Genomic DNA, 56,721 nt, shown 5'->3' with positions numbered 1-56,721 from the left:
GCGACGACGTCACGCAGGCGGAGTGCATCCGGATGGCCGGCGGCAAGACGGCGGCCCTGATCGGCGCGTCCTGCGAGCTGGGCGCGCTGCTCGCCGGCCGGCCCGAGGCGGTGCCGCGGTTCGGCGCGTTCGGCCGGGCGATCGGGCTGGCGTTCCAGCACGTCGACGACCTGCTCGGGATCTGGGGCGACCCCGCCGAGACGGGCAAGCCGGTGTACTCGGACCTGCAGAACCGCAAGAAGTCGCTCCCGGTGGTGACGGCGCTGTCGTCCGGCACCGAGGCGGGCGCGGAGCTGGGGACGCTGTACTCGGGGACCGACCCGCTCGACGCCGTCGAGCTGGCCCTCGCGGCCACGCTCGTCGACGAGGCCGGCGGCCGCCAGTGGAGCCAGGCCCAAGCGGCGGCGCTGGTGGCGAAGGGGCTGCGCGAGCTGGCCGCGGTGAACCCGGTCCCCCGCCCGGCCGCGGAACTGGCGTCCCTGGCCCGCCTGATCACCACCCGCACCCACTGAGACGTACCTGGAGGGTCGGCTCGCGTACCTGAACAGTCGGCTCGCGTACCTGGAGGGTCGGCTCGTGAGCCGACCGTCTGGGTACGCGAACCGACTGTCTGGGTACGCGAGCCGACCCTACTTGCCGGGGCGGGTCAGGCCGTCTTTGTCCGCTTTGAGGCTCAGGATGTTCTTGTCCGTGTCGCCCAGGGCCTTTGTTACCTGCGCCGACGCGGGCGTTGTCGACAAGTCGAGAAGGCGGATCGGGGCGTCGAGCTTGATGTACGTCGGGATGTACTCGGCCTTGTCGACCTTCCAGCGCTCGCCGTCGCGGACGAAGCGGAAACGGGCCGCCGCGCCTTCCTCCGTGTCGCCTCGCGGTTCGGAATGGCGGGCGATGCTGTTGCCGAGCCCGTAGGCGACCCACTTGCCGCCGATCTTCTCGAACGGCTGGACCACGTGCGCGTGGTGGCCGACGATCAGGTCGATGTCGTCCGACGCCAGGAGCTTCTTGGCCTGCGACCGCTGCTCGGCCGTCGGGTCGTGCTGGTACTCCACGCCCCAGTGCAGGCTGGCGATCACGACCTGCGCCCCGGCCTCGCGCGCCTTCCGGGCCGACGCCAGGACGTCGTCGACGTCGATCTGGTTGGCCAGCCACGGCTTCCCGGCCGGCACCTTGATGCCGTTGAACCCGAAGGCGTACGACACCTGCGCGACCTTGACGCCGTGGACGTCGAGCACCAGCGGTTTCGCCGCTTCCGCGGCCGACCGCGCCGAGCCCGTGTGCTTGATGCCCGTGTCGTCGAGCTTGTCCAAGGTCCGCTTCACGCCGTCGGCGCCCTGGTCGATCGTGTGGTTGGACGACGTCGAGCAGGTGTCGTAGCCGGTGTCCTTGAGCGCATCCGCGATCTCCGGCGGCGCGCTGAACGACGGGTACCCGCTGTACGGACCGCCCTCCGGCGCCAGCGGCGTCTCGAGGTGGCAGATCCCGAGGTCGGCGCCGGAGATCAGCGGCTTGATCCCGGCGAGCAGCGGCCGGTAGTCGATCTTGCCACCGCCGTCGGCCTCGGCCTGCTCGGTCAGCGCCGGGTGGATCAGGACGTCGCCGGTCGCGACGACGCTGAACGAGCCGTCCGGGGCCGCTTCCGCCGAAGCAGACGTCTCCGGGAACGGCGTCGGTGCCGGGCCGGACTGCGGCGGGCTGCTGCTGCACGCGGCCGCCAGGACGGCGACCCCGGCGAGCGCGGCGACGCGGAGCTTCGTCATCGGTCCCCCTGCTGCTGTGGTCCGGCCATCCTGCCATCCGGACGAACCCGACACGCGCCACCTCCCAGTCAACGGCAACTTCCACCACAGTCGACAACACCGATCAGAACATTCACACAGGACAAAGCCGGACAACGTGCAGGACAGAGCCGAAAAAATACGATAAATGGCCAGGGTTCATGCCACGATGCAACTACCCAGAGTAGGTATCGCTCCGCTAACTGCGGCTTGACGTCGTACGAACGGGTGTTTTGTAATACCAGTCACCCGGCGGTAACCCGTCAGCAACACTCGTCCCCGGCCCATGGGAGCACTCGATGTCCACATACCCGCACAGGTTCCGCACCTGGAGCGTTGTTGGTTGTTGTTTGATTTCCGGTGTCCTGATGGCCTCGTGCTCCTCCGGCAAGGACACCGCCGCCCCGCAGCAGTCGGCACCCGCCAACGGCAAGATCACCCTCTACTACCTGCAGAAACAGGGTGACCAGCAGTACTTCGTCGAGCAGGCGCAGGGCGCGCAGGAGAAGGCGAAGGAGCTCGGCGTCGAGCTCAAGGTCGTCAACCTCGGCCAGGACGCCAACAAGGCGATCACCGAACTGGACGCCGCGGTCGCGCAGGGCGCGAACGGTGTCGCCATCGTCGTCCCGGACCAGGCCATCGGCCCGCAGGTGATCGACAAGGCCAAGAGCGCCGGTATCCCGATCATCGCCTCCGACGACGTCATCAAGGACGGCACCGGCGCGAAGGCCCCGTTCGTCGGCTTCAACGGCAGCCAGATGGGCGACTCGGTCGGCACCGAGGCCGGGAAGCTGTTCAAGGCCGCCGGCTGGGCCGCCGCCGACACCAAGATCATCAGTGCCTACAAGCAGGACCTCAGCGTCTGCACCGACCGCGTCAACGCCGCCAAGGCCGCGTTCGCGAAGGCCGGCGACCCGGGCGTCCAGGTGATCGACGTCGGCACCGACAACTCCCCCGTCGACGCGCAGAACCGCTCCGGCGCGGTGATCGGCTCCAACCCGGGCGTCAAGCACTGGGTGGTCTGGGGCTGCAACGACGAGAACGAGACCGGCGTCGTGACCGCGCTGGCCAACTCGGGCGTGCAGGCGAGCAACATCATCGGCGTCGGGCTCGGCGCCTACCTGGACTGCAAGGACTGGGCGGCCGGCAAGGACACCGGCAACAAGTCCGCGCTCTACATCTCCGGCGCCGAGGTCGGCCGGTCGGCGATCCAGGTGCTGGTCGACAAGGTGAAGAACGGCAAGGAGCTGCCCGCGGAGACGATCGCGAAGACCACGATCGTCAACAAGGACAACTACAAGCAGGCCGGCGTCAACTGCACCTGACCGAACTCCCGCGGGCGGTGCCGAGCGCACCGCCCGCGGGTTCCACCGCTCGAAGGGCGACCATGTCCAGCTCTGCTCCCGCGCTCGCCGTCGAGGGCATCGGCAAGCGCTTCTCCGGGGTCACCGCCCTCGACGACGTCTCGCTGGAGATCCGCTCCGGCGAGGTGCTCGCGCTGATGGGCGAGAACGGCGCCGGGAAGTCGACGCTGCTGCGCGTCCTCTCCGGCGACCAGGGCCCCGACGACGGCCGGCTCCTCCTGGACGGCACCGAAGTCACCTTCGACACCCCGCGCGCGGCGATGGCCGCCGGGGTCCGCGTGATCTACCAGGAACCCGAGATCATCCCGCACGTTTCGGTGGCGGAGAACGTCTTCGTCGGCGAACTCCCCGCGAAGGTGCGGGTCTTCAACCGCCGCACGCTCCTGAAGGCGACGCAGGACGCCCTCGCCGAGTACGGCTTCGAAGGCGTGCTCAACCCGGCGACGCTCGGCGTCAAGCTGTCGGCCGCCCAGCGCCAGATCGTCGAGATCCTCCGCGTGCTCACCGCGGCCACCCCGCCGAAGGTGATCGCTTTCGACGAGCCGACGTCGTCGCTGTCCGAGCACGAGGTGGAGGCGCTCTTCCGGCTGATCGGGCGGCTGCGCGACAGCGGGGTCGCCGTCGTCTACGTCTCGCACCGGATGAAGGAGATCTTCCAGCTCGCGGACCGCGTCGCCGTGCTGCGCGACGGCAAGCTCGTCGGCGTCCAGCAGGTCGCCGAGACCGACGAGCCCGGCCTGGTCCGGATGATGATCGGCCGCGACCTCTCCGCGCTGGAACGCCGCGTCACCCAGGAAACCGGCAACATCGTGCTGAAGCTCGACGACGTCACGACCGACGACGTCACCGGCATCTCGCTGCAGGTCCGCGCGGGCGAGGTCGTCTGCCTGGCCGGCCTGGTCGGCGCGGGACGGTCCGAGCTGGCCCGGGCGATCGTCGGCGACCTGCCGATCCGGTCGGGCACCGTCGAGCTCGACGGCAAGCGGCTGCGCGCCCACAACCCCGGCGACGCGGTCAAAGCAGGCATCGGCTTCGCGCCCGAAGAGCGCAAGACGGACGCGTTGCTCATGCAGCGGTCCGTCCGCGACAACATCTCCATCTCGGTGCTGGACCGCCTTCGCCGCTTCCGCGTCGTGAAGCGCGCGAAGGAACGCGCGCTCGTCGAGGAGTACATCAGCGAGCTCCGCGTGCGGACGCCGTCGATGGAGCAGGAAGTCCGCAAGCTGTCCGGTGGCAACCAGCAGAAGGCCGTCCTCGCGCGCTGGCTGGCGCGGCGGCCGAAGCTGCTGATCCTCGACGAGCCGACCCGCGGGGTCGACGTCGGCGCGAAGGCCGAGATCTACCGGATCATCGACGGCCTCGCCGCGGAAGGCATCGCGCTGCTGGTCATCTCCTCCGACCTGCCCGAGGTGCTGACGCTGGCCGACCGCATCCTCGTGATGCGCGCCGGGCACCTGGCCGGCGAGATCGGCCGCGAAGACGCGACCGAGGAAGCCGTGCTGACCCTCGCCATCCCCGAAACCGAACCGGCAGTAGAAGAGCAGCAGGAGATCGGCGCATGAGTACCCCCACCAAGGAAACCGCCGCACCCGCCGCGCCGCCCCAGCCGTCGGCCGCGCGTCGCGTGCTGACCGGCATCGGCGTGCAGAACTCGAGCCTGATCATCACGCTGATCGCGTTGATCGTCCTGCTGAGCATCCTGAACGACAACTTCCTGCGCACCAACAACCTGCTGCTGATCGGCAGCGCGATCACCATCATGGGGCTGCTCGCCCTGGTGCAGACGCTGGTGATCATCCTGGGCGCGCTGGACATCTCGGTCGGCTCGATGGCCGGGCTCGCGTCGGTCATCTCGGCGATGGTGTTCACCTCGACCGGCAGCGCCGGGGTCGGCATCCTCGCCGCGGTCGGCGTCGGCATCCTGTGCGGCCTGATCAACGGCATGATCATCATCTTCGGCCGGGTCAACCCGGTGGTCGCGACGCTGGCCATGCTCGCCACCTACAAGGGTGTCGCGCAGGTCATCTCGGACGGCAAGTCGCAGGGCTACACCGGCGGCGACGACCTGTTCATCTTCCTGGCCAAGGGCGCGATCGCGGGCCTGCCGTCGCTGGTGTGGGTGTTCCTGATCGTCGCGGCACTGCTGCACTTCCTGCTGAAGTACACCGACATCGGCCGCAACGTCTACGCCATCGGCGGCAACGACACGGCCGCGCGGCTGGCCGGCATCAACATCAACCGGTACATCATCGGCGTGTACGCGCTGGCCGGCGTGGTCGCGGCGGTCGCGGGCGTGCTGATCACCGCGCGCACCGGCTCCGGCCAGCCGGTGTCCGGCTCCGAAGGCCTGGAGCTGCAGGCCGTCACCGGCGCGGCGCTCGGCGGCACGATGCTCAAGGGCGGCCGCGGGTCGATCATCTCCACCGTGCTCGCGGTGATCATCCTGGGCGTGCTGGACAACGGCATGTCCGGGCTGGGCATCAACCCGTTCTGGCAGAACGTCGCGCACGGCGCCCTGCTGGTGATCGCGGTCGTGCTGCAGCAGCTGCGCAGCGGAGAGCGCCGCGTCGGCTTGCCCGAGTAGCGGTGAACCTCCACGCCCGGATAGTGGACGAACTGGGCAGGCTCATCGTCGAAGGCGTCCTCGGGGACGGGCAGCCGCTCGTCCCCGAGGAGCTGGGCCGCCGCTTCTCCGCCTCCCGGACGGTGGTCCGCGAAGCGCTGCGCGTGCTGGAGTCGAAGGGGATGGTGACCGCGCGGCCGCGTGTCGGCACGTGGACGCTGCCGCCGGACGCCTGGGACGCGATCGACCCGGACGTCATCGCGTGGCGCGTCAACGGGCCCGACGGCCGCGAGCACCTGCGCGAGCTGCTGGAGCTGCGGCTGATGATCGAGCCGCAGGCGGCGCGGATGGCCGCGCAGCACCGGCGTCCCGACGAGCTGTCGGCGATGGCCGCGGCCTACGAGCTGATGGCGGACGCGGTCGAGCGCTCCGACGCCGCGGCCTTCCGGGAGGCCGATTCGCGGTTCCACGCGGCGCTGATCCGCGCGTCCGGGAACGCGTTGATCGCGCAGCTGCAGGTACCCGTGGTGGCGGCGCTGACTGCGCACGGCGAGCCGATGGAACTGCCCGAGGGCAACACGCTCGTCGCGCACTCCCGCGTGCTCACGCTGGTGCTGGCGAAGAACGCCGACGGGGCCGAATCCGCGTCGCGCCGGTTGCTGGAAACCGTTGCACCGTACCGCTCACCGGCACCTTGACACGTCCACCGGGAACCCTGAACACTCGCTGCGACCCACCCGCCGCCATGACGTGCTGAGGAGGACGCTTCCATGCGTTTCCCGGGTATTCGTGGCTTCGGCGTGCTCGCGGCCGCTGCGTTGGCGGGCAGCCTGTTCACCGCTCCGGCGGCCACCGCGGCAGCCCCTCCGGCCTGCGCGATCACCGACCAGATGGTGGCCGCGGGCAACTACTGGGTCGCCAACGGCACCGACCTCGACGCGATCGACTGGCAGAACGCGACGTTCCACGTCGGCAACCTGGCGCTGGTCCGGACCACCGGTCAGTCGAACCACAAGACGCTGCCGTGGGCGCAGGCCGCGAACTACCAGCTGCCGCTCGACCCGAAGCGGCCGTTCTTCCCGGACAACCAGGCCGCCGGCGAGGCGTACCTGGACCTGTACACGTACTTCCACCCGGAGATCTCGCTCGACTCGATCCGCACGCGGATCAAGGACGAGGTCGCGTCGGTGCAGGCCGGGCACCGCGACTACTGGAACTACGTCGACGCGCTGAACATGGCGATGCCGTCGTTCGCGCGGATGAGCGTGATCGACCACGATCCGTCCTATTTGGACGCCATGGACAAGCTGTTCAAGACGTCGGAACACAAGCTGTTCAACGAGTTCACCGGCTTGTGGTACCGCGACGCGCGGTTCACCGGCTCGGGCGTGTTCTGGTCGCGCGGCAACGGCTGGGCCCTGGCGGCGCTGACGAAGGTGCTGCAGGTCCTGCCCACGGACGACCCGCGGCGGCCGGAATACCTGCGGGTGTACAAGAAGATGGCGTTCTCGTTGTCCCTGCTGCAGCGCCGTGACGGCTTCTGGAACTCGGACCTGCTGAACCCGTGGGACCACGGCGGCCCGGAGACGAGCGGCACGGCGTTCTTCACGTTCGGCATCGGCTGGGGCATCAGCGCGGGCATCCTGGACGCCGCGCGGTACCGCCCGGTGGTGGACAAGGCGTGGACGGCGCTGTCGACGAAGGCATTGCAGGCGGACGGCAAGGTCGGCTACGTCCAGCCGGTCGGCGACCGCCCGGCCACGGCGAAGGTCACGGACACCGCGGCCTACGGCGTCGGCGCGTTCCTCCTGGCCGGCCAGGAGGTCGCCAAGCTCCAGGGCTGCTCCGCGGAGTAGGACTCACTTCAGGCAGTCGCCGGGGTCGCCGCGGCGGAGGGCCGGATCTTCCTGGACGAACGTGCGGGCGACGCCGGGGCCGGAAGTGCGGTGCTCGAAGCGGACCGTCACGCGGCCGTGGCCCGCGCCCTGGACCCAGCCCGTGCCGAGTTCCTCGTGCACCACGTCGTCGCCCTGTCGCCACTCCGACGGGGCGGCGGCCGGTGCCGGGGCGGGCGCGGTGACCACCGTCGATGCCGCGGGCGCCGAAGGGACGGCGAGGGAGAACAGCGCGTCCTGGTGCGGTACGGACAGCCCGCTGTACGCGACGCCCGCCAGGCGGATCCCGCCGAACTCCGCCGGGTCCAGCAGCAGCCGTTCCGCCACCGCCGCCAGCTCGGCCAGGTCGTCCGTGGGCGCGGAGATCGTCTCCGAACGGGTCACCGTGTGCATGTCCGTGTGCCGCAGCTTGATCACCACGGTCCGGGCCACGCGCTCGGCCTTCACCAGCCGTTTGTGCGCCCCCACCGCGATCCGCCGGACCTCCGCGCGCAGCGTCGTCAGGTCCTTGATGTCCGTGTCGAACGTCGTTTCCGCGCTGACCTGCTTGGTCTCGCCGCGGTCGGCCACCGGGCGGTCGTCGAACCCCGTCGCGAGCCGGCGCAGGTCGCGGCCGACCACCCCGCCCAGCGTTGCCACCGCGTCCTGTTCGGACAGTGCCGCCAGCTGCCCGAGCGTCTGGACGCCGATGAACCGCAGCTTCCCCTCGGCCACCGGCCCGATCCCCCACAGCGCGCGCACCGGCAGCGGCGCGAGGAACTCGCGTTCGGTCCCCTGCGGCACCACCAGCAGGCCGTCCGGCTTGGCTTCGTCGGAGGCGATCTTGGCGATCTGCTTGCCGTTGCCCGCGCCGATCGACGCCACCAGGCCCGTCTCCGCCCGGATGCGCTCCCGCAGCGTGGCGCAGAACGAAGTCACCTCGTCGAGCGAAGCGCCCGTCAGCGAAGGCGGTTCGGCGAAGGCCTCGTCGAGCGAGATCTTCTCCAGCACCGGCGCCACCCCCGTGACGACGGCGAAGACCTCCTGGCTGAGCCGCTCGTAGACGCGGAACCGCGGCGGCACGATCACGCCGTTGGCCGGGAGCAGCCGCCGCGCCTGGGCCATCGGCATCGCCGAGCGGATGCCGAACGCCCGGGACTCGTAGCTCGCGCCCGCGACGACGCCGCGTGGCCCGGTGCCGCCGACGAGCACCGGACGGCCCGCCAGCGTCGGGCGGGTGAGCTGCTCGGCCGACGCGTAGAAGGCGTCCAGGTCGAGGTGGATGACCCAGCGGGCCACGTCAGTCCCCGCCGGTGGCGTCCAGCAGCTGGTGCAGCGCCTTGGTGTAGCTCTCGAACGCCGCGCGCCCGGCCGCGGTCAGCCGGACCAGGGTGACCGGCGTGCGGTGTTCGTAGGCCTTGGTGATCTCGACGTACTCGGCGTCCTCGAGCTTGCGCAGGTGCGTCGAGAGGTTGCCGGCGGTCATGTCCAGGAGCTGCTGCAGCCGCGGGAAGGTGATCTGGTCGCCGGTGTGGAGCCCGGCGAGCGCGACCGTGACCCGCAACCGCGCCTGGGCGTGGATGACCGGGTCGAGCTGCGGCAGTTCGCTCATCGGCGCCCGGACTTCTCGCGCACGAAGTAGACGATCGCGCCGAGCAGGAACCCACCGCCGCCGCAGATCGCCAGCACCAGGAAGTTGGCCGGGAACCCGACCACCACGCTGAGCCCGGCGGAGACGATCATCCACGCGCCGAGGCCGTACATCAGCTTGTCCTGCCAGAGCATGCCGCCGGCGAGGTACTGGACGCCGGTGACCAGCAGCCAGGTGCCCGACCACAGCAGCGACACCTGGTCGGAGGTCAGCGAACCGAACTGCGTGATCCGGATGTCGATCACGGTCAGCCCGATCGAGGAAAGCGCCCAGCTGTAGCCGTACATCGCGCCGACCGTCTTGGACGGGCCGCGGATCCCCCGACCGGCCCGGGCGCTCACGTAGGCGGTGTAGGTGATCGCGAAGACGAACAGCACCGCGACGAGCACCCCGCCGACCCAGCCGGGGATGCTCTCGGTCTGCGTCGCGAAGTAGGTGAACCCCCAGCCGAGCAGCCAGGCGAAGGCCCACGCGGCGAGCATGCGCGCGGGGCCCCCGCCCAGTTCCCGGCGGTTGCGCCGGGCCTGCTGGGCGATCAGGTTCAGCGACTCCTCCGCCGACAACGGCTCGTCGTCCACCCGTTCCGCCCTTCGTCCGCGCAGACCCCTCAGTACTGCACGGAAGTTAACACGCACTTACAGCCGAGCCGTGTCCAGCCGGAACCGGCGCACGACGACCAGGGCGGGCACGACCAGCCAGCCCGCCAGCACGAGCACCGCGAACCCCAGCCCGCCGGCGTGGGCCAGGGGTTCGAGGCCGAGCCGGCCGAGCCAGTACGTCGGGAAGAAGTGCGCGAGCGTCGCCATCCAGTCCGGGAGGACGTAGAGCGGGATCCACAGGCCGCCGAGCATGCCCAGCGGCATCATCAGCGCGCCGGTGACGGCCCCGACCGTGTCGCCCTTGCCGAACAGGCCGATGGCCAGGCCCAGCACCGCGAACGGCAGCACGCCGACCCACAACGACACCAGCACCAGCCCCCACTGCGCGGCGCTCATCTGCACGCCCATGGCCAGGCCCGCGACGAACACCACCACGAGCACCGGCAGCGCGACCGCCATCGCCGAGATGACCTTGACGACGAGGTAGCCGGGGCCGCGCATCGGCGTCAGCCGCAGCTGGCGCTGCCAGCCGTCGGTGCGTTCCTGCGCGACCCGGGTCCCGGTGAACAGGGCGCCGCCGCTCGCGCCGTACGCGGCGAGGTTGATCATGGTCTGGACGTCCGCCGGCAGGCCGTTCGGCGCGATGAGCTTGCCGAAGATCGACCCGAACAGCAGGAACATGGCCACCGGCATGCCGATGGTGAAGATCGTGAACTGCGGGCTCCGGACGATCCGCTTGATCTCCAGGCTCAGGTAGGTGGTGTTCACGCGGCCGCCCCTTCGGTCTCGTCGGCGGTGAGCGCCAGGAAGGCCTCTTCGAGGCCCAGCGCGGTGATTTCGATGTCGGTGGCCCGCGGGTACTTCGCCAGCAGTGCGCGGATCGCGGCGTCGGAGTCGGCGCAGGCGAGCTCGGCCCGGCCGGCACGCAGCTGGACGGTCGTGACACCCGGCAGGTCCGCCAGGTCGCTTTCGCCGGCGCCCGGCACGACGGCCTTGAGCACCCGCCCGGACACGGCGGCCCGGACCTCGGCGACCGCACCGTCGGCGACGACGGCGCCGTGGCGCATCAGCACGACGCGGTCGGCGTAGTCCTCGGCCTCGGCGAGGTAGTGCGTCGCGAACAGCACGGTCCGGCCGGTGGCGGCGAACTCGCGGATGGCCGCCCAGAAGGCCCGCCTGCCGTCGACGTCCATCGCGGCGGTGGGCTCGTCGAGGACGAGCAGGTCCGGGTTGCCGGCCAGGGCGAGCGCGAACCGGACGCGCTGCCGTTCCCCGCCGGAGAGCTTGCCGCAGCGGCGCTTCACGAGGTTCTGCAGGCCGGCCCGGGCGATCACTTCGGCCGCGGGCAGCGGCTGGGCGTGCGTCGAGACGACCAGGCCGACGATCTCGCCGACGGTGACGTCCGGCAGCAGCGCGCCGTTCTGCATCATGGCGCCGAGTAGGCCCCGGTCGACGGCGGCACGCGGGCTGCCCCCGGCGACGGTGACCTCGCCCGCGTCCGGCTTGGTCAGCCCCAGCAGCATGTCGACGGTGGTCGACTTGCCCGCGCCGTTCGGCCCGAGCAGCGCGACGATCTGGCCGTGCGCGACCTCGACGGACACCCCGTCGACGGCGGTGACCCGGCCGAACCGTTTGGTCAGCCCGTGGAGCGCGAACGCCGGTCCCCCAGTCATGGCGCTCTCCTTTCGTTCGTGGACTTTGCAGCGCAAAGTCGCTGTGGACTTTGTAACACAAAGTCCGCGCAACTTCAAAGCCCCCGGCGCCGGAAAGCATGAAAAACGGGGTGCCGGGCACTGGGCCCGACACCCCGTTTCGACAGGTTTACGCAGGTCAGAACAGGCGGCGGTGGGCGCCGAGACCTTCGTCGTGTCGCCTACCGCCGGAGCCACTCGCGGCCGCGCCGGTCGGCGAAGTCGGTCACGACGCCGTCCGCGCGGGCCTCACCGCGACCAGGTCTGGCAGGTTTCTCGACCGGCATGCCCGCATGAAAAACGGGGTGCCGGGCACTGGGCCCGACACCCCGTTTCCCAGGGTTTACGCAGGTCAGCCGGTGAACCGTCCGGCAACCAGGCCCTGCGTGGCACTCAGGTCGGCCTTCGCCGCGGTCGGCGCCGGGGGCGTCGGCTGGGGCAGCGGCGCGCACTCGACGTCGGCCGTGCGGCCCGGCTTGCGGGCCGGGAGCGCGCCCGTCGCCAGGTAGTCCGCGATCTTGTTGTCGACGCACGCGTTGCCGCGCGGGGTGATCGCGTGGCTCGTGCCGCCGGGCTCGGAGATCAGCGACGCGCCCGGGAAGCGGCTGCGGACCTCGAGGCTGCCCGGGAACGGCGTCGCCGCGTCCAGGGTCTCGTCGATCATCAGCACGCTCTTGACGCCACTGCCGTCGATCTTGGTCGGCTTGGCCGCCTTCGCGGGCCAGTACAGGCACGGCGCGTTGAACCACGCGTTCTGCCAGGTGAAGTACGGCGCCTTGGTGAACGTCTTCCAGTTGTCGATCTTCCACTGGTTCCAGCTCTGCGGCCACTGGACGTCGGTGCACTGGACGGCCAGGTAGACCGCGTAGCCGTTGTCGTCACCGCGGCCGCCGAAGGCCTCGAACAGGGACTTCCAGTTCTGCCAGTCGCCCTGGTTGACGAATCGCGAAAGCGCGTCGCCCAGCAGCGTCCAGCGCAGCTGGTAGTACGACGCCTGCTGGATGACGTCGATGATCTCGTCCGGGCCGATCACGCCGCCCGCCGGGTTGAACTGCGCCTTGAGCAGCTGCTCGTTGACCACCCGCTGCACGGCCGACTGGGTCTTGCCGAGGTGGTAGACGTCGTCGTGCTGGGCGAGCCAGCCGAACCAGATCAGGATGTTCTTGTCGAACGCGACGTCCTGGTTCAGGTTGTCGCCGTACCAGACGCCGCGCGGGTCGACGGTCGAGTCGAGCACCATCCGGCGGACGTTCTGCGGGAACAGCGAGCCGTACACCTGGCCGAGGTAGGTGCCGTAGGAGTAGCCGTAGAAGTTCAGCTGCTTCGCCCCGAGCGCCTGGCGGATGGAGTCCATGTCCTTGACCGTGTCGGTCGTCTTCATGTTCTCCAGCAGGGCCTTCGGGTTGTTCTTCGCGCAGGCCTCGGCGTAGCCCTTCGAGCGGGCGAGCCAGGTCTTCTCGAGCTGCGGGGTGAGCGGCACGTACTGCGGCCGGTCGTAGTCCATGTAGTTCGGGTCGCAGCTCAGCGCGGGCTTGCTCGCGCCGACACCGCGCGGGTCGAAGCCGATCCAGTCGTAGGCGTCGCCGGCGTGGTCGGGCACGCGCGGGCCGCGCGTCGCCAGCAGCAGGCCGGAACCGCCGGGGCCACCCGGGTTGGTCAGCATGACGCCCTGGTACTGCGCGTCGGCGACCTTGTGCTTGACGCGGCTCACGGCGAGCTGGACCTGCTCGCCGTGGGGCTTCGAGTAGTCGAGCGGCACCCCCAGGTACCCGCAGTCGGCGCCGGCGGCGACGAGTGTGGGATCGGTACACGGCCCCCAGGCGATCGTCCCGGCTGCCGGCGCGGGCGCCGCGGACGCGGACGGCGCGGCCACGAGCGCGGACGCCACCGCGGCGGCGACCACGGCGACAGTCACCCTGGAAGAAATGGCACGTCTCACTGTTTTCTCCCTTTTCGGGTTCGATTCGAGCGGCTGAACCCTAGACCCGCACCGGGCCGTCGAGGGAGGGCAACGGCCCGCGCGAGCGCGAATGCCCTACGAAAGGCGGAAATCGGATGCGCCGGCCGGGGCCTGGTCCCGGACGACCTCGTAGGTGATGTGCGTCGCCCGCGGTGACCCGGTCACCGAGCGCTGGACCAGCGTGGTCCGGCCGGCCAGGTCGAACAGCCGCGTTCCGCCGCCCAGCAGCAGCGGGGACAGGTGGAGGCGGAGCTCGTCGACCAAGCCCTCCGCCAGGCTCTGGTCGATCACCTTCGCGCCGCCCATGACGACGACGTCCTTGGCGCCCGCGGCCTTCCGGGCCGCGTCGATCGCGGCCGCCACGCCGCCCGTCACGAACCGGAACCGGGACGCGAGCCGCACCTGGGCGGGCTCCTGGTGGGTGACGACGTAACACGGTGGCGCGGCCGACTGGTCCTGGTCGTGGCCGTACCCGACGCCGTCGTCCCAGCCGTGCGGGCCGTCGACGACGTCGAACAACCGCCGGCCCAGGACCACCGCGCCGGTCTGCTCGAAGCTGCGCGACAGCACCGCTTCGTCGACCGGGGACCGGGGCTGCTCCAGGACCCACGCGTGGATCGCCTCGCCGCCGACACCGAGGCCGTGTTCCTCGTCCGCGCCGCGTGCGGTGACGTATCCGTCCAGCGACATCGAGATGTCGGCGATCACCTTGCTCATGGTGGTTCCTTCCGAGGTGCGTTGACCGGGTCGTCAACGCGTCGGACGGGAGGCCGCCGGTTCGACACCGGACCGGAGAAATCACCCGTGGCGCTGGACGAACGCCTCGATCAGCTGCTGCCGCTCGGCCGTGGTCGCCCGCTCCAGCTCGACCGTGTCACCGTCGATCGTCATCTTGATCTTGTGGTGGCCCGCCTGCCGGCCCAGCCACTCGCGCAGCGTCTCGACCAGACCGGGGAACACGCCGCCCGCCGCGCTGAACGCCACCATCAGCGAGCCGACCGTCACCGGATCGGCCGCCTTCGCGCCCTCCGGCAGCTCACCCGGCACCGCCCGCAGGTCGACGTCGAGCTCGCCCAGCTCCGCCCGCAGGCGCCGGGCGAGCCGGTCGAGCTCCTCGGCGTCGGCGTCCGCCGCTTCGATGCGGAGCACCGCCTGCCGCGTGTCCGGTTCGGTCATGCGCGCCATGGTGCGCCCCGCGAAGACCTCCGGCAAGGCCCCGATCAGGCACGGATTTCGTTGAGGTAGTTGTAGATTGTGTAGCGCGTGACGTCGAGGCGGCCGGCCAGGTGGTCGACCGCGTCCTTGATGAGGAAATAACCGGCTTCGTCGAGTTCGCGGACCACCGCCGCCTTGTGCCGCTTCTTCATGAGGTCCACCGGGATCCCGGCCTTGGTCACCGCGCGGTCGACCAGGAACCGTTGCAGGCTGTCGACATCCGGTGGGAAAGTCTCCGGCTCGCCGGCGCCGTTCGCCGACGCGGACGCGTCGACGCTGTTGACGCACAGGCAGCCGACCGCGACCCCGTCCGCGTCGCGCAGGAACAGCGTCGACGACCGGATCGCGCGGCCGTCCGGGCCGTGCGTGCGGTAGTTCGTCAGGTCCTGGGTCGTGCCGCGGCGGACCAGGCCGAGCAGCAGGTCGGTCATCGGCCCGCCGACGTTGCGGCCGGTCAGGTCGCCCGCGATGGCGACGATCGAGTCCGGCAGCCGGCTCAGGTCGTGCAGCAGCACCTCGTTGCCCGGCCCGAGCATCGCCGCGAGGCCCGGGATGGCCGGCACCAGCGCGGTCAGCACCTCGTGCGTCGTCGCGCCCGCGGCCGGGACGACCAGCGGTTCGCGCGGCTTGGTCAGCGTCTCCAAGGCCCCACGCAGCAAGTCCGCGGCCGCCGCGGGAGTCGATGCGTGCGGAGACAACCGGACGTGCTCGGGCCGGACCGTCGCCGCGATCCCGGCGGTGGCCAGCGCCGCGCCGACCTGCTCGGCCGGGTGGCCGGGCAGCGTGAACGCCAGGATTCCCGCACGCCGTTCCGTCGCCGAGACGACCTCGGCGCCGCAGGACGCCAGCACCTCCTCGAAGGACGCGATCCGCTCGGCGATCCGCGCCGCGATGGCGCCGACGCCGGCGTCCTCGACCAGTTCGAGGGCCTCGGCGAAGGCGCCGGACGTGATCGGGCTGAGGTTCGAAATGGACCAGGCCTGGGCGGTGACGTCCGGCGGGTGGATCTCGTCGTCGAACAGGCCCGGGTCGCGGGCGCCGGTCCAGCCCGAGAGCACCGGGTCCATCCGTTCCAAGGCGCGGTCCGACAGCACCGCGAAGCCGGTCCCCCAGCCCGCGCGCAGCCACTTCTGCCCGCCGACGACCAGGACGTCGGCGACCTCCCACGGCTCCTCGACCACGCCGAAGCCCTGGATGCCGTCGACGACCAGCAGCCGGTCGCCGACGACGTCGCGCAGTGCCGCGAGGTCGGCCCGGAAGCCGGTGCGGAAGTCGACCGCGCTCACGCTGACCGTCGTGATTTCCGGCGTCAGCGCTTCGGCGACGCGCTCAGGAGTCACGTAGCCGCCGGTCAGCCGTCGGACGCGAAGGCGGCCGGCCTGTTCGGCGCGTGCCCACGGGTAGGTGTTGGCCGGGAACTCGGCCGCCGACACCAGGACGTCACCGCTGCTGTGGAACGCGGCCTGGAACAGCCCGAGGCTGGTGTTGGGCAGCAGCACGGTGTGGTCGGTGTCCGAGCCGGACAGCCGCGCGGCGGCCGCCTTGGCCCGGATCTCCTGCCGCATCAATTCGTCCACAGTGGACGGACCGGCCGTGGTGGCCTGGTCGAGCAGCGCGGCCGTCGTGTCGAGCACCGCGTGCGACGGCGGCCCGAAGCGGGCGAAGTCGAGGTAGCCGGCGGGCTCGTCGAACTGGAGCAGGTACCGGGGCGAAATCCGCGTCACGCGAGGATCCTCGCCAGGAACTGCCGGGTCCGCTCGTGCTTCGGCGCGCTCAAGACCTCCGACGGCGGCCCGGTCTCGACGACGGCGCCGTCGGCCAGGAACACCACCTCGTCGGCGGCCTCCGCGGCGAAGCTCATCTCGTGCGTCACGACGACCATCGTCATCCCCTCCCCCGCCAACGTACTCATCACTTCGAGCACCTCCCCGACCAGCTCCGGGTCCAGCGCCGACGTCGGCTCGTCGAACAGCATCAGCTTCGGTTTCATCGCCAGCGACCGCGCGATCGCGACGCGCTGCTGCTGCCCGCCGGACAGCTGCGCCGGGTAGGCGTCGCCCCGGTGCCCGAGCCCGACGCGATCCAGTAGCTCGAGGCCCTGCTTGCGCGCCTCGTCCGGTTTGCGGCCGAGGACCCGGATCGGCCCCTCGACGACGTTCTCCAACGCCGTCCGGTGCGCGAAGAGGTTGAACCGCTGGAACACCATGCCGATGTCCCGGCGCTGGCGGGCGACGTCGCGTTCGCGCAGCTCGTACAGCTTCCCGCCACGCTGCCGGAAGCCGATCGGCTCGCCGTCGACCCAGATCTGGCCGGCGTCGATCGTCTCCAGGTGGTTGATGCAGCGCAGGAACGTGCTCTTCCCGGCGCCGGACGGCCCGAGCAGGCAGACGACCTGTCCCTTGTGGACTTCGAGGTCGATGCCGCCGAGGACTTCGGTGTGGCCGTAGGACTTCTTGACGCCGACAGCGCGCAGCAGTGGCTCAGACACGGGCACTCCTCACCAGCGGCACGCCGCGCAACGCCTTGCCGGCACGGGACAGCGGCCCGCGGTCGGCCTGCCCGAACGAGCGTTCCAGGTAGTGCTGGCCGACCCCGGCGACGGTCACCACGACCATGTACCAGACGGCCGCGGCCAGCAGCGTCTCCATCACCAGCAGGTTGTTCGACGAGATGTTGTTGGCCGCGTGGATCAGCTCGGTCACGCCGATCACCGACGCCATCGACGTGCCCTTGAGCATGTTGATGAAGTCGTTGCCGGTCGGCGGGATGATCACCCGCATGGCCTGCGGCAGCACGACCCGGCGCAGCGTCGCGGCCGGTGTCATGCCGATCGACTTGGCCGCCTCGGTCTGCCCGCTGTCGACGCTGTTCAGCCCGGCCCGGACGATCTCGGCCATGTACGCGCTTTCGTTGAGCGCCAGGCCGAGGAACGCGGCGGTGAACGCGCTGATCAGCACGTTCGTCTGCTCGTGGACCAGGAACGGGATGTCGATCACCGGGAAGACCAGCGCCAGGTTGTACCAAAGCAGGATCTGCAGCAGCACCGGAAGCCCGCGGAAGATCCAGATGTAGCCGGCGGCGAACCACCGGGCGACCGGGTTGGCGCTGCGGCGCAGCAGGGCGATGACGATGCCCAGCACGATCGCGACACCCTGGGACAGCACCGCCAGCACGACGGTGTTGAGCAGGCCGGTCGCCATCACCTTGAAGAAGACGAAGTCCGGGACCTGGCTCCACTCGATCTGCGCGTTGCCGAGGGCGATGCCCAGCAGCACCAGCAGGGCCAGGATGATCGCGGCGGCGACCCAGCGTCCCCAATGGCGGAGCCGGACGATGGGCAGCGGCTCAGGACCCGCCATTGACCGCGGCCTCCTTGATCGCGCCCTGGTCGACGCCCCAGGCCTGCAGGATCTTGCCGTAGGTGCCGTCGGCGATGAGGGCCTGCAGCGCCTTCTGCACGGAGTCGCGCAGCGGCGTGTTCTGCTTGTTGACGCCGATGCCGTACGGCCCGCCTTCGATCGGCTCACCCGGGACGACCTCGAAGAACTTGCCGTCACCGGCGGTCCGGGAGATGTAGACGGCACTCGGGAGGTCGTTGAGGATCGCCGCGACGCGGCCGGTGCGCAGCTGGTTCTGGTTCTGGTTGTCGCTGTCGGTCGCGGTGACGTTCAGCGCGGGCTTGCCGGCCTGCGTGCACTTGGTGCTCTGCGCTTCGGCGAACTTCTGGTGGCTGGTGCCCTGCACGACGGCGACGTTCTTGCCGCAGAGCGTGTCCGGTCCGGTGATGCCGTCCGGGTTGCCCTTGCGGATCATGATCGTGATGCCCGAGGTGAAGTAGTCGACGAAGTCGATCTGCGCCTGGCGGGCCTTGGTGTCGTTCATGCCGGCCATCGTGAGGTCGATGCGGCCGGACTGGAGGCTGGTGATGAGCGAGCCGAAGGCCATGTCCTGGTGGGTCACGGTGACGCCGAGCTTGGCGGCGATCGCCTTGGCGAGGTCGACCTCGTAGCCGATCGGGGTCTTGCCGTCGGCGGCGTAGAAGTTGTTGGGCGCGGACTGCAGGTTCGAAGCCAGGTGCAGGCCCGTCTGCTTGACGTTCGCCGGCAAAGCCGCGTTGAGCTGGGCGTCCTTCTGCACGCCCTGGACGATGGCCGCGGTGTCCGGGATGCCGGACGCGGGCGCGCCGGCGGCCTGCGACGTCCCGCCCGCGCCGTCCGGACCGCCACCGCAGGCGGTCACCAGGACGGCCAGGCTCGCGAGCAAACCCGCCTGCAAGGCGCGTGAACGGGACATAACGGACCTCCACTGTTCGGCTGGCCGGAACGGTACAACTCGTTGTTGAAGAGGTCAACTGGCTGTTGAAATCTGACTCGGTGCTAGCTTTCGCGCATGAGCCTGCGGATCGGCATCCTCGGGGCGGCCGGCATCGCCCCCGCTGCCCTGGTCAAGCCCGCTTCAGCCAGCTCCGAGGTCGACGTCGTCGCGGTCGCCGCGCGGTCCCTCGAGCGCGCGCAAGCGTTTGCGGCCAAGCACGGCATCCCGCGGGCGCACTCGTCCTACGAGGCGCTGCTCGCCGACCCGGACGTCGACGCGGTCTACAACCCGCTGCCGAACGGCCTCCACGGCCGGTGGACGCGGGCCGCTCTGGCCGCCGGCAAGCACGTGCTGTGCGAGAAGCCGTTCACGGCCAACGCGGCGGAGGCCCGGGAGATCGCCGACCTGGCCGCGGCGTCGGACCGCGTCGTGATGGAGGCGTTCCACTACCGCTACCACCCGCTGGCGCTGCGAGCCGAGGAGATCATCGCGTCCGGCGAGCTGGGGTCGCTCGTGCGCGTGGAGACGGCGCTGTGCTTCCCGCTGCCGAAGTTCTCGGACATCCGCTACGACTACGACCTGGCGGGCGGCGCGACGATGGACGCGGGCTGCTACGCGGTCCACATGGCCCGGACGTTCGGCGGCGGCGAGACCCCTTCGGTGGTTTCGGCGTCGGCGAAGCTGCGGTCACCCCGCGTCGACCGGGCGATGACGGCGGAGCTCCGCTACCCGTCGGGCCACACCGGGCGGGTGGAGTGCTCGATGTGGTCGTCGTCGTTCTTGAAGATCAGCGCGAAGGTGACCGGTTCGAAGGGGTCGCTCGGCATCTTCAACCCGCTGATGCCCCAGGCGTTCCACCGCTTCTCGGTCCGGATCGGCGACACGCGGCGCACGGAGAAGTTCCCGCGCCGGGAAACGTACGCGTACCAGCTGGACGCGTTCGCGGCGGCGGTCCTGCGGGGCGAGCCGGTGAAGACGTCGGCGGCGGACGCCGTCGAGACGATGACCGTGATCGACGAGATCTACCGCACCGCGGGACTGCCGGCGCGCGAACCCAGCTGAGCCCGCACGTCGGCGAGGGCGAAGCCGAGCAGGTTGAGCCCTCGCCAGCTGCGCGGCTTCTCGATCACCGGGTTGTCGGCGGCCAGGCCGATGCCCCAGATCCGGTCGAGCGGGCTCGCCTCGACGAGCACGCGCTCACCGGTGCCGGCCAGGTAGCGCCCGATGTCGGGGTGCTGCCCGAACTTGGCGACGTTGCCGTCGACGACGATCTCGCGCCGATGGGCGACCCAGGCGGCTTCGTCGAACCGCCGCACCCGGCGGCCGAAGTCCTTGGCCTGCTTGGGGTGGCGGGCGGCCAGCACCTGGGAGGCCGCTTCCTCGTCGCCGAAGAGCATCGCCTTGCGCCACATCATGTAGTGCTCGGCGGTGGCGAACCGGACGCCGTCGACCTCGAACGGCGACGGCCACCACTGGCTGAGGCAGCCGGAGCCCACCCCGCCGCCACGCGGCGGCTGGTTGCCCCAGAAGTACACGTACTTGAACCGCTTCCCCGCGTCGAGGGCGCGGGTCAGCTCCTCGACACTGCGCGGGTGACCGGTCATGGCGCCAGTCTCACCCGTGAGGCGGTCGTCCCGCACCCGAATTCCGGGTGCGGGACGAACCGTCCTAGGCAGCCACGTAGTTGCCGCTCAAGATGAGCAGGACCTGGACCGTGATGCCCGTCCCGTAGTAGTCCGTCGAGTCCGGGGACCACGACGAGACCGCCGTCCACAGCTTGTCGAGCCACGCCTGGCTGCCCGGGTCGGTCATCGCCGCCACCGCGAACGGGGCCGTGAAGCACGGGTGCTGGCCGCTTTCGGTCTTCGATCCCGACAGCGAGTAGCCGCTCTGGATCTTCGCCGGGTCGCCGCCCGTGGCGGACTTGATCCACGTGTTCATCTTGCGGACCTGCGCGGCAGCCGCGCTACCCGAGGCCGAGATGGCGTCCGCACCCAGGCGCCACGGGTCGCGGCAGGCGTTCCAGCTGTACTTGCCGTCGTACGGGCCCTCGAGGAAGTCCGCCGGTGCCGGCTTCGGGGTCGAGTTCGTGTTGACCACGAAGTCCGGCAGCAGCCCCGTGTTCGGCGCGTACTGCGACTGCAGCTGGCTCACCGCCGTCTCCGACCGGGTCCGGACCTGGTCCCAGAAGCTGTCGCCGGTCGCCGCCGCGAACGCGCGCAGGTGCCCCGGCATCCAGTCCGACGAGCGCGAGCTGTTCTTGTACTCCGCGTCGTTGCCCCAGTCGCCGAGCAGCGTGAACTTCGTGGTGCCGTTGACCTCGGACTTCTTGATGGCGTTGATGATCCGGACGGCCTCGGCCTTGTAGTTCACCGAGCCTGTGCTGCCCCACTTCTTGTCCGCGACGAGCAGGCCGTACGCGATCTCGAGGTCGCCGTCGGTGGCGGAGTCGCTGCCGTTGACGCTCTTGCAGTTCGCGTCCTGCTCGGCCGCGTGCAGGTCCTTGTTGTTGACCGACGGGTGCGCCTTCACGAACTTCAGGATCCCGTCGACGATCGAGCGGGCCTGCGTGTCCTTGTCGGCCATCATCGCCGAGATCGTCAGGCCGTAGCCCTCACCCTCGGCGACGAAGGAGTGGTCGGCGTCCTTCGACAGCACGGCGTAGGTGCCGCTGCCGCACTTGGTGGTGAGGAAGTTCTTCTTCCAGAAGTCGTAGTACTTCTGCAGCGCCTGGTCCTGCGTGGCCTGCGAGACGGACGGCCGCAGGGTTCCGGGCACGTAGGGAGTACCGGCCGCGGACGCGGTCGCGGGCACGCTCAGCAGCCCGGCGGCCAGCGCGGCCGTGGCCACCACCGCCCGGACGATTCTCTTCATCGCTCCTCCGTAAAGGACATCGTTGGCTGCGGCGACGGCGATCAGAGCGTGACAGAAGGTTCAAGACGAGGTCAAGACTGTTAGGAAACTTTCCTTACAATGACCGTGAGTGGTCTCACGGCCCTCCGGCCACCCGGACGGACTAGCGTGGACCGCATGGAGATCGACCGCGGCGCGGACTTCCGCGCCTTCTGGACCGAGCGCCGCCTGGCCACCCTGACGACGGTCCGGCCGGACGGTACCCCGCACGTCGTCGCGGTCGGTGTGACCGTCGACTTCGAGACCGGGATCGCCCGGGTGATCACCCGGAGCGGCTCGGTGAAGGCCCGCCTCGCGCGGAAGGCGGGCGCGGATGGCCTCCCGGCCGCGGTCTGCCAGGTCGAGGGCCGCACCTGGTCCACATTGGAGGGACGCGTGGTGCTGCGCGACGACCCGGACTCGGTGCGGGACGCGGAAAACCGCTACGCGGCGCGCTACCGGCAGCCCAAGCCGAACCCCGAGCGGGTGGTCCTGGAGATCGCCGTCACCCGGATCCTCGGCAACGCCTAGGTGTATTCGGCCATCAGGTTGGTTGCAGCCGGCTGATGGGTGGATGACCTCCGAGTGCGCTGGGGCGGCGTTGAGTGTTGTAGTGCTCAAGCCAGGGTGCAAGGGCTGCTGTGCGTTCGGTGTTGCCGGCGAAGGCCTTTCGGCAGGCCCAGGCGTTGTAGCCGGTCCTGGCGTGGCGGTCGCGGGTGGCTTCCCGCTGGGCGCGGCCGTGGGCTCGCCGGCCTCCGCCGTCGGGGATGCGGCCGATCTTCTTGACGTCCATGTGGACCAGCTCTCCCGGCCGGTCTCGCTCCTAGCGGATGGCGGTGGTCTTGCCGGCCCGGATCACCTGCCCGGTGATCGGGTCCAGTGCAGCCGGCCGCGGGATCTGGTGGCGGGCCAGTACCCGCGACACCGTCGGTGTCGGGACACCCGGTTCACAGCCGAGCCAGGCCGGGCCGCGGCGTTCACTCTGCTGCAACGTGATGGTCCGCGCCTCGAGCTGGGCATCGGTGCGCCGTGGTGAGGTGTGCGGGCGTGAGGATCACCTAGGGCGTGTCTCCTGATTTTTCGACCTCTCGGGCCGAGGATGGGCGAATGGTGCGTCCGCTCCCCTTGCTGCACCCCGCCGGACCGCGTCAGCCCGATCATGGGGTGAGGTGACGTGGCGCGGCCGACAGCTCGGGTGTTGACGTTGCTCGAGTTACTGCAGTCCGGTGGCACCCGTACCTCCGCCGAGCTGGCCGAGCGGCTGAACGTGGACGGCCGCACGGTGCGCCGCTACGTGGAGCACCTGCGCGCCCTCGGCATTCCGGTGGACACCGTGCGCGGTCGTTACGGCGGTTACCGGCTGGCGCGCCACTACCGGATGCCTCCGTTGATGCTCACCGACGAGGAAGCACTGGCGGTCGTCTGGGGGCTTCTGCTGACGGGCCGGTCGGGGTCGGGTCCGGCCTCGACCGGTGACGTGGAGGCCGCCACCTCGAAGGTGCGCCGGGTACTGCCTCCGGCCCTGGCACGACGGATCGACGCGGTGGTCGAAACCGTGAACTTCACCGGCGGCCGGATCGGCGAGGCAGAGCGCACCGGGGGTGGCGAGGAGGCAAGCGCGAGAGTGCTTCTCGGACTGGCGCAGGCGGCGAGGGACCGGCGTCCGATTGCCTTCGACTACCTGCCGCGGCACGGACGTGCACGCTCACGCACCGTTCACCCGCACGGCATCGTCGCCGTGCACGGGCTGCTCTACCTCACCGGCCACGACGTCGGGCGCCAGGCGGAGCGGACGTTCCGGCTGGACCGCATCGGCGGCCTGCGCCTGCTGGAGGGCACGTTCGAGGTGCCGGACGACCTGAACCCGGTGCAGTGGGTTGCGGGCCCGCTCGCGGCGGGTCCCGGGCGGCACGAGGTGTCAGTGCTCGTCGACGCCGACGCGAAGCAGGTGCGAGCGTTGTTCCCGGAGATGCTGGCGTCGGTCGAACCGGTAGCCGGCGTCGCCGGAAACGGTCACTGGCTGAGAATTTTCGTCCGTGCGGAACGGTTGGAATGGGTCGCGGGAAGATTGGCCGCTCTCGATCGACCGTTCGTCATCGAGCAGCCGGAAGCTCTGCACGGGGTCGTTGCCGCGCTGGGACAGAAGCTGATCGCCGCGGCGATCGTCGATCCCGGCAGCGACTCGGGCTAGGACCGCGTACCTGCGCTCGACCTGCGTCTGTGGTCAGTCCGCCCGGGTGGCGGGCGGTGGCATCCTGGGTGTCCGGTTCTGCTGCAGTTGCAGCGCCTGCGGTGTGACCGGCGTGTAGAGGTTGACGAGTGACCCTTCGGGGTCGCGGATCAAAACGGACAGGTTGCCCCAGGGCATCATCGTCGGCGCCTGCACGATGTCGAGGTCCTCGCCGAGCTCGGACTTCATGAGGGCGAGCAGGGATTCGACGTCCGCCACGACGAACTCGACGATGGCGGTGCGGTTGGCGGCCGCTCGCGGTGGGTTGTCCGTGATGAAAGCGACCCGCTCCGGCGTGCTGAGCGCGAATGTCGCGGACGGTGTCACCAGCTCGACGAAGTCGTCGGTCAGGTACTGCGGGGTGGCGCCGGTGAGGACCTCGTAGAAGCGGACGAGCCGCGGCAGGTCGTCGGTGATCACGCGGACGGAGGCCAGTTGGACGGTGTTCGTTGTCATGATCGCGACGCTATCCTGGATACTGGACACAACCCGTCCGGATCAGGCGTGAGTCCTGATTGGCTGTTTCAGGCGGTGCGCGAGTCCGCGCGCGAGTGCACCAGTCGCGTGTACTCGGCCAGCAGGGCCGTCAGCTCGCTGTGCTCCCCCGCCGACGCCAGCTGCTGGTGCCCCACCAGCATCGCCATGCCCAGGGACGTCAGCGTCCGCGCGAGGGCGCGGTCGCCGACGATGCCCTTGACCGCCCGGCCGACCGACCGCAGCCGCACGGAGTCGACGCGTTTCTGCGCCGCCCGCACGGTTTCGTCGTTCGCCGCCCACGCCCGGATGGCGGCCTCGGCTTCGTGGGGCAGCTCGAGCGTCAGGTCCATCAGCGCGGCGAAGTCCGCCGACGGGCCGCCACTGCCGAAGTTCCGTTCGCGCAGGATGAGCACCTGCCGGTTCTCCCAGTGGTCCAGCAGCTGCTCCACGAAACCCGGCCAGCCGCCGAAGTGGTGGTAGAACGACCCGCTCGTCACGCCGAGGTCGCGGCACAGCCTGCCGACGTTCAGCTCGGTGAACCCGTGTTCCGCCAGCACGTCCAGCGCGGCCGCGAAGTACGCCTGCCGCGTCACCGGGGGCATCAGACGTTCCGGTCCCGGTCCCGCCAGTACGGTTCGCGCAGCGAGCGCTTGAGGATCTTGCCGGTCGCGTTGCGCGGCAACGCTTCCACGACGTCGACGCTGCGCGGGCACTTGTAGTGCGCCAGGCGCTCGCGGCAGAACTCCACGATCTTGTCGGCGTCGAGCTGCTCGCCGGCGACGACGGCCTTGACCTGCTCGCCCCACCGGTCGTCCGGCACGCCGATCACGGCGACCTCGACGACACCGGGGAACTCCGCGACGACGCGCTCGACCTCGGGCGAGTAGACGTTCTCGCCGCCGGTGATGATCATGTCCTTGACGCGGTCCTCGAGGAACAGGAACCCGCCGTCGTCGAGGCGGCCGACGTCGCCGGTGCGCACCCAGCCGTCCACAATGGTCTCCGCGGTCGCCTCCGGCTTGCCGAGGTAGCCCGCCATCCGCTGCTCGGTGCGGATCCAGACCTCGCCGACCTCCGTGTCTTCGGCCGTCACCGGGTCGACGATCCGGATGTCCACACCGGACAGTGCGGTGCCCGCCGACGCCAGCCGCTCGAGCCGCGAGGCGTCCCGGTGCGCCTCCGGGGTCAGGGCGGTGACCGCGCCGGACAGCTCGGTCATGCCGTAGACCTGGGCGAACTTCGTGTCCGGCCACGCGGCGAGCGCCGTGCGCAGCAACGGGAGCGGCATCGGCGAAGCGCCGTAGCAGAGGTACTTCAGCCGGGAGAACGCCTTGAGCGCGGCCTCGCCGGCCTGCGCGATCCCGGCGACCACGGCGGGCACCAGGAAGGCGTGCGTGATCCCGGCCTGCAGCGCCGCGAACAGCGATGCCGCGTCGGGCTCGCGGGTCAGGTACGACGGTTCGCCGTAGAGGAACCCGGAAACGGCGTAGCAGCTGCCGCCGACGTGGAACAGCGGCATCGCGACGAGGTTGACGTCGCCCGGGCCGATCGGGAAGGCGGTGCCCGCGGCGAGGCCGTGGGCGATGACGCTGTGGTGCGTGAGCACCGCGCCCTTGGGGAAGCCAGTGGTGCCGCTGGTGTACATGATCAGGACACCGTCGTCCTCGTCGAGGCCGGCCGCGGTGTGCGGCTCGCCGCTCGCCAGGAACGCCTCGTACTCGTCGAGGACCACCACGCGCTCGAGGGCAGGCAACCGGTCTCGGATCGCGTCGAGAACCGGCAGCAGGTCGGTGCCGACGAACACGACCTTCGCGCCCGAATCATTGAGGACGTACGCCAGTTCGTCGCCGGAGAGCCGCCAGTTGACCACGGCGTTGGCCGCACCGATCCCGGCCGCCGCGAAGGTCGTCTCCAGGCAGGCGGGGTGGTTCTTGTCGACGAAGGCGACGCGGTCGCCGCGGCCCACTCCGGCGGCGGCGAGCGCACCCGACAGCCGGCGGGCCCGTTCGTCGAACTCCGCCCAGGTCCAGGACCGGTCGCCGAAGATCAGCGCGGTATCCCCGGGGCGTTCCCGCGCCCAGTGCGCCAGGAGCTCGCCGAACAGCCGGACCCGGGGGCGGACGTCTTCGGGCATGGCGGTGCTCCTTCGGCCGACGCTGGACCATAGACCGCTCTATGGTGGGTCGCGGGCTGCCGGGCGTCAACACCGGACAGCGATGACCGGGACCCGCGAAATGCCGGTTTGTTCTTGCCGGGTCAGGTTCCGAAGCGCCGGCGGGCGGCCTCGATGTCCCCGAGGTAGCGCTGGGTCCAGCCGCACATCGCGTCCACGGTCGCGCGCAGCCCCTGCCCCGGTTCGGTGAGCGTGTACTCGACCCGCGGCGGCACGGTCGGGTGCACCTCGCGCTCCAGGAGCCCGTTGCGCTCGAGCATGCGCAGGTTCTGGGTCAGCATCTTGTGGCTGATGCCCTCGACGGCGTCACGCACTTCGCTGAAGCGGAGGGTGCGCTCGCCGATCGTCTCGATGATCAGGAACGCCCACTTGTTGGCGACGTCGGAGAAGATCTCGCGTGCGAGGGAATCCGCCCGCGAAAGGTCCGCGTCCTGCTCGGTCACCATCTGGTTCCCCCGTCACCGAAAAGTGCCTTCTTCCGTACCGCCCAGCACTCTCCTACGGTTCCTGGGTAACCACAAGAGACCACGGAGGAAAAGTGGCTGTCACCCTGGTGAATCCCGCAGAGCTGCCCGAGATCGACGTGTACCACCAGGTGTCGATCGCGGCCGGGACGAAGCTGGTGTTCGTCGCCGGGCAGGTCGCCTGGGAGACCGGACACGACCTCGCCGCGCAGGTCGAGCAGTGCTACGTCAACGTCGGTGCGGCCCTCGCCGCGGCCGGCGGTTCGTTCGACGACGTCGCGAAGCTGACCTGTTACGTCGTCGACTGGACGCCCGACAAGATGCCCGCGCTCCTCGACGGGATCGCCCGGGGCAGCGCGAAGCTGGGGACCACCGCGAAACCGCCCGCCAGCCTGATCGGCGTGGCCGCGCTGGACGTCCCGGAGCACCTGGTCGAGATCGAAGTCACCGCGGTGCTCTAGGCGAACAACGCCAGCAGGCCCTCGGTCGAGCGCACCACGACGTGCGCCGCGGTGCGTTCGGCGTGGGGGCGGTCCGGCCGCTCCGCCTCGTGCCGCCACCGCCGCAGCGCGTCCAACCCCGCGTCGTAGATATCGCCCGGGTCCGCGTCCGGCTCCAGGTTCAGGCGGTCCGCCGGGGCCGTGCCCTGGGCGCCCAGCAACCGGACGGCCTCCTCCGCCGGCTCGCCGGACAGCGCCGTGCGGCCGCCGCGGATGTCGGCGATCAGGCGCAGCTCGCGGAAGTCGTGCGCGGCCGCCGCGAACCGCTCCACCCGGGACACCAGCCGGTCACCGCCCGGGCGGGGCTGGGCCGCCAGCAGGGCCTCCAGCCGGATGACCGCCGTGCGGGCCTTCAACGCCTCGGCGCGCGCCACGAAGCACCCGGCGAGGGTGTCGCGCAGCTCGCCGAGACCGCTGCGGCGGACCAGCTCGGTCGACAGCTTGAGCGGGTCGTCGCAGCCGGTGCGGATCAACGTCAGCGCCAGGCGGACGCCGAACATCCCGAACCGCACCACCAGCGACCGCCGCGTCTCGACCGGGATCGGGCCCGGGAACGCCGGGTCCGTGAACGAATCCACCGAAAGCACGTGCCGTTCCAGCTCTTCGCGCGGCACCGCGGCGAACGCGGCCAGGAGGTCGAACTCGTCGTCACGCAGGGACCGGCCGCCGTAGGCCAGCTGCCCCGCGACGGCGATGACGCCCAGGAACCCCGTGCACAGCGGGTCTTCGCGCCAGGCCCGGCGCGCCAGCTGCTTCGCGGTCAGCAGCGCGTCGATCCGGCCCGCGCCGACCTCGTCCGCGCGGGCCAGCACCAGCACCGAGTTGACCGCGCTCTGCCGTGCGAACGCCGAGCCGCCCGGCGGGTGCGCCGCCGCGAGCTCGTCCGGTTCGAGGTGCCGCACGAGGCGCACCGTCGCGTCGGGGAGGTCGTCGGCCGGGCCGGGGTCGTCGAGCAGCACGAGATCGCGCAGCGCCCGCGTCGGCCACTCACCCAGCGCGGCGGCGAGCGTGGACTTCCCCGACGACGGCGCCCCGGTGAACCCGACGCGCAGCGGCTGCTCCAGCCGGTTCAGGCAGTCGTGCAGGAGCGCCGAAGCCCGCGGGTCGTCGCGGTAGAGACCGGCCGCGGCGTGCAGCAGGTCACGGACGTCTCGCGTCACGCCGAAAGCTCCCTCGGCTTCCGCCCGGCGATCGTGCCGAGCTCGCCCGCGCGCTGGTGCAGCCCGGCCAGGCGATCGATCTCCCGGCGGATGTGCCCGGTCTTGCGCTCGCGCTCGGCGGTGCCGGCCATGATCGTCTCGCGTTCGCGCGTCAGCTCGTCCGCGAGGTCTTCGGCCAGCCCGGTGAAGTGGTCGCGCAGCCGCCGCTGGACGACCCGGATCCCGTCGCGGAACTCCTTGCTGTACCGCAGGAAGACGTCGTCGACGTGGCGTTGCGCCGCCTGCTTGGCGACGGCCTGGCGCCGTTGCAGCCGCATCCCGCCCTCGTCGCGGATCGTCTTCACCGCGAACGCCGCGCCGGCGCTGAGCGACACCGGGTTGATCAGCGGCAGGCCCAGCCACGGCAGGCTGGTGACCAGGCCGAACATCAGCACCCCGCCGTACGACCCGCGCAGGCCGGTGAAGGCCTGCTGGCCGATCTTGAACTTCTCGATCTTCGGGCGCCGGACGTCGTCGAGGTATTCGATGCCGGAGCCCTCGAGCGGCAGGTCGGGCAGTGCGTGGTCGTACTGGGCGCCGAAGCACGCGGCGACGGCCTGCGCGGTCCACTGCGCCCGCTCGGCCAGCCACGCGTAGTTCGTTTCGACGGCGTCGGCCAGGGTCTCGTCCAGCCACGGCGCGAACTCGTCCCACACCTTCGCCGGGTCGCCCTCGTCGAAGGTCTGGTCGATGGTGTTGACGATCTTGCGCGTGCGTTCGCGCAGGTCGTACTCGACGTCACCCATCAGGTCGGTGATCTCGTCGGAAAGCAGGTTCTGCCACCGGGTGTTCTGCCGCCGCAGGTCGTCGGCCCGGCGTTGCGCGCGCTGCAACAGCGCGGCCTGCCCGAGCCCGGCGTCCTGCCCGGCTGTTTCGACGCGGTCGCGCAGCGACTCCACGAGCTCCGCCGCCGCGGCCCGCACGCCGACGGCGGCGAGCAGGGCACGGGACTGCTCCGGCGGCCGGGCGGCCTGCTCGGCGATCCAGGTGAGCAGCTCGGGAAAGCCCGAACGCGCGTTCAGCTCGGCGTCGCCGGTCTTGGCGGCGGCTTGGCGCACCACGGCCGAAACGGGCAGCACGGGCGCGTCGATCCCCGCCTCGGCGAGCATCCCGCGGTCACGTTCGGCGACCGCGCGCCATCCCGGGGAAGCGTCGATCTTGGTGAGCGCCAGCACGACGTGCGGGCACCAGGTGCGGACGTGCCGGGCCAGCGCGAGCTCGGCGGCGGTGAGCGGCGCGGTCGCGTCGGAGACGAGGATCACGGCGTCCGCTTCGGCGAGCAGGTCGAGCGCGGCCGCGGTGCGCGGTGACCGCGGGTCGCCGACCGGCGGGGTGTCCACGAGGACGAGCCCGGCGGAGAGGAGTTCGCGCGGCACGCCGACCTCGACCCGGCTGAGCGTCCCGGCGGGCCGGGCGCCGAGCTCACCGGTGAGCCGGTCGACCGCGACGGGAGTCCGTTCGAGGGAGCGGCTGACCAGGGTCGCAGCGGGTTCGGGGGCGTAGCCGATTTCGGTGGGGACTTCGGGGGTCGGGGCGTCGCCGACCGCGCACACGGGCGCGTTCAGCACCGCGTTGAGCAGGTATCCCTTGCCCTGTTTGGGGAATCCGAGCACGCCGAGCCGGATCTGCCCCTCGGGGGCGTCACGACGTCTGCGGAGGCGCTCGGCGAGATCTGCGCGGCCGTGGGTGCGGCACGCGTCCAGCGTCTCGTTGAGCACTTCGAGCCAAGCCGGTGCGGTCACAGCGGACGAGTGTCCCCGGTTTACTCCCCGTGCGCACACCGGGTGCCCGTCCCGCGGCTGCACCCAGACCGCGGGACGGGCACCGGTGACCGGTTCGGGGATCAGTGCCCGAGGTGGAGGTCGTTCGACGCGATGTCACCGATGTGCAGGTTGCCCAGCGCGTTGTGGCTGACGTCCGACACGTCGGAGACGACGTCGTGCACGGCCGAGGTGTTGCCGCTCGCGATGTCGCCGACGGCGCCGGCCACGTTGTGGTCGACGTTGATGCCGGTGGCGTTCGACACGACGTTGGTGACGTCGCCGAGGCCGTGGGTCACGTTCGCGACCTCGCCGGTGACGTGCTTGACGTCGAGGTCGCCGGCGCCCTGGAGGATGCCGGAGAAGTCGCCGACCTGGCCGACGACGGTGTTCACGGTGTGGCTGAGGTCACCGCTGATGTCACCGACCTGCGAGGTGGCCTCGTAGACCGGGGTGACGGCGTTGTACGACACGTTGTTCGTGACGGCGTCGCCGAGGTGGGCGGCCTGCTCGACGGTCGCGACGACCGAGCTGTGGTCGGCGTCGGTGACCGAGTACACGAGGTTCCCGGTGACCTGGACGGCGTCCAGGCTGGAGCTCAGGTCGCCGCCGGTGCCGAAGTCGCCGGTCAGCGCGGTGACGCCGGCGGCGGTGGTCGTGATGTCGTTCACACCCGGCAGCGAGCCGACGCCCGGGACGGCCGGCAGGCCGAGGTCGCCCAGGCCCGGCAGCGTGCCGCCGAGGTCGCCGACACCCGGCAGCTCCGGGACGGCCGGCAGGCCGAGGCCCGCGGTGAGGGCGGTGAGCTGGTCGATCGCGCCCTGGATGCCGGGGGCGTCGGTGCCGACCGGGAGCAGGTCGCCGACGCCGGGCAGGCCACCCACGGCCGGGAGGCTGTCGACCGGGACGAAGTCGAGCACCAGCGGGATGACCTCGTGCACGTCGGCGGCGCTGACGTCGCCGAGACCGGCGGCAGCGAGGGCGCCCTGCGGGTCCGTCCCGAAGGCCGCGAGCGCGGTCGGGTCGTTGAGCAGGTTCAGCGCGAAGTCGTGCAACGTCTGCACGGAGTCCATGGGGATATCTCCTGGTCCGGTGGTTCGGGGGACGGCAGCGATCGCAGGGACCGCCGCTCCGTCATCAAGTTAGGGAGCCGGTCCCCCCACGCACATCGGGGATCACTCCGAGTCGCGGGCCAGTCAGCCGATAGGGGATCGATATGTCATCGTTAGGGAGTTAGGGGCTCATCCGAGACGCACTCAGTTGGGTTAAATCCCTCCAGCCACTTGCTTGACTAACCCGTTTGGGTGAGGATGCCCCGAGCCCTAGGGGGATTCCGCGCCCCCGATCGGCCCCGCGAGGTGAGGAGGAAGCGCCGTTGCCCTACGTCCTCGGGATCGATGTGGCACAAGGGCGGACCCACGCCGCGACCTGCCACCGTCAAGGCCCCGGCTGGGGCGACCCCGAACCGCTCTGGCTGGGTGAACGGACCCCGGCCGCCGCGTCCGCGTTGTTCCTGGACGACGAGGGGTACCTGCTCACCGGGGACGCGGCCGCGCAGGCGGGTGCCCGGGTCCCGTCCCGGCTGCTCACCGGCTTCCACCGGCGGATCGGCGACGACGTGCCGATGCTCGTCGAAGGCGAGCCGTTCCCGCCCGAGACGCTGACCACCGTGCTCGTCGAAAGCATCGCCGAGCACGCCGCGAACCAGTTCGGCGGCGCCCCGCACCACCTGGTGCTGACCCATCCCGGCGACTGGGGCGGCTACCGCCGTGACGTGCTGCGCCGCGCACTGGCCGACGCCGGGTTCCCCGCGGTCACGCTGGTCCCCGGCTCGATCGCCGCGCTCGGCGCCCACCTGCCCGTCCCCGTCCCCGGCGCGACCGCGGCCGGGGTCTGCGAGTTCGGCGCCGACGGCGTGAACGTCACGCTGGCCACGGCGACCGGCGCGAGCGGCTGGCAGCCGGCTGCGAGCGCCGAGGGCGTCGCCCCGGCCGCCGCGCTCAGCACGCTCTTCGCCCTGGCGAGCGCGGCGTCGACGTCCCCCAAGGGACTCGCCGGCGTGGTGTTCTGCGGTGACGTCCCGCCGCACGCGCTGCCGGCCCGGCCGCCGTGCCCGGTGTTCGCGGGACCGGTTCCGCCGGCGACCACCGCCCTCGGCGCGGCCGCCGTCGCGGCACTGCGCGCGGACCACCGCGGTGCCCCGCACGAACCCCCCGCCGTCGAGACCACCCTGCTCCCCCAGGTGGACACGCTCGGTGACCTCGGCGAGCGGCCACCCCGGCCGCCGGTCGAGATCACGCCGTTCGAGCTGCCCGAAAAGAGCAGCCCGATGAACCTGTTCCGGCGGCGGCGCCCCCTCGCCGCCGCGGTCCTCGTAGTCGCCGCGGCCATCTCGGCCGTCGTCATCACCGTCACCGCCCGCGAAGCCACCGCCGGCCCCGACTCCTCCCCCGCCCCGAGCCACTGCGCCCGCCCCGGCGCCCCCTCCGGTGAAGGTCACTGTTGAACACTCTGCTTTCGCAGGTTTCCCCGCTTCGCACCGTCCCGGTGCACCCGGCGGCGCGGCAGCTGCTCGACCAGGTCACGGCCGATCCGGCCGCGCCGCTGCGGCTGGCCGTCGTCGCGCCCGGCGGGTACGGCAAGAGCGTGCTGCTCGCCGCGCTCGACCGCTGCTACCGCGCGGCCGGCGTCGAGGCCCTGCTCGTCGACGACGCCGACCGGCTGGGTCCCGACCAGCTCGAGGAGCTGCTCACCGGCGCGGACGGGCCCATCGTCGTCGCGCACCGGCCGGCGGCGGTGGCGTCGAGCTGGACGCTGCTGCAGCTCGGGCCCCTGGGCGTCGAGGACGTCGCGCAGCTGATCGCGGCGGTCAAGGGCGCGCCGGCCGAGCCCGCGGCGGCGGCCGAGCTCCACGCGCGCAGCGGCGGGGTGCCGCGGCTGGCCGAGCGGGAGCTGCTCGGGCGGCTGGAGGACTTCCGCCCGGAGCTGGACGAGCTCGACGACGACGTCCTGCGCTACCTGATCGCGGCCGAAGCCGGGGCGGGGCGCAACCTCGACCTGCTGTGCGCGTTGCTGGATCGCGGCCCCGACCAGCTGCCGTCGATCGTCGACGCCGCCCGGGCAACGGGGTTGCTCGGCCCGGACGACGCACTGCTGCCCCTGGCCGCGGCCGCGATCCGCGACTTCGGGCCACCCGCGCGGCGGCTGACGACGGTGCAGCGGCTCGTCGAGCTGCAGCTGGCGAACGGCCTCCCGGTACTGGAGCTGGCCCGGTCGTTGCTGGGCACGGGCAGCTCGGGAGCATCCGCGGCAGCGGCGTTCGCGGCGGCGGCAGCGGAGGCGTTGCCATCGGACGCGAGGCTGGCCACTCGGCTGTTCGAGGCGGCAGCGGAGGCGGGCGACCGGTCATCGGCGGTGACGGCAGGCTGGGCACGCGCAACGGCGTTGTCGGGCGACCTCGACACGGCCTTGCGCCTGGGCGACGGAATGCTCGGCGCCCCCGACCCGGAGACCCGCGCGGCGGGAGCAGCAATCGCGGCGACGGTCCTGGCCCACCGAGGCGAGCTGGCGCGCAGTGCGGAGCTGTACCACTGGGCATCGCGCAGCGCCGAGACGATGACGTCCGGCGACGGGCTCGCCGGGGGGAGGCACTCCGCCGGCAATGGGGTTCCCGCGGGTGCCGGAACCCCGGGCGGGGCCGGGGACACCGGGTTCCCCACCGGCACCAGGCTCCTCGGCGACGGTGCCTGGGCGGGCGCCGATGCGTTCGCGGCGATCGCGCTGGTCGGCACCGGCGACCTCGATGGCGCGCGGCGGCTGCTCGACGCACCGGCGCCCGGCGTCGCCCCGACCTTGTTCGCCGGTGCGGCCACCCGGATGGCCCGTGGCATCGCCGATTCGGTGTCCGGCTGCGCGACGGAGACCTTGTCGACCCTGCTCGGCGCGGCCGCGATGCTCGAGCCGGCGCTGGGTGGCACGTTGCTGCCCGACAGCCCGGCGGCGCTGGCCGCACTCGCCGCCCTCCACACGGGTGAGCTGGCGCTGGCGGAGCCGGTGCTGACCCGGGCGCTGGACGGCGGGATCGGCGGCGACCTGCTGTCCGTGCGGCACCGCCTGCTGCTGGGCTGGGTCGCGATGACGGCGGGCGACCTCGCGACGGCCGCCGAACACCGCAACGCCGTTGCCGGCCGCACGCTGGAAGCCCGCGACGAGCTGTTCTTCGCGACGCTGGAGCTCGGCCTGGCGCGCCGGGCCAGTGACCTGGTGGGGCTGCAGCGGTCGTGGCACCGGGCGTACCAGGCGTCGATGCGGCAGCAGACGGACCTGTTCACCCTGCTGCCACTGGGCGAGCTGGCGATCGCGGCGGCCCGCACGGGCGCGTTCGCGAAGATTTCGGGCCAGCTGGAACGGGCCCACACCCTGCTGGCCCGCCTCGGCGAGCCTCCACTGTGGACGGTGTCGCTGGTGTGGCACGAGCTGCACGCGGCCATCACCCTGGAGGACGCGGACGCGGCGAAGGCCCACCTGGCGACGCTGGCGGCGCACGCCCACTGCGGCCGTTACCCTAGCGCGCTGGCCACGGCGGCCCAGTGCTGGCTGTCGGTCCTGGGCGGAACGTTCGCCCCGGACACGATCGCCTCGGCGGCGGCCGAGATGCACGACCTCGGCCTGCGCTGGGACGCGGCCCGCCTGGCCGGCCAGGCGGCGATCCGCACGTCCGACCGCAAGGCGATGGTCCAGCTCCTGGAGGCGGCCCGCCAGTTCCAGGGAACGGCGGCCCGCCGCGAGCAGGGAACGTCGGAGCCCGCGGCGGCCGGGACGGGGCTGGCGGCGCTGAGCGAGCGAGAGCTCGAGGTGGCCCGGCTGGTCGTCGACGGGCTGACGTACAAGCAGGCCGGTTCGAAGCTGTTCATCTCGGGGAAGACGGTGGAGCACCACATGGCCCGGATCCGGGGGAAGCTCGGGGCGGCGGACCGGCGGGAGCTGCTCGCGACACTGCGCGAACTGCTTTCCCGCCCGGACGCCCCCTGACGCTGTCCGGGGTCAAGGTGCCGTGGTCGCGGTGAAGGTCGCCGCCGGGCCGGTTCCCGTCGCCGTCACCGCCGCCACCGTGAACGTGTACGCCGTCGCCGGCTTCAGGTTGTCCACCACCCTCGTCATGCCCTTGACCGTCGGCTGCGTGACCAGGGCGTCGCGGCCCTCCACCGTGATCGTGCGGCCGTCGGACACCGTGATCGTGTAGGCCAGCACCGGGGTGTCCCCCGTTGCCGCCGGCGGGTTCCAGCGGATCGAGGCCGCCGTCGCGCTCGGCAGGGCACGCGCGCTCGTCGGGACACCCGGCCCCGCTCCCGGCGTCGGGCCGGGCGTCACCGGGGCCGCGGCCAAGGACGGCTCGCTCGTGCCGTACGCGTTGCGAGCCGCGACGGTCACCGTGTACGCCGTGCCGTCCGTCAGGCCCGGTACCTCCGCGTACGCGCGCTTCGCGAATTCGGCCGCGGACACCGTCGCCGACTTCGTGCGGCCGCCGCCCGTCGCCGTCACCACGTACTCCATCACCGGCGCGTTGTTGAACGCGTACGTCGGGTTCCACGTCGCGTACAGCTTTCCCGAGACCGCGAAGGTGCCGACCCGCGAAGGCGCTTCGGCCGGCGCCCCTCCGCCGACGCGGCGCACGAGGAGGCCGCGGTAGGCCGGTTCGAGGCCCGCGTTCGAGACGATCGCCGCCGGGGCGTCGGACGGACGGGCGAGCAGCTTGTTGCCGCGGGTGATCGCGCCCTTGTCGACCTTGTCGCGGTCGCCCTGCTCCCAGTAGTTGTCTTCGGTCAGCGTCGGATCGTTGTTGCCCAGGCCGTCGCGGTAGTCGACGTGCACCGTGCCGACGTTGAAGTACGCCGTGCCGTACAGGACGTTGCCGCGGATCGTCTCGTACGTGTTGCCGTTGTCCGTGTAGACGGCCTTGCCGAGCCCCCACTGGTCGTGCACCACGTTGCCGGTGACCTTCTCGCCGTCGTCGAGGGAAGTGCCGGTGATGCCCTGGGTGTAGATGCCGCCACCGTCGTCCAGCATGAGCATGTAGTCGAAGATCAGGTTGTCCGACACGGCGTTGTCGTGCGACAGGTTCGGCGTCGCCGGCTTCTGGATCTTGTCCGGCCAGCCACCCCAGCCGACCGAGATGGCCGAGTAGCCGACGTGGTCGATCTGGTTGTGGGAGATGGTGTTCCGCACGGTGTAGCCGTTGACGATCGGGACACCACCGTGGAACTCGCGCGGCAGGCCGTAGAGGTGGTTGTCGGTCACGACGACGTCGCGCACCACGTCGGCGTCGGTGTCCGTGACGGGTTTGTCGACGCCGCCGACCTGGACACCGTTGCCCGAGATGTCGGTGAAGACGTCGCCGCGGACCTCGGATTCCTTGGTGCCGTCGACGAGGTCGAGGCCGGCGCCACCGAGGTGCGCGAACACGCTGTCGCTGAATTCCACGCGCCGCGCATGGGACACGGAGACGTTCGCGGGTTCGCGCGTCCACGAGGCGTACGGGCAGGTGCCGCCGGGCACGAACTGGCAGAGTCCCTGGGTGGCCCAGCCTTCGGCGCCGGTGATCGTGTAGCCCGCCTGGATCTCGGAGAAGCCTTCCGGCGACGACGGCGTCAGCCACGTCGCGTAGGAGAAGCGCAACCCGCGGAACGCGACGTCGTGGATTCCCCGCGCGTCGACGAGCTTTTCCAGCACCGGCACCTCGACGTCGGCGCGGCGCAGGTCCTGACCCGGTTTCGGCAGGTAGTAGACGAGGTGGGCGGACCGGTCGAGGTACCACTCGCCGGGGGTGTCGAGCAGCTCGAAAGCGTTTTCCGCGTAGGTCGGGTGCCGGCCGTTCGTCAGATCGGCCGGGCCGACCATGTTCACGCTGCGGCCGGGGATGTCCGGGAACAGAACGCGTTTCGTCGAGTTGTCCCAGCAGGGCTGGGCCATCGTGATCGTCGTGCCCTGGGCCGCGGCGAGCGGGCAGCGCGGCTCGGTCCACTGGCCGAGGCCGTCGCGCTGGATGTTCCAGAGCGCTTCGCCCGCGGTGTAGACGAACTCGATGTCCTTCGGGTTGCGCCAGTGCGCCAGGGTGTCCGCGCTCGCGGTGTACCCGGTGCCGGTGGCCTTGACTGTCACCGGCAGCGGGCCGCGGGCACGTTGTTCACGGACACCGTCGACGTAGAGCTGCCGGGTGTTGTCCAGCCCGGCGGGCGCGGCGGCGGCGAACAACCCGGGGCGTCCCGCGACCGGCCGCCAGCCGGTGACGCGCACGCCGCCGTTCAGTTCGGTGTCGCCGCTGCCCTGCCAGATGACGCGATGCCCGTTGCCGCCGGAGTCCCGGGCGTCGAGGAGCAGCGGCTGCGAAAGCCGGAAGACGCCGGGGGCGAGGTGCACGGTGAGGTCGCGAGTGAGGTGCGGCGCCCGCTGGCGCACGAGGTCGCGTGCCCTGTCCAGGGTCCGCACGGGCTGGTGCGCGGTCCCCGGGGCGCGGTCGGAGCCGCTCGGCGAGACGTAGACGTCGCGGCCGGCGGAGTCCAGCGCCGCGGCCGCCACCGGGCCGGTCGTGGCGAGCAGCGCGCCCGCCCCCAGGAGAACGGTCGCCACGGTGCGGCGCCGCTTCGAGCCCCACTTGGTCAGCATGAGAGGAAACATAGGATCTCTACGCGGCGATGTCGATAAATTCCCTCTCATCGGGACGTGGTGTCACCTAATCATCGGATGGATGATCGGGTCGCCTCGGCCGCACCGACGTTCGGTCAGTCGCGGCTGGGGCCGAACCTCTCCGTGCGGATGCGGTGCGGGTCGTGGCCCAGGGCGACCAGGATGTCGGCCGCCGTCTCGACGAAACCGGTCGGGCCGCAGATGAAGCAGTCCGCGCCGAACTCCGCCGGCCAGCCCACCGTGTTGAGCGTCGGCACGTCCAGGCGCCGGGGGATTCCCGAGCGGCCCTCCGGCAGTTCGCGCGTGTACACGTACGTGATGTCCAGGCCCGGCACCGGCGTGCGCAGCTCGTCCGCGTAGTACAGCTCGGCCGGGGTGCGCAGCGAGTAGATCAGCTTGAACGGCGTCCGGACGCCCGCCGCCTGGCGGGCGCGGATCATCGCCATCAGCGGGACGATGCCCGAGCCACCCGCGATCAGCAGGACCGGGGCCGGGTCGGCCGGGCGCCAGACGAACCAGCCGCCGACCGGGCCGCGGATCTCCACCGGGTCGCCGATCGCGAACGGGCCGGCCAGGTGCTCGGACACCTCACCGTCGGCGACGCGCTGGACCGTCAGCTCGATCCGGTCACCGTCGGCGGGCGTGGCGAGCGAGTAGCTGCGCTGCGCGCGGTAGCCGTCGGCGGCCGTGAGCCGGACGTCGACGTGCTGCCCCGCCAGGTGTCCCGGCCAGCCGGGCAGGTCGAAGACGAGCGTGCGGGCCGTCGGTGTCTCGTCGCGGAACTCGGCCAGGCGGGCGACCCGCCAGGCTAGTCGCCCTGATACCGCTGTTCGCGCCATGGATCCCCGTAGTCGTGGTAGCCGACGTTCTCCCAGAAGCCGGGCTCGTCCCGGGTCTTCAGCTCGAGCCCGCGCACCCACTTCGCGGACTTCCAGAAGTACAGGTGCGGAACCAGCAGCCGCGCCGGCCCGCCGTGTTCGGGGGTGAGCGGCTTGCCGCCGTACTCGTAGGCGATCCAGGCCTGGCCGTCGAGCAGGTCGGCGAGCGGCAGGTTCGTGGTGTAGCCGCCGTAGGAGTGGACCATGACGTAGTCGGCGGCCGTGTCGAGCCCGCCGACCAGGGTGTCGACCGCGACGCCGCGCCAGCGGGTGTCCAGTTTGGACCACTGCGTGACGCAGTGGATGTCCACGGTGGGCTTCTCGCTGGGCAGGGCCATCAGCTCCGCCCAGTTCCAGGCGTGCTTCTCGCCGGACTCGGTGGTGACCGTGAACTCCCACGTCTCCGTGCGCACGCGCGGGGTCGGGCCGGCCGACAGCACGGGGAAGTCCTCGGCCAGGTACTGCCCGGGTGGCAGGCGCGGGTTGCCGCTGCGAGCCCGGCCGCGGAACCCCGGTGTCACGACGCCCATCGCGGCCCTCCTTCCGGTCGGCCCGAGCCTACGCCCGGACGCGCAGCCCGAGCGACGTGACGAGCACCGCAGCCTGTTCGGGTGACACGATCGCGCCGGCCAGCTCGGCGTTCACCGGATCGAGCGCCGAGAGGTCGCTCCCCCGCAGGTCGGCGCGCGGCAGCTTGACGCCGTGCAACGTCGCCGCCGAAAGGTCGACGTCGGCGAACACGGCGTCGGCGCAGTTCGCCCCGGTGAGGTCGGCCTCCCGCATGCGCACCCCATGGAAGGCGACCGACCGCAGGTCGGCACCCGCCAGCCCGGCGAACGACCAGTCGCCACCGGTGACCCGCAGCGGGCGCAGGTCGCACTCGCTGAACGTCGCGCCGACGAGCTTGCACCCGGTGAACTCGGCGTCGAAGAAGTTGCACCGTTTGAAGGAGCAGCCGGTGAACGCCGAGTCCGTGTGCCGGGACGCGTTGAAGCGCACGTTGCCGAACACGCAGTCGGTGAAGACCGAGTTCCGCGTCCGAGCCTCGGAGAAGTCGACCTCGTGGAACTCGCACCGCACGTAGTGCCGTCCGGTGATCTCCTCCGCGTACCAGTCGTCGCGGACGAACCGCTGGTCCTCGACGGGTGGATCTTGCGTGGCATCGGGCACCCCGTCAGGCTAGCGGCAGTCGCCGAGTCCGAAAGGTTCCCGCATGCTCGATGCCCACGCCGTCCGGGCGGCCGTCCCGATGACCGCCGCCGTCGACGCGGTGCGGGAGGCCTTCCTCGACCTCGCCGCCGGCCGTTTCGTGGTGCCGCAACGGTTGTCCTTCGGCAGCGGCACGACGCTGGTGATGAGCGCGTGCCACACGCCGACGTCGACGACGGTGGTCAAGACGCTCAGCCTGGTCGCCGGCCGCACGCCGATGATCCTCGGGACGCTGGTGTGGAACACCGCCGCGGGCCAGGTGGTCGCCGACGCGATCGAGGTGACGACACTGCGCACGGGCGCAGCGTCCGGCGTCGCGACGGACCTGCTCGCCCCGGCCTCCGCCGGCCGCTTGGCCCTGCTGGGCACCGGCGCGCAGGCCGCCGACCAGGTGCGAGCCGTGGCGGCGGTGCGGCCGGTGAGCCGGCTGGCGGTGTTCGGACGGGATCCGTCACGCGCTCACGCCTTCGCGGACCGGATGCGTGCCGAGTTCCCGCAGATCGTGCCGCGGGTCGCGACTTCGGCTGCCGACGCCGTCTCCGACGCGGAGATCGTTTGTTGCGCTACTTCGTCTTCGACTCCTCTCTTCGCGGTGGACGATCTGCCCGAGCGGGTGCACGTCAACGCGATCGGGTCTTATCTGCCTTCCATGCGGGAGCTTCCGGCCGAGTTGCTCGGTTCGGCGGCGTGCGTGGTGGTGGATCAGGTCGACGCCGTGCTCGAGGAAGCCGGCGAAGTGATCCACGCTGTGGACGGTGGGATCGTGGAGCGTTCCTCCTTGGTCGAGCTCGGCGACGCGTTGCGCACGCCGCCGGCGGTGGGTGGGCGGACGGTGTTCAAGTCCGTCGGGCTCGCGGTGCAGGACTGGGCCATCGCCCGATTGCTGGGTGACGCGCAACCGAGGTGACGGTCACGAACGGACGACACGCGTACCCGAGTGGACGACACGCGTGCCTGGATGGACGACACGAGTCCGCCGGGCGGCACGGGACCGACCGGCCGCCCCCGGAACTCGCGTGATCGAGGACGGGACTCGCGTGACTGGGCGGGCATCACGCGTGACTGGAGGGGTGTCGGACTGTGCGGGACGGGCGGCGGAGAGCAACGGGAGCCGCCAAACGGCGCAATCTTGGGGTTGGCGCGTTTGAGCGGTAACCCAAACCGGGAATTTTCCGGACATGTCTCCTTGGCGAACCACCACCAGACGCAACACGGCCGTGCGGGTCATCACGGCGATCGGCGCGATCTTCGCGGGGATCGAAGTCCTTTACATGATCATGGTGCTCGCCGGTGCCAATGCCGGCAATGCGTTCTTCATCTTCATCAAGTCGTTGGCGGTCCCTCTCGCGTTGTTCTGGCCGGGGCTGTTCAACGTGGACAACGCCAGCCTGCAAGTCATCCTCGACTTCGGTCTGGCCGCGGTGTTCTGGCTGGTTGTCACGGGCATCATCGCTCGCTTCGCGGGCCGGTGACCGGCGGGCGACTCCGCCCTCCAAGCCGCCGCCTGTCGTCACCGCCCCCTCCGGTGACGGCAGGCGGCACGCCACGTGAGAAACGACGCTTTCGCGTGACCTGCCGTGGGCGAGCCACCCCGCCGTCGGCAACACTGGACGGATGAGCGACGGCAGGTGGTTCGACGGCTGGTCGCCGTGGCCGGAGCTGGCCGGGCTGGCCGCGGCCGGACGTTCGCTGCTCCCGAACGTCCCGGTCACGCCGGCCGCCCTGGTCCGCACCGTCACCGAGCAGCTCGTCGGGCGCCGGCTGACGGCCAAGGTCGACGGCCATGACGTCGGCCTGACCCTCACCGAACTCGACTACCCCGCCGACAGCCTCCGCCTGGCCACCGGCCGCATCGGCGACGTCCGGATCGTCGCCGAGGACGTCGACTGGCCCGAGCCCGAAGGCGGCAGCATTCCGCTGCGCCGGGTCACCGTGCTCGCCGAAGACGTCCGCCTCCGCTCATTGCCCACTCCCTCCGCCAAGCCCGCCCGCGTGGACCTGCGGATCGCCGTTTCCGCGGACGTGCTCCGCGAAAGGGTGGCGAAGGTCCGGCCGGGGATCGTGGCCGCCCCGGCGGACAGCGGGCTGCTCCAGATCCACTGGGCCAAGAAGCCGCACTGGGGCCACCTGACCCTGGAAGCCCAGGTGGAAGACGACGCTGTCGTGCTCGTGCCCCGGACCCTCCACATCGGACAGCGAACGCTCCGCCCGCCGAAGCGGTTCCAGCCCATCGTGCTTCCCCTGCCGGAACTTCCGCCGGGGATAAAGCTGACCAAGGTGGAGCCGCGGCACGACGAACTCGTGCTGCACACCGTTGCCGAAGAGTGGCCGGAACGGCTTTCCCGCATTCCTCTCGCCGACCTGTTGAGCTGGTTGACCACCGCAGCGGTGACCCTGACATTGCCGAAACTCGGTTCGCGTCCATGAGAGCCAAGCTACTCGAACGCGCGTTCGAACATCACCACCCACAAGGGTAGAGCCGCGACCTCACCCGTCCCGGTCCCGCAGGTACCGCGTGTGATCGGCCTGCCGGTCGACCTCGGACGCGTAGAACCGCTCGGCCACCCGATGCGCCTCCGCCTCGAGCAAATCCAGCTGTGCCACCAGTTCCGAGCCGGCACCGGCCCGCCGGGCCGCGAACCACCACGGCAAGTTCAGGTAAGTCTCCAGCGACAGCGGCAAATCCGTGCGCACCAGGCGCTCGACGGCGTGGCGCAGGTCGGGATCGGCCGCGAGCCGTGCGGGCTGCGACAGCATGTCCCGAAGCACTTCGGCGATGCGCCCGACAGTATCCACAGTGGACGAAGGCATGCGCGAAGCCTGCGCCGAGACCCGCCCCACCAGCGTTTCCAGCGAAGAGCGCAGCTCGGCGGAGGTGTCGGGGACCAGCCGCACCTTCTCCCCCGGCGCGAGCAGCGCGCCCGCCAGGTACAACGCCACCACGACGAACGGCCAGGACCACCCGACCACCCCGGTCAGGTGCAGCACGACGCCGGCCAGCCCGCCGACGCAGCCGAGGAGGTTCTTGGTGGACCCCAGATAGCGCAGCATCATTGGTACCCGCGGATCTCCTGGAACACGGTCGGCAGCTGGACCTTCCGCGCGTCGAACACCTTGCCCCCGGACATGCCCGCGACCTGGGTCAGCTCGTCGCCGCTGCCCTCGCCGAACAGCACGGTGAACACCGGCACCTGCTTCATCGCCGCCGGCAGCCCGCCGAACGCCGCCTGGAAGTCGGCCAGGGACGAGCCGTTCGCGTTCTCGCCGTCGGTCATCAGGACGATCGAGGTGAACCGGTCCGGATCGCGCGCCGCCAGCGGTTCCAGCACGGTGTAGGCCTCGGACAGGCTGTCGTAGATCGCCGTCCCGCCGTTCGCGGACAGGCCCTCGGCGAACGCTTTGATCCGGTCCAGCTCGCCCTGCGGGTCCTGCTCCGGCACGGTGAACGTCCGCGGGGTCTTGGGCACGGTGCTGAACGGCAGCATCGTGACCTCCTCCCGGCTCCGGAACCGCCGGAACCGCCCGGTGAGCGAGGTGTCCGCGCCGGTCAGCCCGATGAGCGCGGTCCGCAGCGCCTCGATCCGGTCGCCCTCCATCGAACCCGACGTGTCGAGCACGTACAAGGTCCGCGAGGGGCGGCGGATCTTGTCGAAGTAGGCCTGCAGCAGGGCGTCCACCGCCTGCTGCGTCGCCGGGAACGGCAACTCGACGAGGTCGTGCGCCGCGAACTGCTGCCCCAAGGCGACCCCCGGGACGACCGGCCGCCGCTGCGTCGTGTCCATGATCTTCTTCTGGATGTCGGGAGTCCGCAGGTAGTCCGAAAGCCGCTGGTGCGCCGAACGCGCGTCCGAACCCGCGTCCGCCAGCAGGGTCAGCGGGTAGTCCGCCGTGACGACACCGTCGCTCGGGTAGACGAGCGTCAGCGGCTCGGGCAGCTTCCCGGACGCGTTCGCCGACAGCAGCACGGACTCGTAGTTGATCAGCCCGTCGACCTTCTGCCCCGGGTCCTGGCCGGTCGCGCGCCGCGTGTACGCGTCCGACAGCCAGCCCGAAGACCCGGCCGAAAGCGCCTGCGCGCTGAAGAACTGCGTCAGCTGCGGAGTGACCGATGCGATCTGCCGGGCGTCGATCGCGTTGCCCGCGCCTGCCAACGCCGAAGCGACGCCGACCAGCGCCGAGAACCCGGAGTTCGACGCCGACGGGTCCGTCATCCCGTAGCTGAACGCCTTCTTCCCGGCCTGCGCGGCGATCTCGCCCCAGCTGACCGGCTTCCCCTCCCAGCCGAGCCGCCGCACCACGGAGGACGCCAGCCCCAGCACCACCGGCGAGCTCATGATCTTGACCTGGTTCCCGAGCCGCTTCGCCGCTTCGGGAATCCCGGCGAGGTAACGGTTCGAGGAGAACCAGACGGCGTCGTACTTCCCGTCGACGCTGCCGTTCGCCAGCGCTTCGGCGCCTTCCAAGGTCCCGGTGAAGGTGAACTTGACCGTGACTCCGGTGGCGCGAGCGGCGTCGTCGAGCACCGGCTGCAGGTCCGCCAGCTCACTGCCCGCGAGGATCCTGAGCGTCCCCGGCTCGGGGCCCCCCGGCTCGGCGGAGGAGCAGCCGGCCAGCAACACCGCGCTGAGAGCCAGCGAAACGAGCTTCTTCACAGTTCCCCCTCGTGCGAGCGCCGCAAGTGGTCCTCTGCGCGGCGAAGCTCCCCGGACAGCGACTCGACGGTGGTCGCCATGGTGCGGACGGCGTCCGCGCGGAAGCCGTCGATCGCGTCGATCGAGGCGTAGATCCGGTCGAACGACGCGCGGATCGTCTCGGTCGCGACGGCCGGGTCGGTGCTCGCCCGGCGGATCTCCGCGGACTGCGTTTCCAGCAGCTCGGAGTTGGCGCGGATCAGCCCGTCGGTCGTCGCCTGCAGCGCCGCCACCTCGTCCAGGACGTCCCGCTGACCCGCGAGAGCGGCCGACACGAGCAGCGCGACGCGCAGGGCGGACACCGTCGTCGACACCGCCCGCTCGACACCGCGGACGAGTTCGTCGTTGGTGCGGCGCACCAAGTCCAGCGCGAGGTACCCCTGCGCGCTCACCGCGAGCTGGGTGAGCAGGTCCTGGTGCCGCTGCCGGATCGGGTACAGGACGTCGCCGCGCAAGGCCTGCGCCCGCAGCGGGTCGGTCAGGTCGAAGACGGAAGCCTGCCGCTCGATGGCGGCGTCGACGGCTTCGGCGAATGCGGCCGCTTCGGCGAGCTTCCCCAGCACCTTCCACAGCCGCTCGCGCTCGCCCTTGATCGCGGAGTTGTCGCGCCGCAACCGGTCCTGGCGCGTGCGCAGGTCGACGACGAGGGCGTTCACCGGCTCGTTCGCCGCGTGGTACCGATCGAGAGCCCGCTTCGCGGCACCCGCCACCGGGAACATCCCCAGCAGCTTCCGCCCGGTCAGCGGCAGCCTGGCCGGATCCAGCTCCGCGACGGTCCGGCGCAGCCCGGCGAGGCTCGTCGTGACGCCGTCCTGCGGGGAAGCCACGCCGCGCAGGGAGCGGTCCAGCATCGCCCCGGCGACGCCGGCCGCGGCGCGCATGTCGGCTTCCCCGACCGCCAGGAGCTCGTCGAGGAGATCGGTGAACTCGGGCGAACGGACGTTCAGCGCTTCCAGCCGCGTGGCGAACCCGTCGGCACGAGCGGTGATCTCCGCGCGCGTGTCGTCCCCGAGGGTGACGAGCCCGGCGGCGCGCTCGGGGGAAACCGCCGTCACGGGCGTGAATTCGTCCATGTCAGTACTGCTTGCCGACGGCGTCGAGCAGCCGCTCGAGAGTCTCGAACGAAGGCGGCTCGACGGCGTCCACGAGGTCGGCCGGCGCGTGGGCCTGCGCGGCGACGTCGGCGAACAGCTGCGGATTGGTGGTGCGGAAGCCGAACGTCGCGGCGAGCTTCCCCAGCTCGGGATCGGTCGCGAGGAGCTGGCCCACCGTGTCGCCGTCACCTGACAACGGGACGAGCGTGTGCTTCGAATAGACCGTCGGCGCGGTGTAGATCATCCGCATGTCCGGCCGGATCGAGCCGTCGCCGCGCACCACCCGGTCGACGAACTGCGACTCGTAGATCAGGGCCAGCGGCGTCTTCCCCATGCCCGCCGACAGGTAGTCCTCGAACGGCCCTTCGGTGCTGTTCTGCGTGTACCCCTGGTCGAGGAACAGCTTCGCCACCGCCGGCAGCACCTTCGCCTCCTGGTCGGGCGTGCTGACGACGGTGTTCCCGTTGGCCACGAAGGAAACGATCGCCAGGTACATCGCCGCGGAGTTCGACTCACGCGGGTCGGTCGTCGTGACCAGGACGTTCTTGCGCGCCGGGTAGGCGGTGTTACCGGGCAGCTGGTCCCAGCGCGTCCCGGCCTTCGCCAGGTCGAGGTACTTCGCGATGTCGAGGACGTCGTAGTCGCCGGCGCCCTTGTGCACCACGCCGTTCGCCTTCAGCAGCGCGATGATCGGCTCGAAGGACGCGATCGCCATCGGTGACTGGAACGGCGTGTACACCGTCGTCACCTTGCGGTCGCGCTGGATCTTCTGCGCCGCGGGCGAGGACGACGGGAACGCGAACGTGTACTTCCCGAGGTCGACGGTCGTCGCGATCTGCCGCGAGCCCGCGGTGTCGACTTCGACCTTCAAGCCGTGCCGCGCGAAGGCGTCGACGACTCGCTGGTCGGTGAAGAACGCCTGCTTCTCCGACCCGATCACGCCGCGCACCGTCTTGAGCTCCGGCCCGGAGTCGTTGCCCCAGACGATCACGCCCACGACGGCCAGCAGCAGCACCACGGCCAGTCCGATCGACACCCGGCGTTTCACGAGCCACTCCCCTCAGCCGCCTTCGCTCATTTGACGCGGGAGGCGGCCGGTTCGAAGTGAACAGCGGGTGAAGGAACGGTCTCAGGTCACCGGGAACCAGGTCCCGGACGCCCATTCCGTGTCGCCCCAGGCCTTTCGCTCGTCCGGCCGTGGGTCGAGCACCAGATCGGTGTCTTCCCGGAAAACCAGCACCGGGCGCAGTTCGGGGCCGTACGGCGGCCATTCCGGGCCGTCCGCGTCGGCGACGCCGTCGTGCACGAACCGCACCCAGCAGCGGTGGATCAGCAACGCCGCGCGCTCGCGGGCCGGGTTCACGTCGGACGCCTGCGCGAACAGCGGCAGCGGGGTCTTCCACGCCATCGTCGTCTCGGTGCCGTGGCCGCCGTCGAGCTGCTCGGGCACGCCGGGCGCGGCGATGTCGATGCGGTAGCGGTAGACGGGCGCGTGCGCGGACTGCGCGTCGGCGAGGCGCTGCGTCGGGATGCCGTAGCGCTCGTCGCCCATCGCGGCGATCTTCGCGGACTTCAGGTCGGGGACGCGGCGAAGGTACGTCTCGAGAAGCTGCGAAGCGCCTTCGTCGCCGAGGATTCCCGAAAGGACGCCGCTCGCGGGGGCGGTCGCGACGTCGTCGCCGAGCATCAGCGCGTACGTGCTGCCTTCGTTGCTGTTGCAGCCGACCAGGAGCGGGATCCCGGCCGCGCTCCCCCGGCGGATCGGCCCGATCGGCACCTCCGGCAGCACGCGCGGGTGCAGCGTCGGCCGCCAGAGCCACAACGCCTGGAGCCCGCTCAGGATCCGTTCCTGCGCCTCGACGAACTCCTTGGCCGGCAGCGCGCGCAGCGCTTCGACGTCGTGGCAGCCGACCTCGTCGAGCAGCCGCCGGGCCAGTGCGGTGCCGGCGGCCGGCGTCGCGACGTGGTCCGCGCCGCCGCTGCTGCTGATCGCCTGGGCGAACAGGCCCGCACCCAGCGGGCTGCCCATCAGGTTCCCGACGCTCTTCGCGCCCGCCGACACGCCGTAGACGGTGATCCGAGCCGGATCGCCACCGAACGCGGAAATGTTGCGGCGCACCCACTTCAGGGCCTCGATCTGGTCGAGCAGGCCGCACACCCCGGCGTCCGCCTCGGACTCCCCGAAGATGCCGGCGAGGTGCAGGAAGCCGAGCGAGCCGAGGCGGTAGTTGATCGTGACGACGACGATCCCGGCGCGTGCGAACTCCTCGCCGTCACCGAGCTGCTCGCCGTGGCCGACGCGGTACCCGCCGCCGTGCAGCCAGAACAGCACCGGCCGGCCGCCCTCGGGAGCGGGCCCCTCCGGCGTGCAGACGTTGAGGTACAGGCAGTCCTCGTCGCACACCGCGGCCGGGTTCATCGGGTCGGGCGACTGCATCGCGTGCGGCCCGTACTCGGTCGCGACGTGCACGCCACCCGAGAGCTGCGGAGACTCGGGCGCCTTCCACCGCAGCTCGCCGATCGGCGGGCGGGCGTACGGGATCCCGCGCCAGACGCGGACGCCGTCACCCGCCAGCCCCACCAGCGCCCCGAGCTCGGTCGTGACCGTCGGGACGGAAGCCATCAGAGCGAGGCCTGCTCGACCGTCGGCAGGCAGACCTCGAACCGGGTGTTCCCGGGCTCGGACTCGACGCGCAGGTCACCCTGGTGGCGTTCGACGACGATCTTCCACGAGATGTCCAGGCCGAGCCCGGTGCCCTCGCCGACCGGCTTGGTCGTGAAGAACGGCTCGAAGATCCGCTGCTTGATGTCCGCCGGGATGCCCGGGCCGGTGTCGCCGATCTCGACGCGGACCTGCTCGTTCTGGCCCCAGGTGCGCAGCGTCAGCGTGCCCTCGCCCTGCATCGCGCCGAGGGCGTTGTCGATCACGTTCGTCCAGACCTGGTTCAGCTCGGCCGGGTAAGCGGGGATCTTCGGCAGGCTGCGGTCGTACTCCTTGACGACGCGGACGCCGGGGCCGATCTTGCCCGCGAGCATGACGAGCGTCGAGTCGAGGCCGTCGTGGACGTCGACCCACTGGTGCGGCGCCCGGTCCATCTGCGAGTACTGCTTGGCCTTGCCGACCAGCGCGGAGATGCGCGTCGTCGAGTCCTCGATCTCGCCCATCAGCATCTCGGTCTCGAGGGCGTAGGCGAGCCAGCGGACGGCGCCGTCGATGAAGGTGTCGCCGACCTGCTCCAGGACGTGGTCCAGGTCGGCTGTGGTCAGGCCGGCGCGGACGTAGATGTCGGCGAGGTCCCAGCCCTGGTCGATGCCGCGGTCCTCGAACCAGCCGGTGATCTCGTCCTCGCGGTCGGCCTGCTGCATCGCGGACAGCTTCTCGGCCTGCGCGACCTGCTTGACCAGGCGTTCCTGGACGTCGATGAGCTGGTAGAGCAGCTCCGGGTCGATGTCCTTCTTCGCGAGGAAGGCGAGCTTGTGCCGCATCCCGGCGACGCGTTCGCGCAGGGCGGACGTCGCCCGGACAGCGGCCGCGGCCGGGTTGTTCAGCTCGTGGGTGAGGCCGGCCGAGAGCTCGCCCAGCGCCAGGAGCCGGCGACGCGAGCCGATCACGGTGTCGCTGTTGCGCCAGCCGAGGTACATGCCCTCCAGCAGGTGGGTGGCCATCGGGAACCACCGGCGGAACTCGAAGGAGAACTCCTTCGAGGGCAGCGCCAGGAACGTGACGTCGGACAGCGCGCGCACCGTGGCGTTGTACGTGTGCTCGTTCTCCTGGTGCACGAAGAACTGCGTCGCGCCGAAGTAGGCGCCACGCTGGTCGGACCGGTTGGTCTCCACCTCCGTGCCGCTGACCAGCCGCGTCATCCGGATCGCGCCGTTCAGCAGGACGTAGAAGCACGTCGCCTCGCCGCCCTCGCTGATGACGGTCGAGTCGGCTTCGTACTCCTCGACCACGGCGTTGGCGGCGATCCAGTCGAGCTGGTCTTCGGAAAGGTGTTCGAAAAGGAAGAGCCCGCGAAGCTCTTCCCGCGGCAGTGCGCTCATTGTTCCTCCAGGTACCGGTGTACCAGCGTCACGGCCATCGCGCCCTCGCCGACCGCGGACGCCACCCGCTTGACCGACTGCGACCGCACGTCACCGGCCACGAAGACGCCGGGGATCGACGACTCGAGGTAGTGCGGATCACGGTCGAGCGACCAGCCGGCCGGCCGCTGGCCGTTCGCCGTCAGGTCCGGGCCCGTGCACACGAAGCCGTACTCGTCGCGGTGGATGCCCTCGCCGAGCCAGTCGGTGCGCGGGGCGGCGCCGATGAAGATGAAGAGGTGGCCGCTCTCGACCGTCTCGGTGACGCCGTTCTCGCACAGCGTGAGCCGCTCGAGGTGGTCGTCGCCGTGGGCCTGCTTGACCGTGGTGTGCGTGCGGACGTGGATGTTCTCGATGCCGGCGATCTGCTCGATCAGGTAGTGCGACATCGACGACTCCAGCGACGCGCCGCGCACCAGGATCGTCACGTCGCTGGCGTGCCGGGAGAAGAACACCGCGGCCTGCCCCGCGGAGTTCGCGCCGCCGACGATGTAGACGTGCTCACCCTTGCATTCGGGCGCCTCGGTGGCGGCCGAGCCGTAGTAGACGCCGCGGCCGCTCAGCTCCTCGATGCCCTCGGCGTCCAGCGCGCGGTAGGTGACGCCGCTGGCGAGGATCACCGAGTGCGCGGCGATCTCGCTGCCGTCGCCGAAGGTGACGACCCGCGACGAGCCGCGGGCTTCGAGGCCGACGACGTCGCGCGCGGTCAGCACCTCGGCACCGAACTTCTGCGCCTGGCGCCGCGCCCGGTCGGTCAGCTGCGCGCCGGAGACGCCGTCGGGGAAGCCGAGGTAGTTCTCGATGCGCGAACTGGTGCCGGCCTGGCCGCCGGTGGCCTTCTTCTCGACGAGGACCGTGCGCAGGCCCTCGGACGCGCCGTAGACCGCGGCGCCGAGGCCGGCCGGGCCGCCGCCGATGACGACGAGGTCGTAGAACTCCTGCGCCGGGCGGGTCGACAACCCGACGGCGTCGGCGATCTCGCTGCCCTTCGGCTGCTTGAGCACCTTTCCGTCCGGTGTGACGACCACGGGGATGTCGGCCGTAGTGGCCTCCGCTGCCTGCAGGATCCGGCAGCCTTCGTCGTCTTCGACGGAGAACCAGCGGTACGGGACGGCGTTGCGGGCGAGGAAGTCGCGCAGCTCGAAGGACGGCTGGCTGTACCGGTGGCCGATGAGCTTGACCTCTTCGACCGGCTTGTCGCCGACCGCCTTCCAGGTCTCGACCAGCGCGTCGATCACCGGGTAGAGCTTCTCCTCCGGCGGGTCCCACGGCTTGAGCAGGTAGTGGTCGACGTCGACGACGTTGATCGCCTGGATCGCGGCGTCGGTGTCGGCGTAGGCGGTCAGCAGGGCGCGGCGGGCGTGCGGGAACAGGTCCATCGCCTTCTCGAGGAAGGCGATCCCGTCCATCTGCGGCATCCGGTAGTCGGCGAGGATCGCGGCCACGGCGTCGCCGCGCAGCTTGATCTCGCGCAGGGCGTCGAGGGCGTCCGCGCCGGAGTCGGCGCGGATGACGCGGTAGTCCTTGCCGTAGCGGCGCCGCAGGTCACGGGCGACCGAGCGGGACACGGCGGGATCGTCGTCGACGGTCATCAGGATCGGCTGGCTCACGAGATGCAGCCTACGGCGCCGGGTGGTCCGCTGGGGAGGACCGCCTTTTCGGGACCTGGACCCGCTCCAGGTCCTGGGCCACCACGATCTCGCCGTCGAACTCGGCTTTCGCTTCGTCCAGGAAGCGCGCGGAGTCGGGGTCGCGCTGGGAGAAGTGGGTCAGCACGAGCTGCCGGACGCCGGACTCGGCGGCGACGCGGGCCGCCTGCTGCGCGGTCAGGTGCCCGAAGTCACGGGCCAGGTGGGTGTCCTCGGCGAGGAAGGTCGACTCGATCACGAGCATGTCGGCGTGTTCGGCCAGGGCGTACACGCCGTCGCACAGGCGGGTGTCCATGACGAACGCGAACCGCTGGCCGGGCCGGTGGGTGCTGACGTCTTCGAGGCTGACGTTCCCGAGCCGGCCCTCGCGCTGGAGCTTGCCGACGTCGGGGCCTTCGATGCCGTGTTCCCGCAGTTTTCCGGGGAGCATGGTGCGGCCGTCCGGCTCGACCAGGCGGTAGCCGAACGCCTCGACCGGGTGACTCAGGCGCCGCGCCTCGAGGGTGAGCTTCCCGGTCGCGATCGGGCCGTCTTCGGTGATCGGGTGTTCGCGCAGGTCAGCCGTCTCGTAGAACGCCGTCGCGTGCCGTAGCCGCTCGAAGTAGTGCGCGCCGGAGGCCGGGAAGTGGGCGTGGACGGGGTGCTTGACCTTGTCCAGCGACAGCCGCTGGATCACCCCCGGCAGGCCGAGGCTGTGGTCGCCGTGGAAGTGCGTGACGCAGATCCGCGTGACGTCCGTGGCGGCGACGCCCGCCCGCAGCATCTGGCGCTGGGTGCCTTCGCCGGGGTCGAAGAGGAGGCCCTCGCCGTCCCACCTCAGCAGGTAGCCGTTCTGGTTTCGGTGGCGCGTGGGCACCTGGGAAGCGGTGCCCAGCACCACCAGTTCGCGGGTCGACACTCCCGCACGCTACTCACGCGGCGGGGGCGGTGTCCCCCAGTTTGCGCAGCCGGAAGGCCAGCACCAGCAGCATGATCCCGTAGAGCAGCGCGTAGATGCCGACGAGCAGCGCGATGCCGAACGCGCCGGCGATCGGGTTGATCACGATGAGGACGCCCGCGATCACCGAGAGCGCGCCCGCGGCGATGAGGAACGCCTCGCCCTGGATCTGCTTCCGGAGCCGGATCGCGGCGGCGATCTCCGCGACGCCGGTGACGATCGCCCACAGGCCGACCAGCAGGGCCAGGAGCAGGACCGTGATGCCGGGCCAGACCAGGACCAGGACCCCGGCGATGATGCCGAGCGCGCCGAGGATCCCGTAGGCGGCGCGGTGGCCGGGGTCGCCCGGGCGGAAAGCCTGCATCAGGCCGCCGACGCCGTCGACGATCGCGTAGACGCCGTACAGGATCGCCAGGACGAGCACCGTGGCGCCCGGCCAGATCAGTGCGAAGAGCCCGAAGAGCACGGCGAACACGCCGCGGACGGCGGCGATCGGCCACGCCTTGCGGGGTTCGACGACGGAGAACGCTGCGAAGGAGGTCATGAGCCGCTCCTCGGGTGTCGGGACACCCAGTATCGCGGCAAAACGCCTGGTTGGCGCGATTCACCACCCGTTCGGGCCACATCGTCCTTTGTGGCCGGACACATAGGACCGGCGTGCGCCGCGGCCGCCACCACGGCGCACGCCGGTTGCTCAGGGGTAGCTGACCAGGTTGACCGGCTTGGTGCCGGTCGGGGTCGTGTCACCGGTGTTGTTGATGACGTGCGTGATCGTGCCCTGGTAGTTGAGCGACACGGTCACCATGTCGTGGAACTTCACGCCCGGGGTGTTCGGCGCCTCGAAGGCGTGGGCGCTGGCGACCGAGGGGTTGGTGCTGAAGTAGCAGTAGCTGCCCAGCCCCCACGCCTCGTGGCTGGTGACGTTCGGGCCCACCTTGTAGGCGGAGTAGCCCTTGGTCGACCCGTTCATCCAGCCCGCCTGGTTCGGCACGTCGTAGGGCATCTCGTTCTGGAAGAAGTACGTCCGGCCGCCGTTGCCGTTCCAGACGACCTGCGTCTTCTGGTAGTGCTCGACGAACAGGCCGTACATCGTCACGTTGTTGCCGTTGACGGTGAGCCCGGTGTCCGCGGTGTTGGTGCCCCAGCCGACGTTGTTGCCGTTGTCGGCGTGGTCGGCGCGCCAGATCCACATGTGGTCGCCGATCACGTTGCTGCTGTTCACCACCAGGCTGTTCGTCGCCTTGCCGACGGCCGGGCCGCCGATCCGGAAGAACACGTCGTGCAGCGACGTCGGGTCGGCTTCGTGGTTCGCCGCCGAGCCGGCCTGGCCGACCTGCATCAGCGTGTTCGAATTGGTCGTGCCGGCGTCGATCAGCAGGCCGGCGACCTTGACGCCGTCGACGTCGTCGACGTTCATCGCGGTGACGCCGCCGTCCGGCACCAGCGTGGCGATGCCGAGCCCGAGCACGACGGTGTCCGGCCGGGTGACGTGCAGCGCCTGGTTGAGGTGGTAGACACTCGGCGTGACCAGCAGGTTCTTGCCCGCGGCGAGCGCGGCGTTCATGTCCGCGGCGGTGGCGCCGGGCTTGGCGATGTAGAACTGGTCGAGCGAGATCGAGCTGCCGGGCGCGGTGCCGTTCGCCCAGCTCGTGCCGGACGCGTTGGTCTTCACGCCGGGGACGAAGACCTGGTAGTTGCCGGCGTTGTCGATGTAGAGGAACGGCTTCTCGCGCGTGACCGGCGTCGTGTTGACGGTCGTGTACGGCGGCGAGGGGAACGTGTTCTGCGGGGCACCCTGGACGCCGGCGAAGACCATGTTCCAGTTCGAGCCGTTCCAGCTGCCGAACTGCGAGTTGCGCGAGATCCACTGCTGCTGCGAACCGGAGCGGACCTGGCCGTCGATCTTGGAGTCGGAGATCCAGCCGCCGCTGGCCCAGCCGCCGTCGTCGAGCTGCAGGTCGCCGCGGACGTGCATGCGGCGGTACGGCGCAGCCTGGCTCACGGCCCAGCGGTCGGCGCCGCCGGTCGGGTTGACCGAGAGGTTCTCGGCGCCGCGCCAGAAGTTCTGCGTCGCGTTCTGCGGTGGGAACCAGTCGGCCTCGACGTGCACGGCGCCGTTGATCGTCACGGCGTCGGGGCTCAGGCCGAGGCCCAGCACCTGCGTGTAGAAGCCGACGTTGACGTCGTTGGCGTACGTGCCGGGCTTGAACATCACGGCGTAGCGCTGGCTGCCGAACTGGTTGCGTTCCTGCTGGCTGAAGATGCTGTTGAGCCGGCTCTGGATGCTGGAGCCGGACATCGACGGGTCGAAGATCACCACGTTCGGACCGAAGTCCGGCTGCCCGGGCTGCGTCGTGTTCACGGGGTTCAGGATGAACGACTGGGCGGTGGTGCCGTTGCAGGAGTACTGCTGAAGCTGGACGGAGTCGGCGGCGGAGGCGCCAGGGACGTCGAGGCACTTCCCGCTGTTGCGGCTGACGAAGTGGTAGCGGCCGTTGCCCTCGTCGACGGCCTGCCACTGCTGGTTGGCGCCGTTCGAGTAGGTCCAGAGCTGCACGAGGCCACCATCGGCGGTGGAGACGTTGCTGACGTCCCAGGCGGCGGCCGGGTTGGTGCGGGCGTTCACCCGGAAGTAGCCGTCGCCGGTGGACTGGAACTGCCACTCCTGCGAGGCGGTCTGGTTGCAGGAGTACTGCTGCACGACGGTGCCGTTGGCGGTCCCGGCGGCCCGGGCATCAACGCACTTCCCGCTGTTGACGGCGGCCACGGTGTACCACCCGTCCGGAGTGACCGCGGCGTGCGCCTGACTGGTGGTCAACATGCCCGCGACCAGGGCGGATGCCGCGGAGAGCAGCACCATCACCCGCCGTCTCGTCTTCATCGAAACCTCCTCTGCCGCACTCGGCGGCGTCCGTAGAGCAGGAAACGGCAGAGGCATGCCCGGTCCAGGAGGTAGACGCGGCGTAACGGGCGGGGACCTCGGCGTCACAACCGCCGAAAATGTAACGGCGGCCACACCGGGAGTCAATACACGACTAAAAATAAGGTGTAAAAGTGCAGGTCAACGCCCCACTGAGCGGGACGACTCCGTAGAGCCACCCCTCTGCGGGGGCGATCTGGGGGTCGTGTAACGTATGGACACACGAGATGCGGAGTACACCTTCGCTCCGGGGCTATGGCGCAGCTGGTAGCGCACCTCACTGGCAGTGAGGGGGTCAGGGGTTCGAGTCCCCTTAGCTCCACTCTCTTGCAGAACCCCTTTGATCAGGTCGTGTCGGCCGGTCGGAGGGGCTTCTTCGTGTCCTGGGCCGATCTTGCATGGTCCGCTTTGACCGGTGCGCCGGCGTCCCTGCTGGAGCGTTTCTGGAGCACCTCGCTCGTGAACGGTGCCGCTGACGCTGTCCCCTCCCAACCGCGATAGGGCAGCCGAAAATGTCATCCGGCACGTCTCGCGAATGTTGCCGGACGTCCCCCGGGTGGGTGTTCGCGATCTGCACCCCTCGTCACGAATGGCGGAGGTGCAGGTTTCACCGGCGACCGGGGCGCCGGAGGATGCCACCAGGGGTTACGGCGTTCCGGGCTCGCTTAGGGGCGAGCCCGGCGCACAGTCCGCCTTGCGCCCACGGCGACGCGCACTCGTTCGCGGGCGCGTTCGACGCCGTAACAGCCGAGAGCGCCGGCTCGACATCGGCACTGCGGCACCCCGCCGCGACCTGGGACGGCGGCAGCTTTCCTCCCCCGAGACTGCCGTCGTCCCAGGCCTTTCCGTCATCTCTGCCGGCAGCCGGGTCGTCGA

51 protein-coding genes, 1 tRNA gene and 1 pseudogene (1 of these 53 running past the window's edge) are annotated in these 56,721 nt (G+C 70.8%); 16 read left to right on the top strand and 37 right to left on the bottom strand.

Annotation, left to right across the window (positions count from 1 at the left end):
- On the top strand, positions 1-512 hold the 3' portion of the coding sequence (locus tag QSK39_RS52110) for a family 2 encapsulin nanocompartment cargo protein polyprenyl transferase (RefSeq protein WP_285485285.1). It extends 505 nt beyond the left edge of the window; the window shows 512 of its 1,017 coding nt (coding positions 506-1,017); its start codon lies off the left edge, out of view; its stop codon occupies positions 510-512.
- A 117-nt stretch (positions 513-629) separates the two neighbouring features.
- Here QSK39_RS52110 and QSK39_RS52105 read toward each other — a convergent pair whose 3' ends face one another.
- Positions 630-1,757 carry a CapA family protein gene (locus QSK39_RS52105; protein ID WP_285485284.1) on the bottom strand — a complete coding sequence of 376 codons (1,128 nt, stop codon included), beginning with the start codon at positions 1,755-1,757 and terminating at the stop codon, positions 630-632.
- A 368-nt stretch (positions 1,758-2,125) separates the two neighbouring features.
- Here QSK39_RS52105 and QSK39_RS52100 point away from each other — a divergent pair, with 368 nt between their 5' ends.
- The 5 genes from QSK39_RS52100 to QSK39_RS52080 all read left to right on the top strand — a co-directional run bounded on the left by QSK39_RS52100 (position 2,126) and on the right by QSK39_RS52080 (position 7,558).
- On the top strand, positions 2,126-3,100 hold the full coding sequence (locus QSK39_RS52100) for a substrate-binding domain-containing protein (protein ID WP_353051132.1): 975 nt from the start codon (positions 2,126-2,128) through the stop codon (positions 3,098-3,100).
- Between the two features lie 62 nt (positions 3,101-3,162).
- Entirely contained in the window at positions 3,163-4,701 is a 1,539-nt protein-coding gene (locus QSK39_RS52095; protein ID WP_285485282.1) for a sugar ABC transporter ATP-binding protein, read from the top strand.
- The gene (locus tag QSK39_RS52090) at positions 4,698-5,723 is read left to right on the top strand and encodes an ABC transporter permease (RefSeq protein WP_285485281.1); all 1,026 of its coding nucleotides are present in this window, start codon (positions 4,698-4,700) and stop codon (positions 5,721-5,723) included. Before QSK39_RS52095 ends, QSK39_RS52090 begins: the two co-directional genes overlap by 4 nt.
- A 2-nt stretch (positions 5,724-5,725) precedes the next feature.
- Positions 5,726-6,400, top strand: a complete 675-nt coding sequence (locus QSK39_RS52085; protein WP_285485280.1) for a FadR/GntR family transcriptional regulator — start codon at positions 5,726-5,728, stop codon at positions 6,398-6,400.
- Positions 6,401-6,472: 72 nt separating this feature from the next.
- Positions 6,473-7,558: a glycoside hydrolase family 88 protein gene (locus tag QSK39_RS52080; RefSeq protein WP_285485279.1), complete on the top strand. Its 1,086-nt coding sequence runs from the start codon at positions 6,473-6,475 to the stop codon at positions 7,556-7,558.
- Positions 7,559-7,561: 3 nt separating this feature from the next.
- Here QSK39_RS52080 and QSK39_RS52075 read toward each other — a convergent pair whose 3' ends face one another.
- The 12 genes from QSK39_RS52075 to QSK39_RS52020 form a co-directional block, all read right to left on the bottom strand.
- Positions 7,562-8,875 carry a DNA polymerase IV gene (locus QSK39_RS52075; RefSeq protein WP_285485278.1) on the bottom strand — a complete coding sequence of 438 codons (1,314 nt, stop codon included), beginning with the start codon at positions 8,873-8,875 and terminating at the stop codon, positions 7,562-7,564.
- Between the two features lies 1 nt (position 8,876).
- A complete protein-coding gene (locus QSK39_RS52070; protein ID WP_013223409.1) occupies positions 8,877-9,188 on the bottom strand; it encodes a winged helix-turn-helix domain-containing protein in 312 nt (103 codons plus the stop codon).
- Positions 9,185-9,805, bottom strand: coding sequence for a hypothetical protein (locus QSK39_RS52065; RefSeq protein ID WP_285485277.1), 621 nt, complete (start codon positions 9,803-9,805; stop codon positions 9,185-9,187). Before QSK39_RS52065 ends, QSK39_RS52070 begins: the two co-directional genes overlap by 4 nt.
- A 57-nt stretch (positions 9,806-9,862) precedes the next feature.
- The gene (locus QSK39_RS52060) at positions 9,863-10,594 is read right to left on the bottom strand and encodes an ABC transporter permease (RefSeq protein WP_285485276.1); all 732 of its coding nucleotides are present in this window, start codon (positions 10,592-10,594) and stop codon (positions 9,863-9,865) included.
- Positions 10,591-11,499, bottom strand: a complete 909-nt coding sequence (locus QSK39_RS52055; RefSeq protein ID WP_285485275.1) for an ABC transporter ATP-binding protein — start codon at positions 11,497-11,499, stop codon at positions 10,591-10,593. The genes QSK39_RS52060 and QSK39_RS52055 overlap by 4 nt, the downstream gene beginning before the upstream one ends.
- A 370-nt stretch (positions 11,500-11,869) precedes the next feature.
- Positions 11,870-13,420: an alpha/beta hydrolase gene (locus QSK39_RS52050; RefSeq protein ID WP_285485297.1), complete on the bottom strand. Its 1,551-nt coding sequence runs from the start codon at positions 13,418-13,420 to the stop codon at positions 11,870-11,872.
- Between the two features lie 132 nt (positions 13,421-13,552).
- The gene (locus QSK39_RS52045; RefSeq protein WP_285485274.1) at positions 13,553-14,194 is read right to left on the bottom strand and encodes a dihydrofolate reductase family protein; all 642 of its coding nucleotides are present in this window, start codon (positions 14,192-14,194) and stop codon (positions 13,553-13,555) included.
- Positions 14,195-14,275: 81 nt separating this feature from the next.
- Positions 14,276-14,653 carry an effector-associated constant component EACC1 gene (locus QSK39_RS52040; protein WP_285485273.1) on the bottom strand — a complete coding sequence of 126 codons (378 nt, stop codon included), beginning with the start codon at positions 14,651-14,653 and terminating at the stop codon, positions 14,276-14,278.
- Positions 14,654-14,697: 44 nt separating this feature from the next.
- Positions 14,698-16,416 carry an aminotransferase class V-fold PLP-dependent enzyme gene (locus QSK39_RS52035; protein WP_285485272.1) on the bottom strand — a complete coding sequence of 573 codons (1,719 nt, stop codon included), beginning with the start codon at positions 16,414-16,416 and terminating at the stop codon, positions 14,698-14,700.
- Complete coding sequence (locus tag QSK39_RS52030; RefSeq protein WP_285485271.1) at positions 16,413-17,180, bottom strand: amino acid ABC transporter ATP-binding protein; 768 nt, start codon at positions 17,178-17,180, stop codon at positions 16,413-16,415. Before QSK39_RS52030 ends, QSK39_RS52035 begins: the two co-directional genes overlap by 4 nt.
- Positions 17,173-18,051, bottom strand: a complete 879-nt coding sequence (locus QSK39_RS52025) for an amino acid ABC transporter permease (RefSeq protein ID WP_284749555.1) — start codon at positions 18,049-18,051, stop codon at positions 17,173-17,175. The genes QSK39_RS52030 and QSK39_RS52025 overlap by 8 nt, the downstream gene beginning before the upstream one ends.
- Positions 18,038-18,985 carry an ABC transporter substrate-binding protein gene (locus tag QSK39_RS52020; protein ID WP_285485270.1) on the bottom strand — a complete coding sequence of 316 codons (948 nt, stop codon included), beginning with the start codon at positions 18,983-18,985 and terminating at the stop codon, positions 18,038-18,040. The genes QSK39_RS52025 and QSK39_RS52020 overlap by 14 nt, the downstream gene beginning before the upstream one ends.
- Positions 18,986-19,081: 96 nt before the next feature.
- On the opposite strand from QSK39_RS52020, the gene QSK39_RS52015 reads away from it, so the two are divergent.
- Positions 19,082-20,068 carry a Gfo/Idh/MocA family protein gene (locus QSK39_RS52015; protein ID WP_285485269.1) on the top strand — a complete coding sequence of 329 codons (987 nt, stop codon included), beginning with the start codon at positions 19,082-19,084 and terminating at the stop codon, positions 20,066-20,068.
- Here the strand turns inward: QSK39_RS52015 and ybiA are convergent.
- Positions 20,029-20,610: a riboflavin biosynthesis intermediates N-glycosidase gene (ybiA, locus tag QSK39_RS52010; RefSeq protein ID WP_285485268.1), complete on the bottom strand. Its 582-nt coding sequence runs from the start codon at positions 20,608-20,610 to the stop codon at positions 20,029-20,031. The two genes, QSK39_RS52015 and ybiA, sit on opposite strands and share 40 nt — an antisense overlap.
- A gap of 64 nt (positions 20,611-20,674) precedes the next feature.
- Complete coding sequence (locus tag QSK39_RS52005; RefSeq protein ID WP_285485267.1) at positions 20,675-21,880, bottom strand: family 8 glycosyl hydrolase; 1,206 nt, start codon at positions 21,878-21,880, stop codon at positions 20,675-20,677.
- A 156-nt stretch (positions 21,881-22,036) separates the two neighbouring features.
- On the opposite strand from QSK39_RS52005, the gene QSK39_RS52000 reads away from it, so the two are divergent.
- Positions 22,037-22,429: a TIGR03618 family F420-dependent PPOX class oxidoreductase gene (locus QSK39_RS52000; RefSeq protein ID WP_285485266.1), complete on the top strand. Its 393-nt coding sequence runs from the start codon at positions 22,037-22,039 to the stop codon at positions 22,427-22,429.
- Between the two features lie 13 nt (positions 22,430-22,442).
- Here QSK39_RS52000 and QSK39_RS51995 read toward each other — a convergent pair.
- Positions 22,443-22,952: pseudogene (locus QSK39_RS51995) on the bottom strand (transposase family protein); the annotation flags it as partial.
- A gap of 141 nt (positions 22,953-23,093) precedes the next feature.
- On the opposite strand from QSK39_RS51995, the gene QSK39_RS51990 reads away from it, so the two are divergent.
- Entirely contained in the window at positions 23,094-24,089 is a 996-nt protein-coding gene (locus QSK39_RS51990; RefSeq protein WP_285485296.1) for a helix-turn-helix transcriptional regulator, read from the top strand.
- Between the two features lie 33 nt (positions 24,090-24,122).
- Here QSK39_RS51990 and QSK39_RS51985 read toward each other — a convergent pair whose 3' ends face one another.
- The 4 genes from QSK39_RS51985 to QSK39_RS51970 form a co-directional block, all read right to left on the bottom strand.
- Positions 24,123-24,584, bottom strand: coding sequence for a VOC family protein (locus QSK39_RS51985; RefSeq protein WP_285485265.1), 462 nt, complete (start codon positions 24,582-24,584; stop codon positions 24,123-24,125).
- A 68-nt stretch (positions 24,585-24,652) separates the two neighbouring features.
- Complete coding sequence (locus tag QSK39_RS51980; protein ID WP_285485264.1) at positions 24,653-25,207, bottom strand: TetR/AcrR family transcriptional regulator; 555 nt, start codon at positions 25,205-25,207, stop codon at positions 24,653-24,655.
- Positions 25,207-26,739: an acyl-CoA synthetase gene (locus tag QSK39_RS51975; protein WP_285485263.1), complete on the bottom strand. Its 1,533-nt coding sequence runs from the start codon at positions 26,737-26,739 to the stop codon at positions 25,207-25,209. The genes QSK39_RS51980 and QSK39_RS51975 overlap by 1 nt, the downstream gene beginning before the upstream one ends.
- A 122-nt stretch (positions 26,740-26,861) precedes the next feature.
- Positions 26,862-27,224 (bottom strand): winged helix-turn-helix transcriptional regulator, encoded by a 363-nt coding sequence (locus tag QSK39_RS51970; protein ID WP_285485262.1) that lies wholly within the window; start codon positions 27,222-27,224, stop codon positions 26,862-26,864.
- Positions 27,225-27,316: 92 nt separating this feature from the next.
- Between QSK39_RS51970 and QSK39_RS51965 the strand changes: the two genes are divergently transcribed.
- Positions 27,317-27,703, top strand: a complete 387-nt coding sequence (locus tag QSK39_RS51965) for a RidA family protein (protein WP_285485261.1) — start codon at positions 27,317-27,319, stop codon at positions 27,701-27,703.
- On the opposite strand, the gene QSK39_RS51960 is transcribed toward QSK39_RS51965, so the two are convergent.
- From QSK39_RS51960 to QSK39_RS51950, 3 genes are all read right to left on the bottom strand, one after another.
- Entirely contained in the window at positions 27,700-28,902 is a 1,203-nt protein-coding gene (locus QSK39_RS51960; RefSeq protein WP_285485260.1) for a P-loop NTPase family protein, read from the bottom strand. The two genes, QSK39_RS51965 and QSK39_RS51960, sit on opposite strands and share 4 nt — an antisense overlap.
- Complete coding sequence (locus tag QSK39_RS51955) at positions 28,899-30,683, bottom strand: P-loop NTPase family protein (protein WP_285485259.1); 1,785 nt, start codon at positions 30,681-30,683, stop codon at positions 28,899-28,901. The genes QSK39_RS51960 and QSK39_RS51955 overlap by 4 nt, the downstream gene beginning before the upstream one ends.
- 101 nt (positions 30,684-30,784) lie before the next feature.
- Complete coding sequence (locus tag QSK39_RS51950; protein WP_285485258.1) at positions 30,785-31,774, bottom strand: IniB N-terminal domain-containing protein; 990 nt, start codon at positions 31,772-31,774, stop codon at positions 30,785-30,787.
- Between the two features lie 302 nt (positions 31,775-32,076).
- Here QSK39_RS51950 and QSK39_RS51945 point away from each other — a divergent pair, with 302 nt between their 5' ends.
- Positions 32,077-33,207 (top strand): Hsp70 family protein, encoded by a 1,131-nt coding sequence (locus QSK39_RS51945; RefSeq protein ID WP_285485257.1) that lies wholly within the window; start codon positions 32,077-32,079, stop codon positions 33,205-33,207.
- A complete protein-coding gene (locus QSK39_RS51940) occupies positions 33,204-35,732 on the top strand; it encodes a helix-turn-helix transcriptional regulator (RefSeq protein ID WP_285485256.1) in 2,529 nt (842 codons plus the stop codon). The genes QSK39_RS51945 and QSK39_RS51940 overlap by 4 nt, the downstream gene beginning before the upstream one ends.
- Before the next feature lie 12 nt (positions 35,733-35,744).
- Here QSK39_RS51940 and QSK39_RS51935 read toward each other — a convergent pair whose 3' ends face one another.
- The 4 genes from QSK39_RS51935 to QSK39_RS51920 form a co-directional block, all read right to left on the bottom strand.
- A complete protein-coding gene (locus QSK39_RS51935) occupies positions 35,745-38,363 on the bottom strand; it encodes a fibronectin type III domain-containing protein (RefSeq protein ID WP_285485255.1) in 2,619 nt (872 codons plus the stop codon).
- Between the two features lie 116 nt (positions 38,364-38,479).
- Positions 38,480-39,223 (bottom strand): ferredoxin reductase, encoded by a 744-nt coding sequence (locus QSK39_RS51930; RefSeq protein ID WP_285485254.1) that lies wholly within the window; start codon positions 39,221-39,223, stop codon positions 38,480-38,482.
- Positions 39,193-39,792 (bottom strand): sulfite oxidase-like oxidoreductase, encoded by a 600-nt coding sequence (locus QSK39_RS51925; RefSeq protein WP_285485253.1) that lies wholly within the window; start codon positions 39,790-39,792, stop codon positions 39,193-39,195. Before QSK39_RS51925 ends, QSK39_RS51930 begins: the two co-directional genes overlap by 31 nt.
- A 28-nt stretch (positions 39,793-39,820) precedes the next feature.
- Positions 39,821-40,432, bottom strand: coding sequence for a pentapeptide repeat-containing protein (locus QSK39_RS51920; protein ID WP_285485252.1), 612 nt, complete (start codon positions 40,430-40,432; stop codon positions 39,821-39,823).
- A 43-nt stretch (positions 40,433-40,475) separates the two neighbouring features.
- Between QSK39_RS51920 and QSK39_RS51915 the strand changes: the two genes are divergently transcribed.
- The 3 genes from QSK39_RS51915 to QSK39_RS51905 all read left to right on the top strand — a co-directional run bounded on the left by QSK39_RS51915 (position 40,476) and on the right by QSK39_RS51905 (position 42,898).
- On the top strand, positions 40,476-41,378 hold the full coding sequence (locus QSK39_RS51915) for an ornithine cyclodeaminase family protein (protein ID WP_285485251.1): 903 nt from the start codon (positions 40,476-40,478) through the stop codon (positions 41,376-41,378).
- A gap of 310 nt (positions 41,379-41,688) precedes the next feature.
- Positions 41,689-41,943, top strand: coding sequence for a hypothetical protein (locus QSK39_RS51910; protein ID WP_284749574.1), 255 nt, complete (start codon positions 41,689-41,691; stop codon positions 41,941-41,943).
- Positions 41,944-42,085: 142 nt separating this feature from the next.
- Positions 42,086-42,898, top strand: coding sequence for an LmeA family phospholipid-binding protein (locus QSK39_RS51905; protein ID WP_285485250.1), 813 nt, complete (start codon positions 42,086-42,088; stop codon positions 42,896-42,898).
- A gap of 60 nt (positions 42,899-42,958) precedes the next feature.
- Here QSK39_RS51905 and QSK39_RS51900 read toward each other — a convergent pair whose 3' ends face one another.
- From QSK39_RS51900 to QSK39_RS51855, 10 genes are all read right to left on the bottom strand, one after another.
- Entirely contained in the window at positions 42,959-43,525 is a 567-nt protein-coding gene (locus tag QSK39_RS51900) for a hypothetical protein (protein ID WP_285485249.1), read from the bottom strand.
- On the bottom strand, positions 43,522-45,123 hold the full coding sequence (locus tag QSK39_RS51895; protein WP_285485248.1) for a substrate-binding domain-containing protein: 1,602 nt from the start codon (positions 45,121-45,123) through the stop codon (positions 43,522-43,524). The genes QSK39_RS51900 and QSK39_RS51895 overlap by 4 nt, the downstream gene beginning before the upstream one ends.
- On the bottom strand, positions 45,120-46,235 hold the full coding sequence (locus tag QSK39_RS51890) for a toxic anion resistance protein (RefSeq protein WP_285485247.1): 1,116 nt from the start codon (positions 46,233-46,235) through the stop codon (positions 45,120-45,122). The genes QSK39_RS51895 and QSK39_RS51890 overlap by 4 nt, the downstream gene beginning before the upstream one ends.
- A 1-nt stretch (position 46,236) precedes the next feature.
- Entirely contained in the window at positions 46,237-47,304 is a 1,068-nt protein-coding gene (locus QSK39_RS51885; protein WP_285485246.1) for a hypothetical protein, read from the bottom strand.
- An 81-nt stretch (positions 47,305-47,385) separates the two neighbouring features.
- Positions 47,386-48,879 (bottom strand): carboxylesterase/lipase family protein, encoded by a 1,494-nt coding sequence (locus QSK39_RS51880; protein WP_285485245.1) that lies wholly within the window; start codon positions 48,877-48,879, stop codon positions 47,386-47,388.
- On the bottom strand, positions 48,879-50,300 hold the full coding sequence (locus QSK39_RS51875; protein ID WP_285485244.1) for an ATP-binding protein: 1,422 nt from the start codon (positions 50,298-50,300) through the stop codon (positions 48,879-48,881). Before QSK39_RS51875 ends, QSK39_RS51880 begins: the two co-directional genes overlap by 1 nt.
- Complete coding sequence (locus QSK39_RS51870) at positions 50,297-51,949, bottom strand: response regulator (RefSeq protein WP_285485243.1); 1,653 nt, start codon at positions 51,947-51,949, stop codon at positions 50,297-50,299. Before QSK39_RS51870 ends, QSK39_RS51875 begins: the two co-directional genes overlap by 4 nt.
- A gap of 10 nt (positions 51,950-51,959) precedes the next feature.
- The gene (locus tag QSK39_RS51865; protein WP_285485242.1) at positions 51,960-52,886 is read right to left on the bottom strand and encodes a ribonuclease Z; all 927 of its coding nucleotides are present in this window, start codon (positions 52,884-52,886) and stop codon (positions 51,960-51,962) included.
- A gap of 13 nt (positions 52,887-52,899) precedes the next feature.
- Positions 52,900-53,469, bottom strand: coding sequence for an HdeD family acid-resistance protein (locus QSK39_RS51860; RefSeq protein WP_285485241.1), 570 nt, complete (start codon positions 53,467-53,469; stop codon positions 52,900-52,902).
- Positions 53,470-53,619: 150 nt separating this feature from the next.
- Positions 53,620-55,806 carry an RICIN domain-containing protein gene (locus QSK39_RS51855; protein ID WP_285485240.1) on the bottom strand — a complete coding sequence of 729 codons (2,187 nt, stop codon included), beginning with the start codon at positions 55,804-55,806 and terminating at the stop codon, positions 53,620-53,622.
- A gap of 288 nt (positions 55,807-56,094) precedes the next feature.
- Between QSK39_RS51855 and QSK39_RS51850 the strand changes: the two genes are divergently transcribed.
- A tRNA-Ala gene (locus QSK39_RS51850) sits at positions 56,095-56,167 on the top strand.
- Positions 56,168-56,721: the final 554 nt, after the last annotated feature.

Origin of the sequence: Amycolatopsis sp. NBRC 101858 (genome assembly GCF_030269325.1) — a bacterium.
Classification (GTDB): Bacteria; Actinomycetota; Actinomycetes; order Mycobacteriales; family Pseudonocardiaceae; genus Amycolatopsis; species Amycolatopsis ponsaeliensis.
The sequence above is the reverse complement of the archived record's forward strand: the minus strand, read 5'-3'. Positions and strand labels throughout refer to the sequence as shown.

Bases quoted from the DNA above. Each gene is read 5' to 3' on its own strand.
- QSK39_RS52105 (WP_285485284.1), bottom strand. From the start codon at position 1,757: ATGACGAAGCTCCGCGTCGCCGCGCTCGCCGGGGTCGCCGTCCTGGCG.
- QSK39_RS52095 (WP_285485282.1), top strand. From the start codon at position 3,163: ATGTCCAGCTCTGCTCCCGCGCTCGCCGTCGAGGGCATCGGCAAGCGC.
- QSK39_RS52090 (WP_285485281.1), top strand. From the start codon at position 4,698: ATGAGTACCCCCACCAAGGAAACCGCCGCACCCGCCGCGCCGCCCCAG.
- QSK39_RS52080 (WP_285485279.1), top strand. From the start codon at position 6,473: ATGCGTTTCCCGGGTATTCGTGGCTTCGGCGTGCTCGCGGCCGCTGCG.
- QSK39_RS52070 (WP_013223409.1), bottom strand. From the start codon at position 9,188: ATGAGCGAACTGCCGCAGCTCGACCCGGTCATCCACGCCCAGGCGCGG.
- QSK39_RS52055 (WP_285485275.1), bottom strand. From the start codon at position 11,499: ATGACTGGGGGACCGGCGTTCGCGCTCCACGGGCTGACCAAACGGTTC.
- QSK39_RS52045 (WP_285485274.1), bottom strand. From the start codon at position 14,194: ATGAGCAAGGTGATCGCCGACATCTCGATGTCGCTGGACGGATACGTC.
- QSK39_RS52040 (WP_285485273.1), bottom strand. From the start codon at position 14,653: ATGACCGAACCGGACACGCGGCAGGCGGTGCTCCGCATCGAAGCGGCG.
- QSK39_RS52025 (WP_284749555.1), bottom strand. From the start codon at position 18,051: ATGGCGGGTCCTGAGCCGCTGCCCATCGTCCGGCTCCGCCATTGGGGA.
- QSK39_RS52020 (WP_285485270.1), bottom strand. From the start codon at position 18,985: ATGTCCCGTTCACGCGCCTTGCAGGCGGGTTTGCTCGCGAGCCTGGCC.
- QSK39_RS52015 (WP_285485269.1), top strand. From the start codon at position 19,082: ATGAGCCTGCGGATCGGCATCCTCGGGGCGGCCGGCATCGCCCCCGCT.
- ybiA (WP_285485268.1), bottom strand. From the start codon at position 20,610: ATGACCGGTCACCCGCGCAGTGTCGAGGAGCTGACCCGCGCCCTCGAC.
- QSK39_RS52005 (WP_285485267.1), bottom strand. From the start codon at position 21,880: ATGAAGAGAATCGTCCGGGCGGTGGTGGCCACGGCCGCGCTGGCCGCC.
- QSK39_RS52000 (WP_285485266.1), top strand. From the start codon at position 22,037: ATGGAGATCGACCGCGGCGCGGACTTCCGCGCCTTCTGGACCGAGCGC.
- QSK39_RS51985 (WP_285485265.1), bottom strand. From the start codon at position 24,584: ATGACAACGAACACCGTCCAACTGGCCTCCGTCCGCGTGATCACCGAC.
- QSK39_RS51980 (WP_285485264.1), bottom strand. From the start codon at position 25,207: ATGCCCCCGGTGACGCGGCAGGCGTACTTCGCGGCCGCGCTGGACGTG.
- QSK39_RS51975 (WP_285485263.1), bottom strand. From the start codon at position 26,739: ATGCCCGAAGACGTCCGCCCCCGGGTCCGGCTGTTCGGCGAGCTCCTG.
- QSK39_RS51970 (WP_285485262.1), bottom strand. From the start codon at position 27,224: ATGGTGACCGAGCAGGACGCGGACCTTTCGCGGGCGGATTCCCTCGCA.
- QSK39_RS51950 (WP_285485258.1), bottom strand. From the start codon at position 31,774: ATGGACTCCGTGCAGACGTTGCACGACTTCGCGCTGAACCTGCTCAAC.
- QSK39_RS51935 (WP_285485255.1), bottom strand. From the start codon at position 38,363: ATGCTGACCAAGTGGGGCTCGAAGCGGCGCCGCACCGTGGCGACCGTT.
- QSK39_RS51930 (WP_285485254.1), bottom strand. From the start codon at position 39,223: ATGGCGCGAACAGCGGTATCAGGGCGACTAGCCTGGCGGGTCGCCCGC.
- QSK39_RS51925 (WP_285485253.1), bottom strand. From the start codon at position 39,792: ATGGGCGTCGTGACACCGGGGTTCCGCGGCCGGGCTCGCAGCGGCAAC.
- QSK39_RS51915 (WP_285485251.1), top strand. From the start codon at position 40,476: ATGCTCGATGCCCACGCCGTCCGGGCGGCCGTCCCGATGACCGCCGCC.
- QSK39_RS51905 (WP_285485250.1), top strand. From the start codon at position 42,086: ATGAGCGACGGCAGGTGGTTCGACGGCTGGTCGCCGTGGCCGGAGCTG.
- QSK39_RS51900 (WP_285485249.1), bottom strand. From the start codon at position 43,525: ATGATGCTGCGCTATCTGGGGTCCACCAAGAACCTCCTCGGCTGCGTC.
- QSK39_RS51890 (WP_285485247.1), bottom strand. From the start codon at position 46,235: ATGGACGAATTCACGCCCGTGACGGCGGTTTCCCCCGAGCGCGCCGCC.
- QSK39_RS51880 (WP_285485245.1), bottom strand. From the start codon at position 48,879: ATGGCTTCCGTCCCGACGGTCACGACCGAGCTCGGGGCGCTGGTGGGG.
- QSK39_RS51875 (WP_285485244.1), bottom strand. From the start codon at position 50,300: ATGAGCGCACTGCCGCGGGAAGAGCTTCGCGGGCTCTTCCTTTTCGAA.
- QSK39_RS51860 (WP_285485241.1), bottom strand. From the start codon at position 53,469: ATGACCTCCTTCGCAGCGTTCTCCGTCGTCGAACCCCGCAAGGCGTGG.
- QSK39_RS51855 (WP_285485240.1), bottom strand. From the start codon at position 55,806: ATGAAGACGAGACGGCGGGTGATGGTGCTGCTCTCCGCGGCATCCGCC.